Here is a 56,258-nt window from a genome sequence, read left to right on the forward strand (position 1 = left end):
CAGCCTTCAGCGGCACTTTTCTTCGCTGGGTAGTAGCATTTCTGGCTACTGTCGTAGGCGAATTTAGCCGGAGTGAAAGGGGTACCTCTAAACAGCGATTCAAAATAAACGGCTGATTTCAGGAGGTTCACTGCATCGGTATCACGCAGCAGGTACAAAGTGGCGTCTTTTTGCGTACGAATGCCTAGCTGAGTGAAACGCAAGTTTTGTTTTACGGTGTAAGGTGAACTCTCCAGAAGCTCACGTTGCTCGTCACGTCCGTCAATTAACATCGCTTTAAGTGCCATGTTTTTGGCCAAACCGTTACGACGCGTCACCATGTAGTTACGTGTTTTCCAGCTAAATTCATAACCACCATTTAGGTCAACAGACATACTTGGTTTTCTGATTGAAATGTCATCAATCAGGTGTTGAGCGCTGTCGGCTAATCCGTACTCATCTGCCTGTCCGAACGCCACCAAGTTGGTCAGCAATGCATTAAACAATGGTGTCACTGTGGTTGGTGACAACTGGAAATAACCCTTAAGTACATCGTAATACGGAAGCACTTCAATAGAGCTACGTAAATCTGGTAGGTAACGTGTCTTGGTTTGGACACTCTCACCATTCTCGTCAACAAATACCGGGCCGCGGAAGCTGGTCGCGCCGTAACCTATGTAGCCCAGGTACTCTTTCATTTTTACTGGTGTTCCTTTGGTGCCACTGCGAACGTCGGAAACATCCATCAGCGCCATATTGGATTTGTCACGCGAACTACGCCAATCATTCCTTTGCACCAGTGTCTGTGCTGCTAGCAATTTGTCTGGCCAGATCCCCATCAAATCGATTGCCGATGAGTAAATCTGGTTGGGGTTGTTGGCTCTCATATCCGAATATGGACGGCCATCACGGGTCTCTGATAATACCTTGATCGGTTGAGAACCACTTGCCAATTTAGCGACCAAGTCCTTGTCGAAACAAGATTCTGGTAGCGTGGTTTTATAGCTCATGTCTGGACCGTATTGCGCCCACAAATCATTTAATGAGGAAAATAGCTGTAACGGCTGAGCGCTGCCAGTGGTGACCTCAATTTCGCAAACATGATCGGGCTGTGCCATCACTTCAACAAAGAAATCTGCCGCTAATAAGGCTGCATCAAAGGTGTCACAAATCATTTGTGCACCTTGTGGCAGTCGACTGCGAGTTGACGCATTTTGACAGTTGTCGGTGTAGAAATTCGCTACGTTTTGCCCGTAACTCTCTTCTTCTTCGCCTTTTAGCTGGGCAAAGTAGTAGTCGATTTCACCAAGATCCTCAACCACTTCACGGATCTCATTGAACTGGTTAAGGCGAGCCACCGTGTAGCCGAACAATCTACTCTCATAAAAGCTATCTCGGCCATTACGTTTGTTGAGGTAGTCGTAACTGTCCCAGTAACGCTGAATGCGGAACTTGGTCAACTCAAGGATATTGGTGCCTTCATCAAAGCGGTTACAGGTGGTCGTGCTGCTGGTGTTTTCATCAGTACAGTAGTAGTAGTTTTTAACGCTTTGAGTCGGTTGGCTATTGTCTTGTTTTGCCAACTGCTCTTTGAGTACTTCCAAAGTACCGAGTGGGTAATCACGGTAGTTCTGACGCACTTTAGCGTCAATGGCGTCTAAGCTGGCGTATGCGACAGTCGGCTCACCTTGAGCATCAACGGTATTCACTTCGGCTTGGCGATTATATCCGAAACGCAGGGCAGCGATGTCGTACTTACCATAGGTTGGCAGTTCGTCAAAAATCGAAGCGCCGTAATCCATGATCGAACTGTAAGCGGGGACCTTATCATAGCCAAGTGCGGTGATTTCTTGCTCGCTGTAGAAGTTATTCTTGTCCATTGAGCCCATAAAGTTATGGCGCAAACCGAGATTGTGGCCAAGCTCGTGGACTAAGGTCGAGGTATAAATGTGCTGCGAAATCTGTTTGGTCACTTGCGCTTGCTGATCTGCGTTGAGATCTTCCCACGCTTTGAGCTTAGTATTGACCTTGTCGGCGTAATCTGGCTGTGAAGGATCCAAATGCGTGTTATCAAAGTAACCGCCGTTGATATAATCAATGCCCTTAATTAACCCTTTCGATTGAGTGCTCACCCAAAGGAACTGATCAGAATACATGTTCTGCTCAGCGTACGCTTGAAACTGCTTCGCATAGCTTAGGGCCTGCTTGTTAAAGCTGTGTTCCTGCTGCATATCTGGACGAAGCCAAGAGACGACTCCATTATCGAAACGAGGTTCGCTGGCCGCGACCATAGGAAGTGACGCTCTGATATTGGTGATGTTTTTCGCCATGACCAAGTTAGAAACGCGCTCGCCACCAAAGGTCATTATCGCTGGTTCAGAAGCGGCAGTATTGTCGTCGTTCGTCGTGGTTTGGTTATTATCAAGATCGTTTTCAGTCGGGCGTGCAATCTCTTGACGGTTGTAGTGCACCGTCAGGCGACGCCACATGTCTCGTGCGGAAGCACGGATAACGCCAGCGTACTGATTGACGTGCGCATGAACAATTTCACCGGTAAGCGGGTTGGTGGCTGAAGGGCCATAACCGAGCAAACCATTGTCGACCGGATCGGTGATGAGGTTAAACATGTTGATGCGCAAGTCACCAGGGTGCTTACCTGCTGGTGTCTCTTTATTGACAATGTTAATTGTCGGCACACCCGTTCCAGCAAGCACTTCGTTGACATGGTCGATAGTTTTAATAGTGGTTTCTAGGAACTCACGTCCCTCTGGCGTGAAGTAGCTGTCACTTAAGTAGTAATCGATCGACGCTTTTTTCGGGTTAAAACGATTGATCAGGCGGTATTTTTCACCTTCTAAGTCCGCTTCACCATTGGTTGAAAGCGGCGTTTTTTCTTGGTTAAAGAAGCCATAGCGCTGAGAGTCACGACCGGGGTAGTGCACGACTTCATAATCTTTGCTGGCTAACTTGTCGAGCTTGACCAAAGAGTAGAAAAAGCGTGTTTTGAAGGAGAGATCTTCTAGTTCAGAACCAAACTGGTACATATCGTCGGCATCGGCGGTGAAAGTCCGTTCGACTTCGACGTTAATCACGCCAGCATCGGCATCGTACTCCCAATGGACCAAGCGCGGATCGGCCGACTCAGTGACGTTGTCTGCGGTCCACCAAGCATCGACGGTATCGACGGCCAGCGACTTAATGCCAGTGTAATCTGGCGTGAAATGGGTGGTCTCTTCCCATTTTAAGCTCGCATCGGTGTTGAGCTCTTCTTTGTTGGTACATTCATCAAACTGATCTTCGGCACAGCGATACTGTTGAAATTCGCCAGGGATCTTCAACACCGGAGCAAGGTTGATACTGCTGTCGTAGCGGCTCGGTTTACCATCGACTAGGGTATCACGATCCACTTCTTCGGCGATGATGCCGTTCTTCTGGTCAAAACGTAAGGTGACCAGTTTTGGCGTGCCTTGGAAGAAGCCACGTTGTGTGGCCGCATAGCGCGGCGCGGCACCCGTTGATGGCATGTAGAGCCAAAGTGATTCTGTGTCTAAAGAGCTTTTGCTGATCTGCTCAGCCGCTCTCGGTTCGTATTCATATGCGCGTTCCTCTGCGCCACAGCCATACAATGCCACAGACACCATAGTGGCGAGTAATAACTTTCTATACATGTTGTGCACCAGATTAGTAGTTATAAGTGATTGATAGGTAGTAAGTTGGCTTGTCCAAGTCGAATAAGGTGTCGATTGGGTTTGGTCCTCGGTCGGCATCGAAATACCGTGCGCTGTTGGTTAGACCAACAGCCAGTGAGATGTTTTCAGTTACGTTGTAACCAAGCTCTTCTGAGTGACTGAACTCAGGAGAATATTCATTGCCGCGATAGGTCCAAGACGTCGAGCTGTCGATGGTCGTAGAAAGCCACCAATCGCCAAATTCATACGTCAAACCAAAAGAGTTGCTGAGGCGATACTCTTCCAGTTGTGTTGTCCCCAAGGTGGTGTAGCGGTGGAAGTTCTTTCGAATACGCACCGAATCGGTCAGATTTAGGCCTTCGAGCAAAAACGCCATGTCGTAAGAGAGAGTGAGATCGGCGCGGATCGCGGTAGAAAGATCGCTTTTTTGCGCTGTCTCGGAAAGAGGAATCAAGACGCGCATGCCTGCGGAGAAGCTTAGATTCTCTGTAGGTTGGTATAGATCGGCGTATTTGGCCTTGATCCACGCGTTTTGCCAGTATTGGCCTTTTTCACCATCAAATTGGTGAATGCCAGCAATATCGGCACTCAGTGACCAGTTATCGTCGAATTGATAGCCAAGGGTTACACTGGCATCTATCGACCGTGAGGCAAGGTAGCTGGTATCACGATAGGCGTTTCGGCTGTAAGAGCTCGACGCAGAGAAACTCCAGGGCTGGTCGTTTTCCACGCTGGCTTGTTCGTCGGTGGGACTTTCTGCATGTGCTGTTAACGGCAAACAAGTCGCAAAGAGCGCACACAGTGCGTAATGACACTGTTTCACGAAACTTTCCTTGTAATTTGTGATTAATGTTGTGTTTTTTGCAATTGACGAATACTAAAGGAACTAAGTCAACAAGAGAACCTATTCATGTAAAGTATCAGTATTTAGTGCGACTGGTACAATCAGGTGGGTCTGATGACTTTTTGCTCAATAATTGGATTGTGTTGTGCGGAATTTATAATTTAACAGAATGGTCTTTTATATTTATAGAGTCAATATAATCGTTTTTAAATCTACAACTATGAAGCGTTAATCTCTTTTTAAACAAAAATACGCTGATTTTTGGGCTGTAAACAAGCGTCTCGCTCAGTGGTTCGATCTGTATGGATTTCCATCAGAACGTTTGGGTATAACAGAACGAAGTTCTATATTGATGAGTTCTAAAACTGGCTACTCATCACACTCTACTTATCTCATATTGATTAAGAAAATGAATCTTTGATGAAAGGCTTGCTTTGAGTGATTAATGCGCTATTATGACGAAGTGTCATTTATGACGGTTCGTCATCATTGTGCGTCATTTCTTTAGTAGAGAATCATGCTACAATTGCGGCGGGAGTAAATCGATACGGGTGAGTGAAAGATGTTTAACTTTGGCTGTAAAAAAAGCGATGAACGCAAAGAGTGTGCCTTTTCGGCAATGAAGACGAAAAAGCAACAAGCGATCGCCGATAGAGAAGTTGAATTGATCCTGCTAGCGAAAAGCATTGTGCAGAAGGAGGGTTTTGCCAACCTGACGATGGACAAGCTGACGGCGGCAAGCTCGTATTCGAAAGGGACAATCTACAACCATTTTTGCAGTAAAGAGGACGTAGTCCTGGCTTTATGCATCCATTCTTTAAAGAATGAAGCGATGTTTTTTAACCGCACGGCCGCTTTTGAAGGGACTACGCGGGAAAAAATGATTGCGATGCATGTGGGTTACCGAATTTACGCACGGTTGGAGCCCGTCTTATCTACCTGCGCGATCATGGCGAAAACGCCATGGGTACTGGAGAAAGCGTCTCCAAGCCGAGTCAGTGAGCTCAATGAGTTGGAAGAGCGGGTGATCGATGGCGCGGACGCGCTCGTCAGTCATGCGGTGGCCATCGGGGACTTAAAGTTCTCTCCCGCGATTGGTTCGGATGCGATTGTTTTTGCTAACTGGTCGATTGCGTTTGGTTCTAATGCGTTAACGCAGAATGCATCAAACAGCCGTTGTATCAATCGGTTGCAAGATCCGTTTACCGTGCTGCACAATGCGAACATGTTGCTAGACGGGCTGGGTTGGAAACCACTTTCTAGCGAATGGGACTACCGCAAAACCTGGAGAAGGGTGGAGCAGGAGCTATTCGCTGAAGAGTTGGCTTACTTAGAATCTGTCGGACGTTAGTGGCTGAAAACCAATCTGAGGATTGGTTTTTTCATCACGCTAGTTGACGAATCGTCAAAGAATGACACGAGATTGCACGGAGGTGAGTGAGTTTCCGTGTAATAACTAACACATAAGTCATTAACGCCAGCATTTGCTGGTTTTTAAAGACTTGTATTTGACGAAACGTCACAAACGGAGAGTGTGATGAAATACCCGACTTCTTCCCACAATGCGCCTTTTTCTTGGTCATCCATCCCAACCAAGTGGAGTTTTTGGACGCTACTGATCTCAATCGCTTTGATTGTGATTGCCACCCTTGGAGCCCGTAATCTCTACTTTCGTGGCGATTACGATATTTTCTTTGATGGTTCGAATGCGCAGTTGCAGGCGTATGATGAAATCCAAACCACCTTTGCCAAGAGTGATAGCATCGCGCTGGTGATTGCACCGCAAAATGGCAATATTTTTGATGCAGAAAACCTAACCCTGCTGCAAAAGCTTACCGAAGCGGCGTGGCAAGTTCCTTTTTCTAGCCGCGTCGATTCGCTGGCGAATTATCAGCATACCGAGGCGCTAGATGACGATCTCATCGTGGAGGATCTGCTGTATCGCGACTACGCATTCACGGCGGAGCGGATTGCCAAAGTCAAAGCCATCGCATTAAGTGAACCGGCGGTGGTGAACTCACTGGTATCGCAGCGTGGTGATGTGGCGGTTATTAACGTCACGGTGCAGTTGCCAGAAATTGACAAAACCGCCGAAGTACAGCAAGTGATTAACGCGGTCAATGACTTAGTTGCCAGCTATCAGGTGCAATATCCGCAAGTCAGTTTTTACAAAGCAGGCATTATTGCTTTAAACGATGCCTTCATGGTTGCAGCGCAAGAAGACAGTGCCACGCTCGTTCCGGCAATGTTGTTGGTGATTTTGCTGTTTCTTACCTTGATGTTACGCACCTTCTTGAGCGTTCTGGCCACGCTCGCGGTGATTATTGGGGCGATTCTCGCCACTATGGGGTTGTCGGGTTGGGCGGGAATGTTCTTACATACTGCCACGGTGAACGTGCCTACTTTGGTGATGACATTGGCGGTTGCCGACTGTGTCCATGTGATTGCCACCATGCGCCAATTCATGCTGTCTGGGATGTCACGAGCGCAAGCGGTTGAACGCAGTATCGCCATCAATTTTGTGCCGATTGTCATTACTTCTGTCACCACCGCGATTGGCTTTCTGATGATGAACATGTCGGATTCTCCCGTGCTGCGTGATTTCGGCAATCTCTCTGCACTCGGGGTGATGCTGGCTTGTCTGTTGTCAGTCACCTTGTTGCCAGCACTGCTGACACGGCTGCCTATCCACATCACGGCAAAAGCGCAAAGTGACAGCTCTGATTTTATGGACAAGCTGGGTGATTTTGTCGTCGCCAAACGCCGCATACTTTTACCTCTGTCGGTTGCGGTGATTGCCCTTGGCGGCGCTCTGATCCCATTCAATAAAGTCAATGATGAATCGGTGAAGTATTTTGGTGAGCGCAGTGAATTTCGCCAAGCGGCTGATTTTATGGAGGCGCGCATCAGTGGCATGACCAACATCAGCATCGCGATCAAAACCAATCAAGCGCAGGGGATTGCTGATCCGCAATTTCTGACTGCGCTGGGCGATTTCACCGCGTGGCTGCGAGCTCAGCCAGAAACCGACCATGTGGCCTCGTTGGCTGATGTCTATAAACGCCTCAACAAAAACATGCACAACGACGATGATGCCTACTACCGCTTGCCGCAAGACAGAGAGTTGGCCGCGCAATATCTGCTGCTGTATGAGATGTCTCTCCCATACGGCTTGGATCTCAACAACCAAATCAACGTGGATAAGTCCTCGCTGAAGCTGGTGCTGACCACCGCCAATCTCGGTAGTGTCGAGCTGGTTGATCTGGAGCAGCGTATTTACGCTTGGTTTGCTGAACATGCGCCGCAATACCAAGTGGTTGCATCGAGCCCGTCTTTGATGTTTGCCCACATTGGTGAAACCAACATGGCAAGTATGCTCTCAACGCTGCCGATCACACTGGTGCTGATTTCTGCCTTGATGATATTTGCTCTGCGCTCTTGGAAACTGGGCGTGATCAGCCTCGTCCCCAACATCGCGCCAGCCATTATCGGCTTTGGTCTCTGGGCGCTGCTTTCTGGTGAAATCAATCTGGGTTTGTCGGTGGTCGTGACGCTGACGCTCGGGATCGTGGTGGATGATGCGGTCCATTTCTTAGCCAAATATCAACGGGCGCGTAAGCAAGGTCAAAACGCTGAGCAAGCGGTGCGCTACGCCTTCCATACCGTTGGGCGCGCTCTGTGGATAACCACCGTTGTGCTGGTGGCCGGATTCTCGGTACTGGCGATGTCCAGCTTCCGCTTAAACGCGGATATGGGCCAGCTCAGTGCCTTGGTGATTTTCCTCGCTCTAGTCATCGATTTCGTCCTGCTGCCAACTTTGCTAATGCTGTTTGACAAAGCCGAGTATCCGGTTGAGGCGCCTGAGCAAAACGGCGTCACGGCAGAATTATCACAAACCCAAGCCTAATAAGGAGATTGCTATGAAACCCACAACTAAGATCACCACCGCTTTTATTCTCGCATCCAGCCTGATTTTCTCTTCATTGGCGCTGGCGAACAAAGGATTGGAGATTGCCACAGAGCGCAAAAGCCGCGACCTCGGCTGGCAAGACTCGGTCGCTACCATGGAAATGTTGCTGAAAAATGCGCAAGGTGAAAGCAGTTCAAGACTGATGCGTTTGCAATCTTTGGAAGTAGATGGCGACGGCGACAAAGGGCTGACGATTTTCGACGAGCCGCGCGATGTCAAAGGCACGGCATTTCTCAACCATTCGCACACCAGCGAAGCTGACGACCAGTGGCTCTATCTGCCGGCACTAAAACGCGTGAAGCGCATCTCATCGCGTAATAAATCGGGGCCATTTATGGGCAGCGAGTTTGCCTATGAAGATTTGAGTTCATTTGAGCTGGAAAAGTACCGCTTTAACTACCTACGAGACGAAGTGATTAATGGTCAGCCGAGTTTTGTGCTGGAACAAGTTCCGACCGATGAGAACTCAGGTTATACCAAACAGGTTATTTGGCTGGATCAACAGTTCTACCGTCCGCTCAAAGTGGAGTTTTATGACCGCAAAGATGCACTGCTCAAAACACTCACCTTTGATGATTACAAGCAATACCTCAACCAGTATTGGCGTGCGCACCAGATGACCATGATCAACCATCAAACAGGCAAAAGCACCGAACTCTTGACCACCGATTTGGCCTTTCGTACTGGCCTGAGTGCGGACGACTTTGAGCAGAATGTACTCAAACGGATTAAATAAAGAGGGAGTGACATGACGCGTTGGACAATCAATGGAGGCCAGATTTTGGCCTCCGGACTTGCGACGGTGATCGCCTTACCTTGTTTTGGCGTTGAGCTGGCTGGACAGGTTAGCGTGGAGCATCGGCAGTTTTTTCAATCGGGCTTGCAAGGGCAAAATTTAGGGCAGAGCGCGTTGGTGTTGCAGCCCGAATTTGACTGGCAACAAGCAGAAGGGAATGGTCGTTTTACCTTCACGCCTTTTTACCGCTTAGACAGCGAGGATGAAGAGCGCAGCCACGGCGATATTCGCGAAGCGCTGTACCTCAACTACTGGGGTGACTACGAACTCAGACTAGGGATTGGCAAAGTGTTTTGGGGCGTGACGGAATCGGCGCATCTGGTGGATGTGGTCAATCAAACCGATGCGGTGGAATCGGTCGATGGTGAAGACAAGCTAGGCCAGCCGATGCTGCATTTAACCAGTGTTAAAGAGTGGGGCACGCTTGATGCGATGCTGCTGCCCTATTTTCGCGAGCGCACCTTTTCAGGCGAAGATGGGAGGCTGAGAAGCGATCCTGTCGTCGATGGAGACGCTCGCTATGAATCGTCCCGAAAAGAGCACCATCTTGACTATGCGCTACGTTACACTCGCATGCTTGGCGATTGGGATCTTGGGCTGAGTTACTTTCATGGCACCAACCGCGACCCCTATTTCCAGTTTCAGCAAGGGAAACTTCATCCTTACTACGCGCAGATGAGCCAAGTTGGGCTGGATGTTCAAGGCATTGTCGGAGATTGGCTGTGGAAGCTAGAAAGCATTTATCGCGACAGCCTAGACAACCACACCGCCGTAGTGACGGGTTTTGAATACACTTGGGTTGGCGCGTTTGACAGCCAGATGGATGTCGGGTGGATTGCCGAATATCTTTACGACAGCCGTGGTAGCAAGGCGCAGAGTCTTGGTCAAAACGATCTGTTTGCTGGCATGCGCCTAGCGTTTAACGATGAGCAGGGAACGGAAGTGCTCGCGGGCGTCACGCAAGATCTCGACAATCACGATGTGTACAACGCCAAACTGGAAGCGAGCCGGCGCATCAACAATCAATGGAAATGGCGCTTGGACGCTTGGTTGTTTGCCAACGACACGCCAAGCGATCAACTCTACTTCGCGCGTCGGGATGATTTTGTTGAACTGGCGATGGACTATTATTTTTAGTTATCTGTTTTCGCTAGTGGTGCAAGTTTTGCGCTGAATAATTGAGGTGGATTATAAGTAACTGAGCACAGATAGTGGCTCAAATCCGATCTACCTCTTTTTTTCAACATTTGCCTAAAGCCCTTATTGGCTAAAGAGGATAAAATTCTCTTATAGTTTGAGCACCGATAGGCGACGTTCTGTGATCGCGGAGCTGCAGTAAGGATGGCATGTTGAATTCATTCAAGTGGGATAAAAACTTCGAAACGGGCCTTGATGAGGTGGACGAGCAGCATCAATTTCTGGTGGGATTTATCAATAAATATGGTGAGCTTCTATCGGAAAATAACATCTCGCTGCAAGGAATCCAGATGGCGCTGTTTGAGCTATCGCGTTATGCGGAGTTTCACTTCAAAGAAGAAGAAAACTTGATGCGTAAGGCGGGTATTTACCATCAGCATCTAGAACACCACATTCAGATCCATCGCGCTTTTATGAGCGATGTCATGACGATGCAAAGCTTCATTAGCGATCAAAATCGTGAATCGGCCGAACAACTCCTCAACTTCCTCATTCACTGGCTGGCGTACCATATTCTTGGCATCGATCAAAATATGGCAAGGCAAGTGCGCGCAATAGAATCGGGTCTTTCTCCCCAAGCGGCTTTTGAGCAGGAAGAGCGCAAAGCCGATGCGTCGACCAAACCGTTGATAGACGCACTCAGTGCGCTCTTTATGCAAGTGTCTGAGCGCAACCGTGAGCTGCTGATGCTCAATCAATCGCTTGAACAAAAAGTCGAAGAGCGTACCCGTCAGTTGGTGGAAGCCAACAAGCAACTTGAAGTGCTTTCGTTTACCGACTCACTGACCAAATTACCGAATCGGCGTTTTGCCATTCGCACCTTAAAAGAGCTGTGGGAAGAGAATCACACCGAAAGCGACATGATGGTGTGCATCATGGTGGATGCCGACTACTTTAAACAGGTAAACGACAGTTGCGGACATGACGCGGGCGATGCGGTGTTAAAAGAGCTAGCGCACAGCTTAAAACACAGCTTCCGCAGTGACGATATTGTGTGTCGTTTGGGGGGCGATGAGTTTCTGGTTATCTGCCCCAATACCGATTTGCAAGGCGGCCTGCATATTGCAGAACTGGTGCGCAAACAGGTGACTAATTTACTGATCCCAACGGGTATGGAGCCATGGCGCGGCAGTATCAGTGTCGGCGTGGCGCAGCGTACCAAAGAGATGCAAACCTACACCGATCTGATCAAAGCGGCCGATGACGCGGTGTACCTCGCCAAATCCCAAGGCAAAAACCGAGTCATGACCACTCAGGGCGAGCACTTTTCCGAGAAAAACGCGAGGGGGATGCCTCCCTCCCAATATCAAGTCCAATAACCGCATCTGTTTCATCTTCCTGTCGCAATTCAGGCGTCAAATTTGTTTGATAAAGCCTGAATTGTGCTGCTTTGACGCCTTTTTATTCAATAACCTCTTCTTTTAATAATTCAATTTGGCATTAGTGGCGGCTTTAGCTACTATGTACGACTATCAAAAAAGTACCAATTACTCCCTTATGGACACTACCAAAAGGTAGATGAGGAAACGATGCAACATCTAGAAGAGATCATTGCTAACGCGAATGCTGCGATCGATGCCGCGCAGTCGCTTGTCGCACTTGATGAAGTGCGAGTTCAGTATCTGGGCAAAAAAGGCGAGCTAACTGCTCAACTGCAAAGCCTAGGTAAATTGCCACCGGAAGAGCGTCGTGAAGCGGGTCAAGAGATCAACAAAGCGAAAGAGGCTGTTCAACACGCTTTAGCGGTGCGTAAAGATGCACTTCAACGAGCAGAGCTTGAGGCGAAACTGGCGTCGGAAACGATCGACGTGACGCTACCGGGTCGTCGTATCGAAAACGGCGGTTTGCACCCAGTGACGCGTACCGTTGAGCGTATTGAACAGTTTTTTGGTGAGCTTGGCTTTAACGTTGAGTCTGGTCCTGAAATTGAAGATGCATTCCACAACTTTGATGCACTGAACATTGCCGCAGACCACCCAGCGCGTACTGATCATGATACCTTCTTCTTTAACCCAGATCTGATGTTGCGTACACACACCTCTGGTGTGCAGATCCGTACCATGGAAAATGGCAAACCGCCGTTCCGTTTCATTGCGCCGGGCCGTGTTTACCGTAACGATTACGACCAAACGCACACGCCAATGTTCCACCAAGTGGAAGGTATGCTGGTTGACGAAAACGTCAACTTCGCGCAGTTGAAAGGCATTTTGCACGATTTCCTATGTAACTTCTTTGAAGAAGAAGTGGAAGTGCGTTTCCGTCCCTCTTACTTCCCATTCACTGAACCATCAGCAGAAGTTGATGTGATGGGCAAAAACGGTAAATGGTTAGAAGTGCTGGGTTGCGGCATGGTTCATCCGAACGTACTTCGCAGCGTAGGCATCGATCCTGAAAAATACTCTGGTTTCGCATTCGGCATGGGTGTTGAGCGCCTGACCATGTTGCGCTACGGCGTGAACGATCTGCGCGCCTTCTTCGAAAACGATCTTCGTTTCCTGAAACAGTTCAAGTAATCCAGAGGTTTAAGCACAATGAAATTCAGCGAATCATGGCTTCGTGAGTGGGTAAATCCTGCGATTACCACTGACGAACTTACTCATCAAATTACCATGGCTGGCCTAGAGGTCGACGATGTTCTGCCTGTGGCTGGCGAGTTTAACGGGGTTAAAGTTGGCCACGTTGTAGAATGTGGTCAGCATCCAGATGCCGACAAATTACGCGTGACCAAAGTTGATGTAGGCGAAGCAGAGCTTCTCGATATCGTCTGTGGCGCGGCCAACTGTCGCCAAGGGTTGAAAGTGGCCGTGGCAACCGTCGGTGCCACTTTGCCTGGCGATTTCAAAATCAAAAAAGCCAAACTGCGTGGTCAACCTTCACACGGCATGCTTTGCTCGTTTACCGAGCTAGGTATCGATGTGGAATCAAACGGCATCATGGAACTGGCACAAGATGCGCCAGTGGGGATGGATTTTCGTGATTTCCTCGCTCTGAACGATGTGACGGTGGACGTGGATCTAACGTCTAACCGTGCCGACTGTTTCAGCATCCGTGGTATGGCGCGTGAAGTGGGCGTACTTAACCGTGCTGATGTCACCGAGCCTTCTGTAGAAGCGGTGGCGGTTTCGATTGACGACAAAGTATCTATCGAAGTAAAAGCACCGGCGGCGTGTCCACGCTACCTTGGTCGTGTGGTGAAGAACGTTAACGTTCAAGCGCAAACGCCACTGTGGATGCAAGAAAAACTGCGTCGTTGTGGCATTCGCTCTATTGACCCTGTGGTGGATATCACTAACTACATCTTGCTTGAGCAAGGCCAACCGATGCATGCGTTTGATCTGGCGAAGATCGAAGGCGGCATTGTGGTGCGCATGGCAGCGCAGGGCGAGAAGCTGACTCTACTAGACGGCAGCGAAGCAGAACTCAATGCAGATACTCTTGTTGTGGCAGACCACAACAAAGCGCTGGCGATTGCGGGAATCTTTGGTGGTGAGCACTCTGGTGTTAACGCAGAAACCAAAGATGTATTGCTTGAGTGTGCCTTCTTTGCACCAGACCACATTCGTGGCCGCGCGCGCAGCTATGGCTTGCACACCGATTCTTCAATGCGCTTTGAACGCGGTGTCGATTACGCACTGCAAGTGAGCGCAATGGAGCGTGCGACCGCGCTGCTGGTGGAAATCTGTGGTGGTGAAGTAGCCCCTGTTGTGGAGGTAGAATCACAAGCTGATTTGCCTAAGCCAAACAAAGTGGCACTGCGCCGTACAAAACTGGATAACCTTCTGGGCCATCACATTGCCGACAGCGATGTGGTTGAAATCTTAGAGCGTCTTGGTATGGCAGTCGAAACCACGGCTGAAGGCTGGGTTGCGGTAGCGCCAACATGGCGTTTCGATATTGCAATCGAGCAAGATTTGGTGGAAGAAGTGGGCCGTATCTACGGTTACGACAACATTCCAAACCAAAACCCAACAGCTGCGCTGAAGATGCACGATCATCAAGAAGCCAAACTGCCACTAAAACGCGTGCGTGATTTGCTGGTTGATCGTGGTTACCACGAAGCGATCACTTACAGCTTCGTTGAACCAGAGCAACAAAAACTGGTTGTTCCGGGTGTCGAGGCTCTCATTCTGCCAAACCCAATTTCTGCAGAAATGTCAGCGATGCGCCTTGGCCTGATTCAAGGCTTGCTAAATACGGTGGTTCACAACCAAAAACGCCAACAGCCACGCGTTCGTCTGTTCGAATATGGCTTGCGTTTCATTCCATGTGAATCAGCGGAAAACGGTATGCGCCAAGAGCCGATGCTGGCGGGCGTGATTGCCGGTACTCGCAGCGAAGAGCATTGGAACATCGACACCAATACGGTGGATTTCTTTGACCTGAAAGGCGATGTGGAAGCGATTCTTGAACTCTCTGCCAACGACAAAGCGTACAGCTTCGTGGCAACCAAGCACCCAGCGCTTCACCCTGGTCAGTCGGCGGCTATCGTGCTCGATGGAAAAGAAATCGGTGTGATTGGTACGGTTCACCCAGAGCTTGAGCGCAAGTTTGGTCTAAACGGCCGTACGATTGTGTTTGAAATCGAATGGTCTGCGATCAATCGCAAAGTGATCCCAGAAGCGGTGGCGCTGTCTAAGTTCCCTGCCAACCGTCGTGATATCGCAGTAGTGGTTGATCAAACAGTCGCTTCTGGCGACATCGTTAATGCGTGTTTGGAAGCGGGCGGTGAGTTCCTGAAAGCGGCAAAACTGTTTGACGTTTATGTCGGTAAAGGCGTGGAAGAAGGCAAGAAGAGCCTCGCTATCGCCCTGACACTGCAGTCAAACGAACGCACGTTGGAAGATGCGGATATCGCAGGCGCGGTTGATGCTATCGTCGCGCACGTTGCTGAAAAATTCGGTGCGTCACTGCGCGATTAAGCGCAAAACCAATAAGTTGCTAGCAAGCAGAACTTAGCTTTGACAAACGGCCCACATGGGCCGTTTTTTTATCGACAGAACACCTTACCAATCCAGTTTGCCGCTTATAATGTCGTCTACATTTTTGAGTAGATTTATCGTTATTTTTTTAAATTATAACTTATACTTAACACTTCAAGATTCTGAATACGGTAGAGTCTGCCGCAATAAATTAGAGGCATGAATTATTTAAGATGGTTAAAATAATAATGAAGAAAATAATGATTAATAAAGGCCAAATAAAGCCGATTCAGTTTCTCTTTCTTACCGTTCTACCTTGTTTTCTTATTTTACAGGTTTCCCATTTTTATTTTGTTAGTTTGCACAAAGAGAAATCACAAGAGTATGCACAGAAAATAGCGTTAGAAATCGAATCTATTCTTAACTACGGAAAAGAAGCGAATCAAAAAACATTATCTATTGTTAGCAATGGAGAAAGTTGTGATGACGTTATTGTTGAACTGCGGAAAATAGTTGCCACGACACCTTTTGTTAGAACCACAAACTTAGCGCATCATAATAAAATATATTGCACTTCGCTGTGGGGAGAGCGTTCATTTATCGACACGCCGCAAGCGTATGTCTCTGGAGAGCTGCTATTAATGAAAGGGAGTAAAGTGGAATCACAGCATCCACTGGTTGTCGTGCGCACAACCCAGGATAATAAAGTGTCGTTGAGTGGTATTGATGGCTTGCATATTCGCCACGCGTTAAATCAATCTTCTGCTGAAGCACTCTCTATGTTCTTAAAAATCGGTGATGCTTGGCTGGATGAGCAGGGCCGAATGACACGGCAAGACCCCACAGAAGGACTGATTATTTTTCAACATACTCAGTCCAGTCAGTTTCCATTTGCCATTCAATCCGGTTTCTCTTATCCATCCACTTGGAATGCTTTTTGGCACGAGCGAAAATTTTATATCCTCTTGATTCTGTTTATGCAGGGCTCGTTTTCTCTGTGCTATTGGTGGCTTGCAAACCGTCCCAAAACATTAGATGCAGAGCTGCAACGTGCTATTCGACAGAATGAATTTATTCCTTATGCTCAGCCTATCGTAAATGCTGAAACCAAAGAAATAACGGGTATTGAGATCTTGATGCGCTGGCAGCATCCGATTCAGGGGCTCGTCAGGCCGGATCTTTTTATTCCTCAAGCGGAGGAATCTGGACTTATCATTCCGATGACACAGTTATTGTTTAAAGAAACGGCGCGACAGTTACGAGCATATAGAGATGTTTTGCCGAACGAATTTCATGTTGGGATCAATATTTCTCCCCAGCATTGTAAGAATGACGATCTTTTTACTGAATGTCAGGCGTTCTATAATCTCGTTGATTGCGATAGAGCCATATTGGTACTTGAATTAACCGAGCGAGAGGTGCTTGAGTTTTCTGATGCCACAGATGTTTTGTTCCGCAAAGTCAAGCAACTGGGCTGTAAAATTGCCATCGACGATTTTGGTACAGGGCACTCGAGTTTGATCAACCTGCAAAAAATCGACTTAGATTACTTAAAAATTGATCAGATATTTATCAAAAACATAGGCGCAGACCCGGTCGCTGAACACCTAGTTGAAAGCACGATTGAACTTGCCAAGCGTCTGTCTCTCAATCTTATTGCCGAAGGCGTTGAATGTGAGGAGCAAGTTGAGTATTTGCGACATCACGATGTGCACTATCTGCAAGGATTTCTATTCGCTAAGCCAGTGCCTTTGTCTGAGTTCTTACAGCAGCTTTAGTCGTGTCGGCGTCTCTGTGGAGCGATATGAGTACTACTACGCGACATGCTGAAATGAAATGCTCTGCGTCTTTTGTAAACTGGTCAGGGTGGCGATCACGTCATCCATCTCAAGTGGGAGGCCAAAGCGCTGCTTGAGGTTGAGCAGGAAGAAGATGTCTTCACACATCGCCTTTTCTGGTTCGTCGCTGATTTTGGCGACGGGCGAGCGGTTACACTCAGCCATTTTGACCACCATGGAAAGCGGTTGATAGCGTTCGCCTTGCGCATTTTGCCAATCGCCCATGTCATTGGCGAGGAATGTGCCAATGCCGAAGCTGATTTGCGCACGGCCAGCAAAGTACTCGCAGATATCCAGCGCGCGGGAAAAATCCAGGCCGTCAGTAAAAATCAACGTTTTGCTCAACGGGTCAATACCAAGCGATTGATAGTGGCTGATGATTTTGTCGCCCCAAGTGAATGGGCAGCCAGAGTCGTGCCTAACGCCGACATAAGCATTGGCTCTTTGTGCGTTGAAATCCTGCAAAAACGCATCGATGCCGATGGTGTCAGTAAGCGCAATCCCCAAATGGCCTGAAAATGCTGCGAGCCATCTATCTAATGCCACGCGTTGTGAGTCTTGTACATTGACGAGCGCTTGATGTGCCATAAACCACTCATGCGCCACTGTGCCAATAGGGGTGAGTGCAAATTCTTGGGCTAAATGGTAATTGCTTGTGCCAGTAAGCAGCTCCGGAACATGAGTGCGTAAGTAGTCCAATGTATCCCGTTGCACCTTGGCACTGAAACGTCGACGCGTGCCCATTTCAGAAAAACGGAAATTGTCGATGTGGCGCTGTTGCAGTTCATTTTTTAACTGGCTGATTTTATCAGAGAGCACTTGCTCAAACTGCGAGTAGGGGATGTTATGCCAGCGGCGACGGTTTCTCACTTCGGAGATAATGCTCATCACCAAGGTTTCGTACAAGATGGTTTCGTGCCATATCCCTTGGATAGCAACGCGCAGTTGGGATTGACCACTCTGGTTGGGCACTGTCTCAAGCAGAACCTGCTGTTGCGGCACAAAGCGGAAATGGCGCAGGTATTCGAGAAGCTCGCCTGTTAAGTAAGACGCTTGATTTTTCAAGTATGCGATTTGTTCGGCTGTAAAGGTGAGCAGTGCCAGCTTTTCAATTTCTTGGCGAACTTCTTCAATCAAATCAGAGAGATCATCATCGGAGCGCACGATCAGTTCATAACGTACCTGCGTGTCTGGGTAGAAGCGATACGCCGCTTGCATCATGTTGATTTTATACACATCGAGATCGAGAGCGCTCTGAATGATAGGCGATAGAAAAAGTGTTGTGCTCATGAAATCCTCTCCACCCAAACTAGGTTAAGAACATCTTGTTTGTAAGTATGGCTGAACTCTAATCAACTCATCTTGGTTTGTCAAACTTTGTTATTAACTACGATTTGCCTTATTGACAAGGCTTGTGCGACACTAAGCAAGCAATACTCAATAAGCATGACCGCTCTCTTAGGTTAGGCGTGAATTGAGTGTGCTCGCAGTTAATAACAAATCGTTACTTTCATATTGACCTCAAACAACACCATCAGTAAGGTATTGGCAGAACAATGCTTTGAGAGACGTCGAATGATAGTCACCATTGATATGATTTGTCTGAAATTGGGCGAAAACGGATTAGACGTGTTGCTGATTAAGCGCAACAATCCTGAACGGCCTCAATTTGGCATGTGGTCGATTCCGGGTGGATTTGTTTTTGAACACGATCTGAGCGCTCAGGGAGGACAGGCTGCGGATGCGGATTTTGATTCAGCGAGAAGGCGCATCTGCCGACAGAAAATTCACACTTATCCCCATTACATCAGTGAGCCGATGGTGGACGGAAACCCGAAACGAGATCCAGAAGGGTGGAGTGTGACGATCGCTCATTACGCGCTACTCAATAAAACCAATGTGGAACAGATAGATAATTGCGGGTTGTGCGACAAACAGCTGGGTTGGTTTGCGCTTGAGCGTATTTTAAACGGTGAAGTGGCGCTGGCCTTTGACCATGCCGATTTAATCAAACTGGCATGGACAAAACTCAGAGCGGCGATTGAATACACCTCGGTGTTGCTGTTTACTTTGGAAAAAGAGTTTCTCGTCTCTGACATCATTTCCGCATATGCCCAGTTTGGTGTGGAAGTCAATCGCATGACCATTAAACGGCGTCTTATCGATACTGGGGTCATTGAAAGTGCCAACAAGATAGCCGCCAGTAATAAAGGCAAAGGTGGCAAACCTGCTCAAGTTTATAGTTTGGCTGATAAACACGTCACTTATTTTCAGACGTGTTTACGTTAGACCAACGAGGATAATTACCATGATTCGTATTAACAGAGAAACGACAGCCGCACTAGATGTGGACCCGCAGAAGGGGTTTAGCGAGTTGTGTCCGTTGGAGCTGCCCGTCACTGGTGCGCTAGAAATCGTTGATGAACTGACACGCAACCATCAAAAAACCAAGCTGAAGCTAGTCTCGCGTGATATGCACCCTCCGGGCGCAGCGTGGGAAGCAAAAACCCCCGCCAATATGCTCGATCCAGTGGGGTTGCCGGAAGTAGACATCAAATGGAATCCGCATTGTGTGGTTGGCACGCCGGGTGTCGAGTTGCTTCCAGGGCTCCCATCGGTACGTGAATACGACTTTCAAATCAATAAAGGCATCGATCCTGATGCGCATCCTTATGGCGCGTTTTATCACGATCAGGCAGAAAAATTATCCACGGGTGGCATTGAGTTTTTGCGTGCCAATCAAATTGACACGGTGATCGTTGGCGGTTTAGCGCTCGATTTCTGCGTGAAAAAATCGATTGAGCAACTTATCGCGGCGGGTTTTCGCGTCGTGTTGAACTTGGCAGCCACTAAAGCCGTCTTTGCTGAATCGGCACCAGAGGTGATTGAGCAGTTGTGTGCCTTGGGTGTGATTTGTGTTCAAGATGCAGAGCAAATTGACTTGCTGTGAAGCCAGTGATTTTGACATAAATCACTGGGAGTTCGTGTGATGATGTGCATTAGGTTGCTAACACAAGCCACTGATTAAGTAAGAAGTTTTCTCTTGATGAACAAAAAATAATCCATTGATATCGAAAATATCAAATAGATTTATTTGCTGATAAATTTCATTTTTTTGGTGAAAATATCTTTATGAGTGAATGCTTTATTAGTTTTTTTGTTGCAATCCTTCAAAAACCAACCGAAAACTGTGGGATTTATCGTAGCACGGCGAGATTTAGATCAAATAAAAAGTTGGCGTAAATCAGAAGCTTGGCATACACTTTCCGATGTAAGCCCGATATGTTGTTGATTGGTAGGGCAAATTGGTTTGGCGCTACCTACGGTGTAGCAAGGTTTAACATAGCTTTGAGGAAAGTTTTTATGGCGCTCACAAAAGCCGATTTGGCAGAGAACCTGTTTGAGAAACTTGGATTCAGTAAACGGGACGCCAAGGAAACGGTTGAGGTGTTTTTTGAAGAGATTCGTAAAGCACTGGAAAACGGCGAGCAGGTGAAACTATCAGGTTTTGGTAATTTTGACTTACGTGATAAGAATGAAAGACCTGGCCGCAACCCGAAAACAGGCGAAGACATTCCAATCACAGCCAGACGTGTTGTCACGTTCCGTCCGGGGCAAAAATTGAAAGCCAGGGTTGAGAATATAAAACCTTGATCGATTTCCCAAGACAAAGACCACGCAATGCGTGGTCTTTGTCTTTGTGCGCCGAGCATGGCGTTGATCTAGGAGGTGAAAGTCCTCTACGGGCTCAGTCGAGCGAGAACCGTTAGCCTATGCAAGGGTGTTCACCGTGAGGTGAAACCTGAAGGAAGCAAACGGCAAAACTTGGTTGTGACGAACAGAAACCTGATAGTAGGCCTGTACAACTTGGGTAACCTAGCAATAGATAGAATAGCCCAATGCCTCGACGGGAAGTGTGTATAGGTAAATCAGGCATGACCAAGGGAAAGAGCAACGTCTTACCTCGGGAGAGCTCATTGCCTGTCTCAGATGAGACCAACACAGCAGTGATGTTGTGTGATGGGCAATGAGAAGTCAGCAGAAGGCATAGTACTTTGAGGAAGTACAACTCAAAGGAAGGCCAGAACTGAATATATCAAGAAGCAGTCACTATTTACTCAATGATGTGGAGTCATAGCAAGATGGAAAACATCTCTACGTCCCAATAGGCAATACCGCAAGTAAAGCTCATGGTCACGAAGAATGACAAGCATGATCGGCGTAGAAAGGAGGACGAGTCTTGGTGACCCCCACTCCGCTGATGGAACAAATCAGCTCCTCAGCGAATTTGAACCATGCCCTTCGACGCGTGAAGAAGAACAAGGGGTGCGCAGGTGTCGACAGACTCGACATCACAGCGACCATCTCTAAACTTCGACAAGCTTCAAATGGGCAAGCGCTCCGCCAGAGTCTTCTGGACGGAAGCTACCAACCTCAACCAGTTCTGGGTGTAGAAATCCCCAAGCCGAATGGTGGCGTCAGGCAATTAGGTATCCCTACGGTACTGGATAGGATAGTCCAACAGGCGATCACATCAGTACTGTCAGAGCTCTATGAGCCGACGTTCTCCAACAGCAGCTACGGGTTCAGGCCGAACCGCAGTGCGCATCATGCGCTTGCGGCAGCAAGCCGCTATATCAGAGAAGGGCGGGGTTATGTAGTGGATATCGATCTAGCCAAATACTTCGACACGGTGAACCATGATAGGCTGATGCACAGATTATCTAAGGACATTAGTGATAAACGAGTATTAAAGCTCATCAGGTCCTATCTACAGGCAGGCTTAATGCGAGATGGGTTAGTAGAGCGAAGACAACGAGGAACACCACAGGGTGGGCCATTATCTCCGTTACTTTCCAATATTGTATTAGATGAACTGGACAAAGAGTTAGAGCGAAGAGGGCATAAGTTCTGTCGATATGCAGATGACTGCCAAATCTACGTTCTTAGTGAGGAAGCCGCCCATCGAGTCAAAGAGTCGATAACGGAGTTCTTGGAGCAGAAGCTAAAGCTCACGGTAAATCGTGAGAAAAGTGCAGCAACAAGAGTGACGGAGCGAGCTTACCTAAGCCATAGCTTCAAGATAGACGGAACCCTCCAGATATCAAAATCGGCACAAGCTCAAATGAAGAAGCGAGTGCGGAAAATAACGAAGCGAAATCGAGGTCGAGAGTTGTCGGTAATCCTCACCGAGTTAACCCAATACCTACGAGGTTGGCAGCACTACTTCAAGCTCGCCATAGGTCAAAGTGCGATGCAGCGCTTAGACGAATGGATACGGCGTCGGTTGAGATGCTACCGCCTGAAACAGCGCAAACGCAGATACAGCATAGCGACATGGTTACAACGACAAGGTGTAACAGAGCGAAATGCGTGGAAGCTGGCGATGTCAGATAAAGGGTGGTGGCGCTTAGCACTCTCGCCCCAGTTGAATCACGCAATGCCAATCAAATGGTTCGAGGAGAGGGGGCTTTACTCATTGAGAGATGGGTATGAGTCACTAAAAGTGTATTCGGAACCGCCGTATGCGACCCACGCTTGTACGGTGGTGTGAGAGGACGGAGGCCGTGAGGCCTCCTCCTACTCGATTCAAGCTGGCCATTTGATCTAGTGTTTTACGCAGCTTCTAGATGTGTAGTCAAATACGGTTGCCAAGCCTCTTGGTAAAGGTTCTTCGATTGATTCCTCAGTTGTTTGATTGCGGCCATCTCCATTTCATTTAAGTCGCGCTGAGCTGCGCAAGCTTGACGTTCCATGGTTTGGATCTGCTCATACAGATCGTGCTCTGGACCACTTTTTACATCCGCAATCGCTTTTAAGTGCAATTGCACTTCAGCCACTAGGTTGGTTTTGGGCAAACGCACCAACAGGTTCAAATCACGGTAGCCTGACTCGGCTGGCGTTTTGAAGCGGTTTTTCACTTTAACAATGCGAGTTTCTCGCGATAAAGCCTCGTATACACTCACTAGGCTAGCTACGTCATTGGCCACAATCGTTGCGCGAGCCAAGTCAGTGATTCGACTCGCATCACCGTGCAACTCTAACGCGACTTTCTCTTTAGCTCGTTGCGCCGATTTTACCCCTGCAAAATAGGGATGAGTATCGGTTAGCAGGGCCGTGCTTTTGACAATGGTTTCCAACTCAAGCTGGGCTTGGTGCGCTTTACTGTAAAGAATGTCGAAGTCGCTGTAGGGCTGAGTGGGCTGCGTATCAGTCGATTGAATGCCGTATAAACCACTCAGGCTGTGGCGGAAAAGCTTGGAAGAGACCTGACCTTGGCTATTTGCCCGCGGCTCTTCTTGATTCGAGGGGTCGTTTGGAATAGCCGCAAATGCGGGAGCACGGCTCAGTAACAAAAGCATCAGTGCGGTAGTACGAAGAAGTAAGCTCATTCATTCTCCTTAACTTGTTTGTCCTAGTAAACGGTGCAGGTAAAGGCTAAAACACAAATCAAGCTATCTAATTAATTGGGGTGTGATGACAAAAAACAAGACCTGCGAGTTAATACCTTGTTTAACTGTGTTCCGCATCACGTTGTTATGGTTACCGTCTTCGACGTCGTCTTTTCCGTTTAGTTGCTAATTTAACGTCGTTCGATTAACACAAGGTGAATGGGCTTAACATTTTTCTGTTTTCAGCGCTTCTTTTTGGTTAGGCTAGGGCGAAAGTCACTTTGAAAGAAAGATAGCCATGAGAGATCCAGAATTTTGGCACAGCAAATGGGCCGCCAATCATATCGGTTTCCACCTCGAAGACGTTAATCCTCTGCTGGTGCGCTTCTGGCAGGAAACAAAGCCTAAGCGCAGTGAACAGGTACTTGTGCCACTGTGTGGTAAATCGGAAGACTTAGCTTGGCTGGCGACAAAACATGACCACGTCGAAGGGGCAGAGCTCAGCCAAATTGCGGTTCGGGCGTTTTTTGCAGAGCACTTTTACACCCCGACGGTGACCACACTGTCAGGCCAACATGAGCTGTATCAGTTTGATGAACTCGCCATTTATGCTGGTGATTTCTTCACGGCGCCGCTTTCCAAAGCAGACATTGTCTATGATCGCGCAGCCTTGATTGCGCTGCCCCAAGAGATGCGGCTTGAATACGTGCAGCGAGTGCGTTCGCTATTAAACCCGGGTGGGCGGATTTTGTTGATCACCTTGGATTATCCGCAAGAAGAGATGTCAGGACCGCCTTTTAGCGTCGCGCAAAGCGAAGTAGAGCGCCTTTTCGCGGGTATGAAGGTGACACATCTGTTTGAAGACATTGCCGATGAACGTCATCCTAAAATTGCGCAAAAAGGGTTAAGTCGGTTTGCTGAGCATGTTTACTTGATTGAATCTATTGCCTAATTGAATTGAAAGTAAAAGGGTTGGCGAAATGCCAACCCTTTTCAGTCATGAGAATGGTATCGCTTGAAACGGTCCCAGTTTAGTAAATCACTTTTACTTTTTTCGCGCTGTCTATCGCGCCTTGAATCGCTTTTTCTAAACCTTGGCGACGAGTGAGGACAACCCCAAGGCGACGACGCCCGTCGATATCCGGCTTGGCAAACAAACGCAGTTGTGTTTGCGGCGCTTCGAGTGCATCGGCAATCCCATCGAAACGGATGTTGGCTGATTTGCCGTTGCCAAGTACCACCGCTGAAGCGGAAGGACCGTACTGGACGATTTTGCCAATCGGCATTCCAGTAAAGGCGCGTACGTGCAATGCAAATTCCGACATTTCCTGAGAAATCATAGTTACCATGCCAGTATCGTGAGGGCGAGGTGACACTTCGTTGAAGATCACTTTATCGCCTTTAACAAACAGCTCAACGCCAAAAATGCCGTAGCCACCCAAGGCGTTGACGACTTCTTCAGCAGTGTACTCTGCGGCTTTAAGCGCGTTTTCTGACATGGCTTGTGGCTGCCAAGATTCGCGGTAGTCGCCATCTTCTTGGCGATGCCCAATTGGCGCGCAGAAGTGCACGCCATCAGCCGCTCTTACGGTCAATAAAGTGATTTCATAATCAAAATCGATAAACCCTTCGACAATCACACGACCTGCGCCAGTGCGGCCGCCCTCTTGTGCGTATTGCCAAGCTTTCTCGATATCTTGGGCAGATGTGATCACGCTCTGTCCTTTGCCAGAAGAGCTCATCACGGGCTTAACCACGCACGGGATATTGACCGCTTCAACCGCAGCGACAAACTCTTCGTAGTTATCAGCAAAACGATAAGGCGAGGTGACTAGCCCTAATTCTTCAGCCGCTAAACGGCGAATGCCTTCGCGGTTCATGGTGAGTTTGGCGGCTTTGGCAGAAGGAACCACGTTTAAGCCTTGTTCTTCTAGCTCTACCAGTTTATCGGTGGCAATAGCTTCAATTTCTGGTACGACGAAGGCGGGCTTTTCCGCTTTAATGATTTTTTCCAGTTCGTCGCCATCGAGCATATTAAGCACATAGCTGCGATGGGCCACTTGCATGGCGGGAGCGTCTGCATAGCGGTCGCAGGCGATCACTTCCAGACCCAAGCGTTGACACTCAATCGCCACTTCTTTACCGAGCTCGCCTGAACCCAGCAGTAGTACACGAGTTGCTCCTTCGCGGGTAGCTGTACCGAACATAGTTTGTTTTTCCTTAGAGAGTGAGAGCAATAAGATAATCAGCGAGGGATGATACCCAAATTCACAAGCAAAGCAAACGTTTGCCAGTGGGGAAAAAAGAAAGCCCTGCGTAAAACAGGGCAAACGGAAATGCGTTAGATATTGAGGTAAGTGACCGGAATATCAGGGTTGATCACTTCAAGGGTAGATTGGGTGCACGCAAGGTGGCTGATTTTGCCTTTATGGCTCTCGACCAAAGCAGCAGATTGGATGTTTTCAAAGCGTTCACCGTCGAGCAGCAGTTGCATCAAGGCCACTTGCAGCGGTGGGAGGCTAGGATTGAAAGCGGCGTTTTCCGCATAAGCACCCAGATAGGTTTTGCCGCTACGCACTTGCAGAGCGACACCGCTCAAGTTGTGTGTGTAGGGCGCGTGGCTTCGATTCATCGCCGAGATGGCAGCTTTGAGCAGCTCGTCACTCTCGTCAGTGGAAAAACCGTGATCGACTTTCGTCATCAGGCCGGACTCAATGCCAAGGTCAGCTGGGCCAAAAGAATCGGGCAGATAATCGTGCAGTACTTTCTCGTCGCGCTGAGGTAGCTGAATTTTCAGCACTTTCGCTGTAGAGAGCTCATTCATAAACTGGCGGCAGTGTCCGCAAGGGCTGAAGTTAATGGTGATGTCAGCAATGCCTTCTTCGCCTTTCATCCACGCATGGCTGATCGCCGCTTGTTCGGCGTGGACGGTTTGGCCCAGTTGTACGCCATTAAATTCCATGTTCGCGCCAAAATAGAGCTTTCCGGATAGACCGCGAACAATCGCGCCAACATAGAACTCTGAGATGGGGGCGTAAGAATAAGCCGCCGCGAAAGGCAACAGCGCGACACGCAGTTCGTTGTCTGCCAGTCCTGTTTTTTCCAATAGTTCATCGAACTGCTGTTTGGAAAGGGTCGCGTCAAAATGGTCGTCTGAAACGATAGGTGCAAGGTATTGAGAAATTGATGCCGGTGCGCTTGCTAGCGCTTGTTCAATACGACTCTTCATGATGAATCCTTGTTATTGCATGGAAGGATATTCTATGCGAACGACAAAAACCTACAGTGATTTATCTCACATTTAAAAATGCAACGAATTTGCACGTTGCATAATTAGAGTGAGCTCACACATGTATTCGATTGCATCGAAAATAACTGTTAACGAGGTCGCAGTTTTTTCCAAGGCGATTTTTATCTTTCAAAGTCTACAGTTAACACCAATATTGCCATTTTAGCGAGTGATTGACGGTTTAAGATCAACGCGTACAGGCCCGAGATTGGGCCTGACCATTAGTGATATGCCCAAAGGGCGAAAGCGAAGAAGCTGGGTGCGAGAATAGAGGTGATCACGCCGCACAGGACCAGAGCAAGTGAAGAAAATGCGGCATCGCCAGGCTGCTTCTCCGCACAAGTGGCGGTGCCGAGTGCATGCGATACCGTGCCCATGGTTAAACCACGTGCGATCGGGTGTTTTATGCCAATAAAGTTGTAAATAGGATAGGCGAGAATCGCGCCAAATAAGCCAACCAGCAGCACGAGGATGGCAGCAACCGCCGCTTCGCCGCCCAACTGACTGGAAATTTCCATCGCTATCGGTGTGGTGACTGATTTCCCCAGTAAACTGGCGATAAGCGTGATGTCGGCGTGAAACAGCACAGCAATAGCGGTCGCGGTCATCATCGACATCACACTGCCGATCAGGCAAGCGAAAGTGATGATGCGCCAATTGGCTTTGATTTGCGGCAACTGCTCGTAAAGCGGATAAGCCAGCGCCACCACAGCGGGTTGCAGCATGTCACTGATCCACTGGTTGTCGGCGTAATAGCGTTCAAACGGGATTTTCAGATAAGTGAGCAGCGGGATCAAAATGCCGATGCTGATCAGCAAAGGGTTCGCCAACGGCTTGTTGATTTTTATCGCCAGCCAGCGGGCAAAGAAAAACACCAGGAGAGTAACCAGTAACCACATATTAGCTCTCCTTACGCAAAATGCGATCAAGTAGCCAAGAGAGGCTGACCAAGACGATCAAGGTGCCACCAATCGCACTGGCTAAAATGGGCAGCGCGTTGGCGAGTAACAGATCTAAATGCTCAATTAAACCCACGCTGATTGGCACGAAAAGTAAAATCATGTAGCGGATCAACAGACTTGCGCCCGGCTTGACCCACTCGACTTTGACCAGCCCACTCGCCATGGCGAGAAACAGCACCAGCATGCCAATCACGCTGGCAGGAATGGAGGTTTCTAGCCAGTGGGAAATCGCCATGCCGATGCTGAGCGAAAGAAAAATAAGGCCAAATGACAACATCAGGCCAAGTAGGGTTTTCAAAGAGAATTTCATCTTGAGTAGAAACACACTGCTAAGTCAACGCCGTATGGCGCTCGATAATTATGAGATCAAGCTCTCAGTATAGCGGTAAACCGATTTCAATATCGCTATTTTCTTTTCATCGCTTTCGTGCTCATGCACCAAGTTTTCCAAATTGAGCATGTACTCTTCAATACGACTTTCGAAGTACTCTCGGCAATGGTTGGCCCAGCGACGTTGTTCGCTCTCATCCAATGTCCACGGATAGTTACGCGCACGATAACGAAACAGCAGCGGATCAATACGCTTGTCGTTAAAGGTGATGTCGAGCGCAGCGAGGTTGTTTGGCTCGGTTTGACGAATTATCTCCATCGCGGCGCGATCGGCTGGTGAGAAGAAACCGTCGTACAATTTACTGTCGACATCGTCACTATCGGCAAACTCGCGTTCAATGGAAAAAAGTTGCACCAACTTTTCACGCACTTCTGGGTGTTGACGGATCTGTGCTAAGTTGGCCAAACACTGCTCGCGGTCGATGCCAATGCTCGCCGCATTTTCTGCCGTCAGCGTTTTTGCAGGGGCCAAAATGGGGCATTTATTGAGATGTACCAATTTCACTGGCACTGGCAGCAGCTCGTCAAGATCTTCTCGCTTGGTATAGAGCCGCTCGTGTAACTGCTCGGCGCTTAGCTCAAACAGTGGCTGTGGATCTTTCGCCAAATCGATCACGATCACTGCGTTGTTATTGGTCGGATGCCAAGCCAAAGGTACCACCCAACTGGTGTACTGGCATTCACGGCCAAGCATGCCGGATACGTGCATCAAGGGGGTCATATTGACGATATCAATCAGCGCATTCAGCTTGCGTTTGTGGCGCATGTTGAAAAAGTAATCAAACAGTTTCGGCTGGGCCGCTTTGAGCTTTTTGGCCATTTCGATGGTGGCAATGACATCGGCCATCGCGTCGTGCGCGTTGCTGTGTTCGATGCCATTGGCGACGGACAGATGCTCCAGTTTGAAGCTGGTAAAGCCCTCATCATTTTCCGGCCAAGTAATGCCCTCTGGGCGAAGGGCGTGGCAAGCGCGCATCACATCCAGCAAATCCCAGCGCGAGTTGCCGTTTTGCCAGCTCCACGCGTAAGGATCGATGAAATTGCGATAACAGGTATAGCGAGTGACTTCGTCGTCAAAACGAATGCTGTTGTAGCCAAGGCTGGTGGTGTTGGGTTTTGACAGCTCTGCATGGATTTTGCTAATAAATTCGGGCTCAGACAGCCCCTCTTGCATCGCTTTTTGCGGAGTAATGCCGGTAATCAAGGCCGCTTCTGGCGCAGGAAGATAGTCGCTTGGCAATCGGCAGTAGATAACCAGCGGCTCGCCAATCACATTGAAATTTTCGTCGGTGCGTACCCCCGCAAACTGGGAAGGGCGGTCTTTAGCGGGGCTTATTCCCCAAGTTTCATAATCAAAAAAGAAGAATGTAGGCTGTTCGTTGTTTTTCATTAAATTTCTATGTTGTTCGTAAATAGTCAAATTAAGCCTTTAATACCAATCGATTAGCGTTCATTCTTGTGCTATCTTTTCTTAAAAATTAATGTGATTTTTTGGTTTTTACATTTGCACTTGTGTCTAAATGTGTGTCCATTTTTGACAAGTGCTGCGTCCAAAATTTTTAAGGTAAAGAAATGAGCATCACAGACAAGCAACTCAAGGCGATTGAGAAGCTAAGTACTTACGATGGCCCGCCAGAGTTAAACGATGGTGAAGGGCTGATCGCTAAAATCTCGCCTAAAGCAAAAATTACATTTCAATATCGTTGCCGATACAACGGCCAGAACAAGCGTCTGCGTATCGGGAAATATCCTCAGGTGAGTTTAAAGCAAGCGCGGCAGATTCACAAACGCATGTTGGAGCTGAAAGAAGAGGGCAGAAACCCTGAAATCGCACTAACTGGCGAAACGGATTTTGTCACGCTTAAGCAGTGTCTCGACTATTGGTTTGAGAATAAAGTCTCAACACTTAAAGAGGGCACCTACGTTCTTTACGATTCGGTTGCCAAGAACTATTTTTACCCCGCCTTTCATGATGTCGATGTTGAGCGAATCACAGCCAGAGAATGGATGCTGTGGTTTGACGAGATCGCACGCAAAAATCCCAAAACCGCAAACTCCGCATTTTCTAAGATGCGCGCCTGTCTAAATTTCTGTAAATCAAAATTCCTTATCGACAGTACCCACTTTGAAAAAATACGTCAGCAAGACGTTGGCGAGTCAGCCACCGATGGCGACCGCGTTCTTACACTACCAGAGTTAGCGAAAATCTGGATCACGCTAGAGCGCAGCAAAGCGGGAACATCTACCAAGAACCTGCATTTGATGACAATGTTATGGGGTAACAGGATCTCAGAGCTGCGTTTAGCACGCAGACAGCACTTTGATATGCTCAATGATATTTGGACTGTCCCACCTGAGCTAAGCAAAATGGGCAATACGATCCGCAGGCCTATTCCGAAACACATTAAACCGATGCTCGAGCGTTTAATGAATATCTACGATGACTATCTATTCCCCGGAGCATCGTTGAATAAGCCGATCACCATTTCCGCGGCTAACCGATTTATCCGACGTCAGCGCCAACTGCTTACCTTGCCGCATTGGCGAACGCATGATTTTAGACGCAGTATTTCGACTATTTGTTCAGCGCTTGGCACCGCTCCGCATGTCACAGAGAAAATGCTAGGGCATGATTTGGGTGGAGTGCTTGCCATTTATAACAAGCACGATTGGATTAATGAGCAGAAAGAGGCGTATGAGGCGTTTGCAGAGGCGCTGTTCGCGCAAGTGAAGAAGGAACTGGAAAATGAGCAGGCGAGCCGTTAGCTCGCCTTTTTAAATCCGCCTTGATGTTCTACCCATTCCATCACGGCGCTACGCAGCCAACGGAGCGGAGCCTTGCTGATGGGCTCAGGGAAGCCACGTTCTTTTCGCCATTGGATGATGGTTGTACGGCCTTTCTGAAAGAAATCGAGCACTTCTTGATGGCACATGATGCTATTGGAGGATTCAGGGTATTTACACACATCGTAAACGGCCTGTTCTTTTTTGCTGGCGAAATCATTAAGGAAGCTTGGCGCTTGGTAAGTAAATGTATAGTTATTTGCTAAGTTCATTGCACTGTTCTCGTTTGTTGGGTTAAGCCGCTGGTCAGGCGGCTTGGTTTTATCAAAGTTTATTGTATTGAATAGGAGCCTCAATCATTTGGAGAGCATCGCGCCAGCAATCATCAACACTTATGTGTGGAGTGATCCAATTTGGTGTTTCCCAATCAGGAATATAACCATCGTCACCCATGGTAAAAGCATCTATATAAGTTCTTACATCTCGGAACTTGTTATATTTGATCGGCATTTCCACACCGAAATCCTTGCATAAACTTGCAAGTTTAGGAGGATCGAAATCTGTACCACGACAATATAGTTGCGTGCCTTTTATGAAATCGAAGAATTCCTCTAGGGCTTGTTTTACTGGTGTGGCACTAGCAAAAAACGCTTCATCAATCACGTTCTGAGGTTGCTTTAACCAAAATTGCTCAATGCAACTAGCTTCAATAATCCGACCTTTGAGTATCTGCTCCGGAATATTAAGAGTGCGGTGAAAGCTGTAATTTTTTAGTTCCGCAGAATCATGGAAAGCATTGAATCGATCGAACTTAACAGCAGACAGTGTAAGGATTATGCACTTGTTGTCGGTTCCTGTTGTCTCAGTGTCAAAAACTGATGTGTTAACTTTTGTCATGTAATTTGTCTCGCTTTTCGTAATCAGCCGCTGGTTAGGCGGCCTAGTTGGTTAATATGGTTCTACATCTTGCGGCTGCATCGTGCCTTTGTTGCATTCCCTGCACGTTTCGCCAATCTTTGATGCTTCGAACCAGTTCCCGCATTCAGAGTTGTCGCACTGGCAGTAGTACTCAGACTTATTTTTTAAACGCTCGGCTGTAACCGAAACCTTTCCGAAGTAAACCGCCCTGAAAAACCAACCGGATTCAATCCATACCCAATAGCCAAACTGATTTTCATAAAAGCTAAAACAGACCGTTTTGGGTAAGCATCCATTTATTCTGAACATTTCAATGTCGGAAATCATCTGCTTGGCTTTCTTATTGCTGATTCGCTTGGTCATCACAACCCCCTTACCAATTGATCGCGCAAATTCGGTGGCGTTCCTTTAATCGTTAGCGTGTCGGTTTCGACATCATAGAAAACGCGTTCGGAGAGTAGGGCGCGGTCAAATTGAATATTGATGCCACCGCCAGCGCCTTTGTAGGCAACAAGCTTGCTGATCATCTTCTTGTCTACGGGGAACTGTGGTGCAAGTTCGTAGCCGTTCTCAATCACGTAGTTTTCGAATGATTGGCCGTTGTTGGTTGGTATTTCTCCGGAAAGCTCGGCAATGTCTACCTCTTCACCGAGCTTGGCGACATCAAAGCAGTGAGTTTTCACTTGCTTGCGAATCAATAACGCTTCATCTTGCTCGGTGGTTTGGTCGTTGATGAAATCATTGACGGCTTGCATCAAGATGGTGTTTTGCATTTTGATGTCGATGCCGTTTTGGATGCCGAGGAAGTCAAAGAAGAAGTCCCCCACGCGGCGACCAGCGCGGCCTTTGATGTAGCTGACATAGCGCTTTGAATCTGGGTTGGTTTGATACTCAGTGATATTGACCACTGCAGCGATCGTGATGCCAGAAATATCAAGGAAGGTCAAACGGCTTAAATTGCGCCCGAAGCTGATTTTCATTCCTTCAGTAAATGGAATGATAGCCACCAACAGGAGGTCATTGGCAAAGTGCCAATAACGGGCGAACACCACTAGGCCTGTATCAGCAAATGGGTACTTGCTCAGTTCAGAGATTAAATGGGTGTTTTCTAGGAAGGCGAACTCATTGAAGTCAGCACCATCAAGCATGAGATCAATCATTTTCTTGAAATTGCTATCGGCATCGAAGAAGCCAAACCCCTTTGCGGGTTTGCTTGAGAATGCGCGGTGTGCTTGCTCTACTAGGCGTTCGAATTCAGCAAAGCCTATTTGTGGGCCAAGGTTGTCGATGCTGTGCATAGGGATTAATTCGCCCATGTCATTCTCGATGATTTCGTTGATGTATGCGTTTGTTACTTGGAAGCTCATTGCACGTTTCCTTTTGGTTGTGGTTAATAGCCGCTGGTCAGGCGGCTTGACTATCTTGAACTAATTCAGTTTTTAGCTGCTCAACAAATGGCAACCAAACATAATTCCAAAAATCCTGACATCTTGGATCTATCTTTTTTGCATCTGGTAGATACTCGTAATCACTAAAAACTTTCCCAAAAAGATGATGGTCAATCAGCTCTCTAAAGTACAAATCACCAGAGTCATGGTCGGCGTTCAGCATATCAACCCACGCTTCACGAGCTTCCTCTTTGGTTAAACCTTCATACTCTCGGCGAGCTTCAATGATTCTCTGTTTTACTTGGATCGGATACAGCTCTGGTGCTTTGATGTAGAGCTTATAATCCGTCAGTTTTTTCATGCAGTAGTTAAAGTCGATTTTTGCTAGAAACTCTTTTGGGTTACATCCGCAGTGCGTCCAATTGTGAGCAAAAACGCCATAGTCGGAATTTATGGTGATACTGACTGACTCTTCACCACAAATTAAGAATAAATCTCCCCATCCCTCAAAGGTATTATGGCGAACTTGGTAAAGCTCTGCTGATGCTTTGATTACTCTGTCCATGGCATACCCCTCTCAATTTTCTCACCTACTACCAACTGCTTTGATAAATACTGATCGACAACTTGAACCGCATTGCTGTAAGCCTTTAGCTTACTGGCGTTATCCGCTTGAGCCTGATATGGGTTCTCATCAACAAAACGGACGACAGGCATCCCTATTTGATAGCGCTCCATGCTTAAACTCCTTCCGGCAGATACAGGCGCACTCGGTTTAATGTGTGCCAACACTTTGCCTCACCATTAAACAATCCGCCCTGAGAAAGCTTTGCGCAGCCCTGCGGAAGCTGTTCACCGCATTTGCTGCAGGTTCCTAGCTGCGCTTGAATCTTGGGCATATCTTTGTGAGCCCGAAGAATGCATGCCTCAATTGCTTCGGTTTCGTCGTAAGGTTCGCCGGGGTAGGCGTAGAAAATTCGTACCTCATCCAGTTTTTGCTTAACGGTTTGGCTTAAAAGCAGGCCGCGAACTTCGTGGTGCTGTGTCTGCTTCTTTTTGGCGCGATAGCGCTTTGCGCGTTCTGCCGCCAATTTCTTCTCACGTTCGTTGCTCATGCCGCTTTACCCCGCGCACGCTTGGTTTTTTCGGCTTTCTTTTTGAGAGGGGCAACAAACTGCTTTGCTCTGTCTAGGCAGAACTCGAAACACTTGCCCCCCCCGTCGTCCGCCAAAAGTCGCGGTGCTGCGGTAGGTTTCAACGGCGAAGTTGGCCGCTTTTGTTGCGTCGGCTGTTTCGTGGCCGTCTTTTTCGAGGATTTCTCGGATGTTGCGGTGTATGAACGCTTCTTGAGAGTTTCTAAATTCGATGGTACTCATTGCACTTTCCTTTTAGGGTGAGTGCCCGTACTCAGGTATATGGCTTGTCAGGGTGGTCAGCCCTGTATATACTTGATTCCGAGGCGTTAAGTCTCATTGCACAAAGATTGCCCCTGTTGGTTTGGTCACCGATAGGGGCTTTCTCTTTTCTAGCCCTGCAACTGGTGTTGTGATTCGGCCAGTTCGGTTCTTCTTGCGTTAATTGCAGAATGCAAGCGTGATGTTTGATTGCGGATGCTCTCAAATAGCGCGGCTTGCTGTTCATTGAGCCAAAGCTCTATCTTTTTCGCCTTAGCGATGTCTTCTTCCATTTGCTCCGCTTGAATACGTAGCGGATCGTCTTCACGAAGCCCAGATACCTCTGCTTTAAACTGGTGAGCAAAACAGTTCGCTACTTCAACGGTTTGAATTAGCTGTTTTGCAAAATGCAAATTGATGCTTTGCAGATTGGTGTCATTCATCTAAAAACTCCTGTATTTCCTATCCCAAAAGGGAGTGAGGGCGGCTGGTCAGGCCGCGAAGCTCATTGCACAAGTAAGTTCTATACGTGTTTCGGTTATCGATTGATACAATTTCTACAACCTGAGGTTATTGTAACCTGAGGTTGCAATCTGTCAACAACCCAAAGTGTCATTTTTAGTGAATTTTGAGTTTTGTTGCATAAAGTTCAATTTAGATATGCATACTGTATAGCTCTTTCTCATATGGAAATTGTTGTGTAGTCATGGATATAGAAGAGGTTTGCGATCTAATTGAGCGCAAGGAAAAAGTTTTAGTTCGATATTTCGGTGGTAAGTCACCAGGAGCGAAACGCCTGATCGCACCTATTGCAATCGTGGATGATGTGAAAGTCAGGGCGCGTTGTTATTCGTCAAATCGTGTAAAAGAGTTCTTTGTTGGCAAACTTGTTATGGCTGATGAGTCCGACAATGGACTCGACGGTTTGTATCTTGCCCCGCAGCCAGCAAAGGAATTTTCGTCCCTTGACGAAGTGGCCGCTTTTTATAAAGACACGCTGGAATCGTTAGGTTGGGGCGTAGAGGTTGGAGCTGAATTTAGCGTATTTGGATTCTTTAAGAATGGTCGAATGCGCCGAACTCCTTCAGCAAGTATTAGCTTCCTGATGGAAATAGGGGAGGAATTTATTACCGATCCTAATTTAGTTTCAGTATCTGAATTTGCCACAAATAAAAGGCCTTGGTGCGTCAGAGCGAAAGGTAAGAAAACCACTAATTTCCGCGAACTGAGCAAAGCAGCTCAGAAATTTATGGAATACGTGATTGATTTAGACTCAACAGGAAAGTAGTCAATGGAAATGCGTCAGTTAGATATCATTAAAAAGATAATAAAAAAGCGAATTGAAAGTGGAAAGTCGAGTTTTGATAGGCAAGATAAGACATTGATTATCCCAAAGGTTTCTTATGATAAAGTGTCTATGAAGGGCAGTCTGAACAATGAAGAATGGGCTTTTCATGTCGGTTACTGTTTTCGTGATGCGCTAGACCTTCAGTATTTAAAAAGAAAGCGTGATAAAAAAGATGTATACCTTTGGACTCAAGGACCAATAATTTCGTTTAAAGAAGGGGATATGCTCGATAAGAAGACGGGCGATATCGCTTTGCAGGTTAAAAATGCTTTGCCTATGGGGTGGAGCGAAGAGAAAAACGAAATGTATTATGGGTTTGTGATTTATCGTGAATTTGATATTGCAAGTAACACTTACAAAGGTGAGAAACGAGTTAACCAGCTTGAATTCTTGGATATTTTAATTAACGGCCATGACTATCAGATTCAAGCGGGTTCAGGGCTGTAGCTTCCAATAACCACACCACATATTTCAATTCCCTCACCAAAAATCGGTTGGTGATGGGGATTGAGCGCTTTTAGGTATCTCTCTCCAAACTCATTCATCGCCAATTCTTTGAACGTAAAGCCAAGCTCAGTTCTGGCCACTACGCGATTGCGTGGCAGCGCTTCTTTCTCTGGATCAACATAAATAATTGTCCCTTCTGGATAGCTTTTCCCGTAAGGCGCAGTCATAGAGTCGCCAACAACTCTAAGGGCGAAGGTGCTTCGAGATGCCGATCTATTCGGGCACAGTATAGTTTCACAATCTTGGGGTAATACCTGCGACTCTGAATTACAAAATGCTCCAGCTTGTACCCAAGACAAGATGGGGACTTCAAAGCGCCTTGGGGATGTCCCGTAATTTGTGGTGACTTCTTGGACGGTGGCACCCAGAGATCCATTTACTTCATCTGCAAACAATGCTTCAACCGAGGTGTTGGCAATAACCGCAAGTTCTCCGATGCGTTTAGTTTCAGGCATTGCTTCACCAACCAGCCATTTTCTAATAGCTGTGATTGATAGTTTGTCACTCAAGCGATCTTGTATGTACTTCGCTCTACCTCGAACAGGTATGCCTGCTTTGTTGCACGCATCGTTGAGTCTGTCTGCAAAAGTTTTATCAACCATGTTTTTGTAACCCATGTTGATCTCCTTTAGTTAACCATAGGTTATTTTAAAGTTCTTTTGCTTACTTATCAGTTGTGTTTTAATATAGAAACCAATAGTTGCAAATGGGGGCATTATGCATAACATAGTCAGCAATGTGAGGTTTGAGTTTTTCAATGGCAGTTATTCCAAGATGGCAGAAGTTTTTGGCGTCTCCTCAATGGCCGTTCGCAAATGGGAGGCATCACAGGAGTTTCCTGCCAAACATGGCCGTATGCAGCAGGCGCATGAACTGACAGGCATTGACCATAAAATTCTTACCCCATCGGCATTTATGGTGCCAGATGATTTTCAGTATAGGTTACAGAAGTTTCGTGAAGCAGCGTGATTCTCGGCTTTCTGTATGAATAAACAGTAAGGAGTAAATATGACCATGAGCTTTAAGGCGGTGCTACGCAACGCGATTGAGGGCTGGCGAGCTGAACTGAGCAAAGAGTGCATTGCTCATAAGATCGCCAGTGCTTACTACAAGCTGGGACTCGCCAACGAGGTGGATGCTCAGCGCAAGGAATTGCTGAAAGTACCCGGCAAGGACGACAAAAACAACATGCAAAACTTTTTCCGCTACAACGAGCGTTCGTCGGTAGAGGCAAAAGCGACAATGATGGATTTGTTACCTGCGGTAATTACGGCAATGCCAGCTGAAAGAGCCTGCACGGCTTTGAATCAGTTTTTGAATCCGCTTGGGTTCTCGGTGGCGAAGATTGGCGCAAACCAAACCACCTCGAACCGCGATCAGCTGCTGGCAAATTTCAGTAAGGAATCGAGCGAGGCCTTTCGCGCGTTTTTGCTGCTTCCTGAGTCTGCGTCGATTGACCAACTGCGCTCGGCTTACAAGGAAGTGCAAGAATCGGCAGGTTCTCACGAGCCGTTATTGAACTACTTGGAAAAGTTAATCGCGTTAAAGAGCTGACCACTCTGCTAGTGACGCGTAACGATTGTTTAAGTGAATTTTGGAGAGCTTTGTGCAATGAGCCTTTATTTAATTTTTGTCGGTGGGCTGCGGTTTTATGTAACCGTGACGCCGCAAGGGAAACGTATTGTGCCGCGTGATGAGGCGGCAGTGATTTGGAACACGATGCAGGCGCACAGGGTGGCGGTATGAGTATTAAATACATGTCCACCATTCTGGACGTTGATGCGTTCACCTGCACGCAAAAGATTATTTTGCTTTGTTTGGCAGACTATGCCAATGACGATGGTATGGCGTGGCCGGGTAAATCGGCCATCGCTAAGAAGAGTCGTGTTTCACCCTCTACGGTGAAAACTCAAATCAAAAATTTGGTTGAAATGGGTGTGCTTTCTGTTCGTCGTCGTAAGGCGGAAGAGAGCAAAATTCATGACACAAACGTGTACTGGATCAACCTAAAAGCCATCATTGATTTGGGTGCTACCTCGGGTAGTGATGACCCTAGGGTAAATTCTGACCTAGGGCAAATGACGCAAGGGGGTAGGGCGACAGCTGGCCCCAAACCATCATTAGATCCATCAGATAATAATAGATCCCCCCTTAATCCCCCCGTTGAGGATTCTGGGAACAATTCGGCACCTCAAAAACCCAAGCGCAATGCGAGTGTGAAAACCAAGTTTCCTGACCAGTTCGAAGTGACATCGGAAATGCGTGATTGGTATCTCCAGCAGACAGATTTTGTGTTGGAGGTTCGTGTTGCTACGGACCAGTGGCGTGATGCGATGATTGCTCGTGGTTCGACTTACAGCGATTGGGTGGCCGCTTGGCGCAATGGGATGCGTTTGCAGAACCAGTGGGCGAGAGAACGCGCAGTGCCGGCACGCGGAAATTCAAAGATTTCTCAGGTTGAGCCATTTTCAGACCAAACCAACCCAGCCGATTACGGACCACCGCAGTGGTTTATCGATCGTCAAACCGGAGGTGAGCAATGAACAACTTCTACCAAAAACTTCGCCAAGCGATGCCTGCTCATGTGGTGCCGTACACGCAGGAGCAAATGACCCAGATCAGCCAGCTAGCCACTCAGGCTAAGGACCGAGAGGTGTACGAGAACTACCAGCAAAGCAAGATTCAAGATTTGCTTGGCCGTAGCGGTGTTGGCAAAAAACACCTTAAGTGTCGGTTTGATAATTACATCACGGACAACCAAGGGCAGCGTCAAGCGTTCAGTGTTGCGCGTCGCTGGGTGTCTGAGTTCTTAGATGGCAACCAGAAGAATTTTATTTTCTCTGGCTCGACAGGAACGGGTAAAAACCATTTGGCTTGTGCGATGGCGAATGCGTTGATGAAGCGTAAATACACGGTGTTGGTGATTACTGTCGCTGAGCTGATGATGAAAATTCGCGACAAGTACAACAAGGAATCCAAGGTTACAGAATCGCAGTTCTTGAAGTACTTGGCGAGTGTGGATCTGTTGGTGCTTGACGAGGTAGGCGTGCAGCGCATGAACGACCATGAAGCAATTATGATCAATACGATTATTGATTCACGCTACACCAACGAGAAACCAACGGGCGTTCTAACCAATCTCAAATCGGATGAGCTGACTCGAGTTCTTGGTGAACGTGTGATGGAAAGGTTGCTTGAGAACTGCGAGTGGGTGGGTTTTACATGGGATAGCTACCGTCGCCAAAAACAGAATCTTAAGGGGGTGGCGTGATGCCAATTCTTGTTCACTCAACAACGCCAACTCAAGACAAAAACCGTTGGGGTACAACGTGGGAATGTTTTGAAGATGGCCAAGCCCTTTACGGTCGCCAGTTTAAATTGGATGTTTGCGCAGAGCCTGCAACGGCCAAAGTGAATCGTTTCTACACTTCGCTTGAATGGTTGGAGCAGCGAGCAGGGAATTATGACCAGCGCGGCATTGGTTTTTGCAAAGAGGATTTTAACCCGCACGCGAAGATCGTCGGCTTTGATGCGCTTAGCCTGCCTTGGGAGAATGATTTCTGGTGTAATCCGCCGTTTGACTTGAAGCAGTTTTTTATCAAGAAAGCTTTTGACGAGGCTAGAGGCGGCAATAGCGGAATGATGTTACTGCCTTACGAGCCTGCTACCGGATGGTGGCGCGAGCTGGTTGATGGCAAGGCAACTGCGATTTACGAACCGGATGGCCGTTACAACTTTTACGACATTGATGGTGTAACCAAAAAGACAGGGGTGAATTTTCCCTCTGCGTTCGTGCTCTGGACTCCTCACTTCACGCACTACACTCCAAGAATCCCGTTTTCTCGCGGTGTGGCTGATGAGTTGGGCATTAATTTCCGCATGCGATTAGGGGAGGCGGCATAGCATGAGACCTGAAACGTTATTGGCTAAGTTCGATTTAAAAGGCATAAATTATCAACCGGAAAAAGGCGGCAAGGGTATTTTTACGTTAGAGGATCAGCTCGCGATGGTGGGCATTACTTGGAAGGAGTCACCAGTTGGCTTTCTGGTGCTGTTTGTCGAGCTACTGGACAACGCTCAATCTCGTCGCATGCTGGAGAAAGCAGTATTGGCCGAGGTGTACTCACTAACGGGTGATTGGAGAGGGCAAAAGAGCGATCTCGCCTTTGCCGCAATGGTGAACGCAGCCGTGACAGAGGCAATCACACCAATGGGGCAGATCTGTTCTTGTTGTGGTGGTAGTGGTAAGTACCTGAGTGCGAACCGTCACTACCGTGATTGTTTGCACTGCCAAGATGGCCGCGTAGCTTGGAATGTGGAGAGCCGTTTCGCGGCAATGTGTGCTTCTAAGTTTGTTTGTACGTTCTCAGTGTTTAAGCGCAAGTATCACCCTGTACTGGAGCAGCTGTCTGTGTTCTTGTCTGGTAAGCGTAACGCAGCCATGCTGGCGCTGATGGATAGAATCGAGAGGGAGGAAGCGGCTTAGGAAAGTATTAAGTTTAGTAGCGTGAGTCTCGCTATTGCTAGAATGTGCTTCTACTACAGCAGGCAATGAAGTACTTTTTATAAAACAAATATTGATACCTTTCTTGCTGCTACTAAGACGAAAACGCCCCTCGCTGGGCGTTTTTTTGTTGGTGGGTGGTGATATCTATCTCCATATGCAATAAGAATTATGCTCTGGTTATTCAAGTTGTTATGATGATTATCAGTTATATATCTTAATGGACTTATGGAATGAGAACGAGGTTTAGAGATTTCAAATATAAGGGCTTTACAGGAACAGTTGAACGACTAGAAGATGGTAGTTTTTCTGGAAAAGTTAACGACTTAAATGAAGGATTTTCCTATCTAGCGCCTTCACATTCGGAGTTGGAAGTTCAATTTAAAAATCGCGTTGATTACTTTTACGAGTTGTGCACGATGCTAGGTGTCGAGCCTGAGATTATTGGAAGGGTGAAGTCTCGCTCATGGCCCTACTTTCTTTTGTTTCTAATTGCAGTTTTCGTTATGGCAGGTCTTCTGTGGTTTTATGCTCACGAATTCCCATTGAGTGAAGTTGCGAGTCAATCTAACTCTAAGCTTGACTGGTTTGATAAGTCGGGATCCTTCTTTAACAATTATTCCGCTCCTCTCTTGTCATTTCTCTCTTTTATGGGGCTGCTGTTTACTATTTACCAACAGAACCGAAGTCATCAATTGTCCTTGAAAGAATTGGCTTTGACACGGGAAGAGTTAGAGCTGACAAGAAAGGAAATAGAGAAAACAACAATTGCTAATGAAGAGCAAGCCGAAGCACTACGTCAACAAGTTGTAGAAGCGCAAAGTGCTGCAGCAGAACAAAAGGCGTTAGCTCAAGAACAGAGGAAAGCGACACAAATTCAGCAGTTTGAAACTAGCTTTTATGCGTTGCTGGCTGAGCATAATCAAGCATTAACAGAGCTGATAAATGCAGCTAAAGGTAATAATGACGATATAGTGAATATAAGTAGCATTGCTTTTTACTCGATGCATGACTGCTTAAAAGAAATTCAGGATAATGCTCAGCTTTGTAGATATTTTCGTATGCTTTATCAGATACTTAAGTTTGTTGTGACCAACCATGTAAGTAACTTAAATCGTGATTTTTCAAACGAATATTTGCAATCCGATGTGTCAGAAGAGGAAAAGCGCTACGCTAGTCTCATTCGAGCAATGTTGCCTCAGAACGTTTTGGGCATTTTGGCGGTAAATTGTTGTGCTGGATATGAGCCTGAGCACTCATATCATAAATATTTTCTGGTGTTACAAAGATATTCCTTTTTAGAGCATTTGAATGTTGATACAGCATTGACTTACAGAGAAATGGATTATCGACACCCAAATGCCATGGCTATCGTTATTCAAAGCTATAGTCCCACAGCTTTTGGTACCAGCGAGAGTTTGGTAAAGCTGGAAAAGAAGTTTCGGAAATATTTAGAGTATGAAAATCCGGAAAGTGATCATATTATCTTTGTCCTTGGAAAGGGTAAGAAAGGTAGCGTTTACGAAAAGATGACGAAAATAGAACATGCATGGAATTGTCCATTTTGGGCGGTGCTTAATTAATTTAATCACTACATCTAGTGGGTGAGTGTTGACATTCACCCCAATATGGCGCACTATTTCCACGATGCAAAACCTCGCCCACTCGGCGGGGTTTTTGTGTTTCTAAACCTTGACTGACGTTTTCGGCACCTTCGGGTGCCTTTTTTATTCCTATAAAACAGGAGCCGGACTCCTATGGTTTCAACGCTTTTGAATTGGTGGCAACAGCTTCAGGAGTGGAAAGGGCGATTAATAGTTTATCTTGGCGGTGGTGGTATCAGTTTTTTTAGTGAAAGCGTTACGGCTCGTGCGAGAGAGGTTGCGGAAGCAGCTGCTGCTATTCCTGACCCGGTTGTTTTTAATCCATACACCACGGCTGGGCTAGTTTTTGTTGGTGGTCGCTTGGTCTTCGATATTTTTGTGTATCTCGACCAGCGTCGCATGAAGAAACGGAGAGAACGAGATGGACGCAAAGCAACTGACTGAGTTTGTCGTAAGGCCTGAACTTAAGCGTCTTGGCCTTTGGAGTGAAGCAGCAGAGCAACTGGTTATCGGCACTATTTTTACTGAGAGCCGAGGCAAGTATCTCAAGCAGCATGGGAATGGGCCAGCGCTTGGCATTATCCAAATGGAACCTGCCACGCACGATGATATCTGGTTAAATTTTCTGAAGTACAAACTACGTCTTGCAGCGAAAGTTCTAGATTCAATAGGTAATGACTTTTTCTTGGACAGGGCGAATCCGCCAGTTGATGCAACTGAACTTATCGCAAACCTGCGTTACGCCGTGGCGATGTGTCGAGTGCATTATCTTCGTGTTCCTGAGGCTTTGCCGCCTGCAGGTGATATTCCTGCGTTGGCTCGGTATTGGAAGAAGCATTACAACACGCATTTGGGTGCTGGTGCTGTTTCTGATTTTGTCGATAAATTCCCGAAAGGGATTATTCACTAACAGGCGACTTCGGTCGCCTTTTTTAATGGAGAAGAGCTATGAAGTTATTTATAGCATTTTGCACGTTGTTGCTTCCGTGTGTAGTACAGGCATCAACGCTTGAGTCACCGCCACTTTATGACTTTATTGTCTCTGTCCTTGGCCCGCAAGGGGTTAGCGCCGTGGCAGTATTCTGTGTGGTTGGATATTTGTGGGCCATGGTTCGTCAGATGATAAACCCTGAGCAACTTTCAAAGTTGCCTAAGTGGCTAATTGATCTTCTAGAGTTTTTTGCTGCCAACAAAGGTTATGCAAAAAATCTTGAGCATCACGATCCACAGTTCATCAAAAGGATTCGCCCAAAATGACATGGCTCAAAGCTATCCCCATTCTCGGGGATTTGGCACTGAAAGGTGTTGAGCTGTGGGAGCGGCGTCAAGCAGCTAAGGCTTCACAGGAGCGTGAGACAAAGTATGAACGGATTAAAGCGAATTCTAGTGATCGGCATAGTGAGCTGTTTGGTGATGCCTCTGGCCGGATGCGAGTCGATAAAGACTCCGACTCATCCGGTCAGCTGTAAGCCAGTCGCGCCGATGCTTGAATGGTATTACGCCGATGATGAAGGCGGTGTTTATTATCCCAAGCGTTCGGTTGATAACTTGATGATTTATATCGAACAGCTCAATGACTGCATTGATTACTACAACATCAATCCCGGTTAGCTTGGCTTGATGTGGTCGAGTGCTACTGACTGCACTTGTTATCCGTTAAGTCAGGTTGTGAACGCAGCTTATCTCGCAACTGCCCAGATTAAAGGGAGAGAGTAGCTTTGGACTAGCGATCCATTAGTGCATCAGTAGCTGTAAAGATGAAAAAGGCTGCTTGCTGCCTCAAAGCAAGCAAAACTCTCACCGCCAAGAGCAAAAAGTGCATTCATGATTAGGCGTAAGCCATTGTCTCAAGTGCTTACGGCGGTGACCCTATTAAATGCGCGTCAGCACCTCGCTGTTTTAGAACGTTAGCTGTGACCACGAAGCATTAACCATGCTTACTCCTTACGTGTAAGCGCGATCTGAAAATCAAAAAGGTGTTAGCCAAGGTTGAAAATCCTACATTAACGGCAACGTCAGCCAGAGGCGAAAAAGCGGCGTGACACTGGAGAGACAGGCTAAGCGGTTTATATCTATGAAGACAGTAAGATTACGTATTTCAGATGCGAAAATTAAAGAGTACTTGAAGAGTGATACTGTCACGAGGCTTAGGGATGAGAGGTATGCTCTTGAGCTGCGTTTTCATAAGTCTCGTGAGAGTGCTACTTGGTGGCTGATAGACAAACGGAAAAACAACGGCAAGCTTGGAAAGCCTAAATGGGAACGTTTGGGCCTTTGGCCTCGTTTGAGTGCCAAATCGTTGTTTGAGCTGTTGCCCCAAAAAATAGCGAGAATGGCGACAGAAACCGACCAGATTGTGACTGACTGGACGTGTTTCGGGGATTGTTTGCGCTGGTATGTTGAGCATATTGATTCAAACAAAGACATTTCTGCAGAACGGAAAAGCGCGGTGCGCTCGGTTGTGTTTAACCACTTGATTCCCGCCCTGAATGATTTGCCGTTAACCCATGTTCGTAAGCATCACATTAAAGATGCATTGATCTGGCCATTACGAGAGCGCTATGAACTTAGAACGGTTAAGGGCTATTTTGCCATTCTGAAAGCGGCGTTTAATCAGGCGTATCGAGAAGAGCATATTGCTGCTAACCCTATGGCTGGAATGGTGTTTAGCGATTTCATCAAAAAGAAAATCACGCCCAATGAGGGCAAGATTCAGTCTGATGATGTGCGTGAATTGCTTGAGCGTTTAAAAGACGACATGCAGCAAAAGCAGGTGTTTATTTTGATGCAGTTGGCCCACGGCACGCGCATTCGTGAAACACGGTTGGCACGTTGGAGCCATATTGATTGGGATGAGGGCATTTGGCGAATTCCGGCTTGTAACGCTAAGAACGGTGAGGCTTTGGTATTGCCATTGACTTGGCAGGTGAGAAATCTGCTAATTCGTTATCGTGCCACTCAATCCGAAAAGCAAAAGTTTATTTTCCCGAACTCGAAAGGGGATGCGCCTATTTGTAAAGATACCGCCAATGATATCTATGCAGAGTTCAGTGCAGGCGCATTTACTAGCCACCATTGCCGTAAGCTGGTCGGGACACGATTAACCGATCTTGGTGTTGATAAGTTTGTGCGTGAACGAATACTCAATCACAAGATGTCAGATTTAGACCAAGCGTACATACATACGACGACAGAAGCCTTAAAACTCAAGGCCTTGCAGACCTATCACAACTGGTTAGATCTGCAGGGCTTTATTTTTTTTCATGGGAAGACAGAGGGAAGATCTGAAAACATGATCATTTAGGGTGAGTTTAGATCTTTCAACGGCTCGCGAAACTCTTGCCGATTTAACTCTTAAGAAAATCGGTAAATTCTAGTGATTGTGGATTGTTTGGAATTCTAGATGGCTAAATAGGCCAAAAATCAAGAAAGGACCAGAAGGGAGTTTTCCCCTGTTTACCCTCAAAACCGCCTGATTTCTGTGTTTTTCATGATGCTGAAAGTCTTGGCGAAAACGAGCCAAAAGATCGAGAGCTAAACGCGGCTGGTCGAACTCGTCGCAACCCCTTGCGCCACAAGGGGTGGGGGTGGTCGCGGGTCCTTCCCCAAGGGTGGAATCTCCACGGGGTCGAGACTCGCCGATTCCGCCTCGTTTTAATGTCCGGTTTTTACTCCCTTCTATCGGGCAGCTTGAGAAAGGAGTGAACCATAACGCGTAACGCTAAAAGAGTGTCGCTATGGCAGAAGTAAACCGAAATGAATTTGCCCAAATCATGGGCTACTCACCCAAATGGGTGGGTGACCTCATCAAAGAGGGTTTGCCACATCAAGGCGGTGGAGGTCGGGGCAAGCCACTCATCATTGAAACTGACAAAGCTATCCAGTGGATCATTGACCGCGAAATCAAAAAGCAAATTGGTCAGTACGAAAAAGAGAACAATGCGCCCAAGGTCGGTACCAAAGACGGCGAAGATTTATTGCTGACCGCAGCAAAGCGGCGCAAAGCGGAAATCGAAGCGAAGAAAGCAGAAGAAGCCGTGATGGATTTGGGCGAGTTGGCGCAGTTCCTATACATGGTTGGCAACTTGTTTGGCAGTGAGCTGGACGGCATAGGTGCCCGAACAGCGTTAGAGGTATCGTCAGAACATGAGCCTGCAAAATGCAAAAACATCATCGACAAAGAGAGCCGACGTATTCGCTCTGCCACCGCTGACCGCCTCAGTGCGTTCGTTGCTGACTATCTTGCAAAACGTAGCGGAGATGGTGAGAGCGAAACCGCTGAGGAATGCTGCGCAGTGGGCGACTGAAAACCGCATCATGCCTCCTGGCTCTCCAATACCTGGGCCGTTTGATACCACTTCAACGCCCTACATGATTCCGGTCTGTGTGGCGTTTTCAGATCCCGCGTATTCCAAAATCACTTTTGTGATGGGTACGCAAATGGGCAAGTCGGCCACCATGCAGAACATCATTGGCTGGCGACTGGATGATTTACCAGCACCAATTATTTATGTCGGGCCCACCGAGTCCAACATCAACAACGTGGTCGAACCCAAGATCATGGAGATGTTTCGCGAGTGTCAGAGTCTTTGGATTAAGTACGACGACAAAAGTCCGAAACACAAAAAGCGTATTGGCGGTGTTTCACTGCGTTTCGCTTGGGCAGGTTCGGCCACCGAACTTGCTTCTGACTCTGCAGTTATCACGCTAGTTGACGAACTTGATCGCCCAGATGCCAACGCAACAGGCGAGGGTTCACTGTCGGAAATTGCTGAGGCGCGGGGTGATGCCTATATCGACTCCAAGCTTGGGCTGACCAGTACACCGACTCACGGAAAAGCAAACACCTTTGTTCATCCCGAAACGGGAATGACGCATTGGGCCGTTTCGCCCAAGGGAAAAGTCTCAAGCCCCATTTGGCTAGAATGGGAGCAAGGTACCCGCCACGAATGGGCGGTACCCTGTCCAGACCCAGATTGCGGTGAGTATTTTATCCCGCGGAGTGAGTTACTGTATTGGCCGGGTAAGGGCACAGAGAAAGAGTGCTCACCAGCTGCAGCTTCACGTGAAGCTAGGCTGACCTGCCCTCATTGCGGCGGTCAAATTGAAGACAAACATCGTAAGTTAATGAATGCACAGGGCGTTGCAATCGCCCCCGGTCAATATGCCAAACGGCATGATGATCATTCAGTGCTGATCACTCAGGGAGACGAATCGGCTGTTGTGCCGTTTCATTCCATGCTGCACCCACTGGAAGATAACAACCATTTCAGTATTTGGGTGAGCGGCCTGTGTTCATTCTCAGGCAAAAAGAGTTACGGCTATCTGGCGCGTAAACTTCTGCAGGCCCAACGCAGTGGCGATCCAAACCAACTGCTTTCGGTCTACAACACGGGCTTTGGTGAAATCTTCGCGGTTGTCGGTGAGGCACCGGATTGGGAAGAAGTGTATGCACTGCGTTCAAGCTATCAGTCAGGTCAAATTCCTGATGGTGTCGAAGTGTTGATCTGTACCGTGGACGTGCAGAAAAACCGCTTGGTCTATGTCATACGCGGTTGGATGCCGGGCATGAGCTCGCGCCTTATCGAATTTGGCGAGCTGTGGGGCGATACCGACAAGCCAGAAGTTTGGCAAGAGTTAGATGAACTGGTTGCCCAAGAGTGGGACGGGCATACCATTAGGTTAACCGGAGTCGATGCTGGATACCGCACAGACGAAGTATACGCTTGGGTACGTCGCCATCGCTCTCGTGCTCGCGCTTTAATGGGTTTTCAAAAACTGCCTAAACCATTTCGCATGATGAAAGTCGAGGTTGATAAGCAGGGCAAAGTCAGAAAGCGTGGCGATAAGCGTTGGGATATAGATTCAGGCCTTGCCAAATCTTGGGTTCATAACCGGGTACGTTGGGAGCGCGGTGCAGTCGGTGATTGGCTGTTGCCTGCTGATGTAACGGAAGACTACTGCAAGCAGATTGTTGCCGAAGAGTTTGATGAAGAGTCCGGGACTTGGAACCGAGTCAGTAAAGACAACCACTTTCTCGACTGTGAGGGCATGAATTATATGTGTGCACGAATGCTTCGGTTAGACCGCAAGAAAATCAAATCTGACGATGAGGAAGAGGCAGAGACTGCCGTTACCGAACCGTCAGAAGAGGATGAGTTTGAAGAGGAAGAGCAACAAGAAGCTCCTGTTCGGCTCAAACGAAAAACCAAAAAGCGCCTGCTGACGCGGCGTAAAAAAGGAAACTTCGCAACATCATGGTAATCCCGACAACCTTTATTTCAGGTCTGTCGGTCAGCTTTCCCGTTTCATTCTCCCAATATCCCGCCTCAGAGTGGGATGCCACCTTGTATCTACGCTCAGCCAATCATGCGGCAGAAATCATTGCTCAGAAGCAAGAGAATTCATTTCTCTTTGCTGCTGATGGGATGACTACTGCCGAGTGGTTGCCCGGCGAATACACTGCGGTGATCCGAGTGACGAAAGGGCAGGACGTATATCAGCCGTACTCAGAGCGAGTGACGGTGCTCCCCGATCTCGTTCAGCTCGACACGCACGATCCGCGCAGTGATGCCGAAAAAGCCTTACAAGCCATACGCAATACCTTAGCGAATCGAGCAACGGCCGATCAGCTCAAGTTGTCGTTTGGTGGGCGAAGCTTAGAGAAAACGCCAATCAGTGACTTACTGAAACTTGAGCGGCGGTTTGCGGTGATGGTGGCAAAAGAAAAACGGGTTAAGTCTGGCCGAGGCCTCCTTAAAATCACCAAAGTGAGGATGCGCTAATGTGGAATCCTTTCCGTTCAGCACCAGTACAACCCGCCGCGAAACGCAAAGCTCGAACGGCTCCGGTGTTTAAACTCAACGCATCACGTAGCCTGTTTTCAGCTGCAGACCCAGACCGTAGCAACAGTAACTGGACCACTCAGCCTGTACCGATAGGCAAAATGATTGACCAAAAACTGGTGACTTTGGTTGCACGCTCTCGCGAGCAGATCAGCAATAACGACTATGCCCGTGGTTTTGTGCGTGAAGTGCGCAAAAACGTGTTGGGTCACAAAGGGATTGTGCTGCAGGTTCGCGCCAAAGAACCCAATGGCTCATTCGATACCTATGGCAATGCAGCGGTAGAGCGCGCTTTCAAAAAGTGGGGTCGCCGTGAGAACTGCACGGTTGACGGTCGTCTGGATTGGCGGCGTGCTAAACGAGTCATTCTCAATACAGTTGTGGGTTCAGGAGAAATCTTTATCCGGATTGTAGAAGGGAGCACGGCAGGACCTTGGGGTTTCGCACTGCAGTTGCTTGATCCAATGCGTGTCCCTGTTCAGGTCAACGATATGCGCTTGGCCAGTGGCAACATCATTCGTCAAGGAATAGAAATGACTCCTTATGGTCGGCCAGTCGCTTACTTGGTGGAAACCAAAGCGGGCGTATTGGCTGAACCATTTCGCCACAGCGGAAAGGAGTTTGAACGTGTACTGGCAGAAAACATGCTGCACGTATTCGATCAAGAGCACCCAGAGCAATATCGCGGCGTTCCTTGGAACCATACCTCACTGAGACGAATGAAAAACCTTGACGGATTTGAAGAAGCCTCGGTGGTTAACGCGAGAGCTGGTGCAAGCAACGTCGTAATGCTCAAACCAGACCCTGAGGTATTTGAAACAGACGATGACGAAGTGGATGAGCCGGAGATCGAATTAGAGCCTAATTCGGTGATCACATTACCACTTGGCTATGACCCTGTTGATTACAAGCCGGAGTTTCCATCCGTTGAAACCGCTACGTTTTCCAAGCATATGCTGAGAGGCATGGCGACAGGTCAGGGGCTTGCTTACAACACTTACAGCAATGATTTAGAAAACGTCAATCTCAGTTCAATCCGCCAAGGAAAACTAGACGAACGTGATGGCTGGAAGGATTTGCAAGAGTGGTTCATTGAAGCGGTCTGCCATCCCATCTATGAGCGTTGGCTCGAATACTCGCTGCTAGCTGGAAAAATCCTGAACACCAATGGCAAGCCTATCCCAGCCTCACGTCTGAGCAAGTTTCTTGAAGTGGAATGGCAGGCTCGCCGCTGGGAGTGGATAGACCCACTCAAGGAAGAAAAAGCCATTACCGAAGCACAGATCAACGGTCGCAAATCACCGAGTGAATCCATTCGAGAGTCGGGGCGTGACCCTATCGACGTATGGGAAGCCTACGCCAACGACATTAAGTCGATGAGAGAGCTAGGGATACCCGACGAAATGATCATGCAAATTCTTGGAATTAAGCAGGCGCAACCCACGCCAGCGGGAGAAAGCAATAATGCGCAAGAAGAAGACAGCGAGCAAGACGCTGACGGCGAGTGATGCCATTCGCCAGCAGAAAGGCCAGCCACTTTACCGTGATTACAGCGTTGACTCTATCAACGAAGAGGAACGTACAGCCGAACTGACGTTCTCCAGTGAATACGCGGTTGAGCGCTGGTTTGGTTATGAAATTCTCGATCACTCACCCGGTGCGGTGCGAATGCAACGCTTTGAGGCAGGCGCATCCTCATTGGTTAACCACGATTGGGATGATCTGGTCGGTGTGATTGAGTCTGCTCGAATTGAAAACAAAACGGGTAAAGCGGTGGTGCGTTTTGGTACCAGCCCCCGAGCAGAAGAGATCTGGCAGGACGTTAAAAACCGAATCCGAAAACACGTTTCCATCGGCTATATCGTGCACGAAATGGTGCTCGAAAAAGACGAAGACGGCACGCGAACTTACCGCGTTACCGACTGGGAGCCCTTTGAACAATCCTTTGTCACTGTTCCTGCTGACCCAACGGTTGGTGTAGGCCGCAGCTTAGACAATCTTAAAACCCTCAACCAACTGCGTGATATGGGGATCATCATCCCAACTGGCGCAGAAGACAACGAAACTGAAATTGAAACCCGGAGTGAATCCAATATGAAGACCAAAACCCTTCGTGATGCCAGTGGCCGCTTAGTACGTGCGAAAGTTGATGAGAACGATGTTATTGTTGAAATCATTGAAGTTCTTGAAGAAGCTAACACAGAGCGCCAAGCAGGTGTCGACGCAGAGCAAAACCGTGTCCGCGATATTCTCGACCTGTTTGAGCAGTACGGTAGCCGAGGCGTAGATCCTAACGCGTATCTTCGCGACAAAAGCAAAACTGCTGCCGATTACCAGCGCGCACTGCTGGATGCTGCTGCGAATCCGGGAAGCGACAAAGGTAACAAGCGTAGCGCAACACCATCGGCGGCAGACAGCCCTGATATCGGCCTGTCAGATTCAGAGATCCGCAATTACTCATTCTTAAACGTATTGCGTTACCTCTCAAATCCAACTAACGAAAAATATCGCCAAGCGGCTGCTTTTGAGCTTGAAGCGTCTGCAGCGGCGGAAGGTAAACTGCAGCGTGAAGCGCAGGGCATCATTGTGCCAAACGACGTGCTTCGTGCAGCAGCACCGATTGCCGCGTCTGGCTCAGGTGCAAACCTAATCGCCACTGAGCATTTGGCGGGAAGCTTTATCGATATGCTCTACAACAAATCCTCGGTCATGCAGTATGCGACAACGCTAACCGGGCTGGTGGGTGATCTCTCTATTCCTACCCAAGAAGGCGGCGCTACGGGTTACTGGCTGGGTGAAGATGCGGATGCCACGCTATCAGAAATCACCTTCGGTGAGCGCACATTGCAAAACCGCACCTGTGCAGCACTAGTCGAAATGACGCGTAAGATGATCATGCAGTCGTCTACGGACGTGGAAATGCTAGCGCGGAGTGATATTGCCAAAGCGTTGGCATTAACCATTGATAAAGCCGCGTTGTATGGCACAGGTGGCGATCAGCCGCTCGGCCTTGCTGGTATCACGGGGGTAAACCCAGTGAATCTGGCTGGCGCGAACCCAACCTATGAAGAGTTCATTGCAATGGAAACCATCATTGCAGCGGATAACGCCGATGTGGGTTCGATGCTTTATATGATGAACGCGGTGGGGCGCGGTCACTGTAAGTCTACCCAGAAATTTGCTAACACCAACGGCTCACCGATCTGGGAAGCGGGTAACACCGTGAACGGTTATGGCACGCACATTTCGAACCAAATCAATAGCGGGGACTACTGGTTTGGTGTTTGGTCTGAATTGTTGATTGGCTTGTGGGGTGGTTTGGATCTGACCGTGGACCCATACACGCACAGCAGCAAAGGCCGCTTACGCATTGTTGCCTTCCAAGATGCTGATGTCGCAGTACGTCACCCGCAATCGTTCTGCTTAGGTCGCAAATCAGCCTAATCAGAGCCTATCAAATCGCCGCCTACGGGCGGCTTTTTAGTGGAATAAAGCCATGAAAGATGAATTACAAAAAATCCGTACTATTGCCCCCGTTCGCTGCGGTGGTAAATCGTTACCGCTCAAAACGGAGTTAGAGGTTGGTAAAGACCTTAAACTTTCTGAAGCGCGTTCGCTGGTGTCACTCCGTAAAGCTGAGTGGGTCGTGTCGGAAACGGAAGAGCCCGAGGACGGCGATGAATAATTGGTCCGATTCGGTGGCGGAGATGGACGCTGCCCTGTTTGATACGTTTGGTGACGTGGTAACAATTGCAGGACAGACAACGACTGCGATTCAAGATACATCGCAAGAGCAATTTGGTGTCATGGTTGCGAATGTTACTCGTCTGTCTATTCCTAGCTCATCGGGAATTAAGGTGCGTAAAGGCGACAAAGTAGTTTACAAAAACCGTAACTATGTCGTTGTCGATGTGCCTGAGTATCGCGATAGCCTTATTAGTTTCGATTTGCAATGAATAACCTCGACCGCCAATTGGCAACTGCAGTGAAAAATCTCAGCGCTCTGGATGAAAAGGCAGTACCTCGCGCCAGTGCGATGGCGATTAACCGGATAGCTAATCGGGCAATCAGCCGCTCGGTGAAAGACACCTCAAAGGCGGTACGAGTTCAGCAAAAAATCATCCGCCGTTATGCCAGAGTCTCTAAAAAAGCCTCACCCAAACAGCCTGTAGCCTATGTCCGAGTTCGTCGCAATGACATCCCCGCTATTCACATAGGGGAAGCGAGAACACAGATCCGCCGCAAGAAAGGGCGTTATCAGGTGCAAAGCGCAACCCGCAGTAAAGATGGCCGCTATACCAAACGTGAAATATCGGGTTTTACGTCTATTAAGGTAGGCAAGCATCAGTTTGATAACGCTTTTTTACAGAAGCTCAAGAATGGCAAGTGGCACATCATGCAACGTACTGGCGAGGCGCGTTACCCAATCAAAATGTGCGCTATACCAATTCGAAACGAAATTACTGCCGCTTTTGAAACCAACAGTAACCAGCTAATGAAAACGGATATGCCCAAAGAGCTTTCTTATGCGATAGGCCAGCAAATCCGACTGGTGATCAGGAGAGATGTGTCGCGTGGAAATTAACAAACAAATTCGCCAGCAGGTGATAACTGACCTGCAGAACCACTTAGTCGATAGTGACGGTCAGCCGCTTATTGTTGCCTATTTCTCGGGTCGCGGTGAACCCGTTCTTGCCAGTGATGATGGAGAAACTGCGTCATTAGAAGTGCCCGCCATTTCTGTCTATATGCTCGAAGGTGAGACCACAGGGCAGGACTTTGACGCAGAAGAGTGGAATGCCGCACTCGCTGTCGAAATCATGGACTTGGCCACCAATCAGTTGGATGACGATTTAGATAACTTGGGCGAAAAAGTATTGAACGTCATTCACCGAGATTACACCGCAAACGGCTTGCTCACTTTGTGTAACCGAGCTGGCTTTTCTTATGTCCGAGAGGACGGGGCCCCTTGGGGCTCATTAGTTTTGACTTTTTCTGTTGAAATGGAGACAGATTGATGACCACAACCACCCCAACCAAAGGCGCAGGAACCACCTTCTGGCGCTTGAAAGACTCCGCCACCATTGAAGGCGTCGCTGAATATCTTGGCGATGAAAAATGGGATCGACTTGCAGGCGTGAAAGAGCTGCAGCCTGGCGAAATCACAGTAGAAGATGAAGAAGACAATTATCTAGACGATCCCGATGCGGATTGGTCAAAGACGTCTCCGGGTCAAAAATCAGCGGGAGAAACCACCCTCACATTGGTATGGAAGCCGGGCGAATCGGGTCAGCAGCAGTTAGTGGATGATGTCGATAAAGACGTAATCACGCTCTACCGCGTCAAATATCCGAATGGTACGGTCGATGTGAATCGCGGTTATATCAACTCGCTGGGCAAAGCGGTCACGAGCAAAGAGAAAGTGACGCGAACCGTGAAAATCAAAAACGTGGGCAAACCTAAAACAGCGGAAGAGTTGATCGCTGAATCAGGCGCAGGAGCATAAGAAAATGGCGGCATTCTTAAAAAAGAAAACAGTTCCAGTTGATGGCGAAGAGGTAGAGATCACGCAGTTATCGGGTCTGGACCGTTTTAACTTCTTGGACTATTGCTCCGACTTACCGAAGCCGGAAACGCCAGAACGGCCTGCTGAAAATGCATCAAGTAAAGAGATGGATCAGTTTTATGAAGCCATGTCTGTTGCCTCTAAAAAGTGGGAGCGTTTGAGTTTTATGGGGCAATCTCGACTTGTGGCCTACGGTACCCAATTTGATATTGATGACTTGGAAGAGCGCCATCAGTACATCATGTCATCGATGATGCCGCAGCAAGTAAAACAGTTGCATGACGAGATCGCTAAGTTCTCGGGCATTCCACTGCCTAAATCAGAAGAAAACACGGAAGAGCCTAACAGCGAGCCTGAAGAAGCACAGGAGCCTGCTGACCCAAAAGGCTAATTCGGGCAGAAAGGGAGTTTGCCCAAGATCTGGCGCGAGAGTTCAAAGTCTTGTGCTGGCGAACGGCGCTGGCGTCCATCAGTGGGGAGATGGTTGTCGAGTGGCAAACCTACTTTGCTAAGAACGGTTTCACTCACGAGATGGATAACTGGCGCCATGCTGTTGCGTGCGCAGCAAACTGGAATGTGACGGCCATGAGCGCCGGGATCAAACTTGAATCACCAATCTCTTACCGTGATTTTCTGCCAAACCAAGAGCCTGAAGAACCCCGAGAATACACTGATGAAGAGTTGATGGCCATGGGCGCATCAGCCGGAGGTATGCGTTTTGAGTGCCCAAATAGCTGATTTTAACCTGAGATTTAACGCCGACACGGTGAGATTTCAGAAAGACGTTGATTACGCGAAAAAGATGCTGCGCGGTTACACCAAAGAAGCCCGTGCGGCCAACGATGGCACTGGAGAGCTAGAGCGAAAACTTAACGTTGCTGGAGCAGGTTTCAAAAAGTTTGGAACCACATCACTTCAAATTGCAGGGATGATAACAGCTAGCTTTGGCGCGGCGGCCACCGCAGCAGCCTATCTCGTTCGTCAAAACGCCCAGCAAGCCCGTGAAATTGAGCGCATGGCGACTGTCGCTCAAGTGTCAGTTGAACGCATTCAAGCACTGGCTTACGCCTCAGAGCAATACAGCATTTCGGGCGAGAAGATGTCCGATATTCTCAAGGACGTGAATGACAAGCTT

General features: G+C 47.9%; 61 protein-coding genes (2 of these 61 running past the window's edge). 42 read left to right on the forward strand and 19 right to left on the reverse strand.

Annotated elements, in window-relative coordinates; translation table 11 throughout:
- Positions 1-3,647, reverse strand: the 5' portion of a protein-coding gene (locus I3X05_RS06480) for a zinc-dependent metalloprotease (protein WP_337971024.1). It extends 247 nt beyond the left edge of the window; 3,647 of the gene's 3,894 nt are visible here — the first part of the coding sequence; the start codon lies at positions 3,645-3,647; its stop codon lies off the left edge, out of view.
- 13 nt (positions 3,648-3,660) lie between these two features.
- Positions 3,661-4,491: a hypothetical protein gene (locus tag I3X05_RS06485; RefSeq protein ID WP_337971025.1), complete on the reverse strand. Its 831-nt coding sequence runs from the start codon at positions 4,489-4,491 to the stop codon at positions 3,661-3,663.
- A 583-nt stretch (positions 4,492-5,074) separates the two neighbouring features.
- On the opposite strand from I3X05_RS06485, the gene I3X05_RS06490 reads away from it, so the two are divergent.
- The 8 genes from I3X05_RS06490 to I3X05_RS06525 all read left to right on the forward strand — a co-directional run bounded on the left by I3X05_RS06490 (position 5,075) and on the right by I3X05_RS06525 (position 17,172).
- Entirely contained in the window at positions 5,075-5,863 is a 789-nt protein-coding gene (locus I3X05_RS06490; RefSeq protein WP_337971026.1) for a TetR/AcrR family transcriptional regulator, read from the forward strand.
- Positions 5,864-6,049: 186 nt separating this feature from the next.
- Positions 6,050-8,419 (forward strand): efflux RND transporter permease subunit, encoded by a 2,370-nt coding sequence (locus I3X05_RS06495; RefSeq protein ID WP_193166627.1) that lies wholly within the window; start codon positions 6,050-6,052, stop codon positions 8,417-8,419.
- A 13-nt stretch (positions 8,420-8,432) separates the two neighbouring features.
- Positions 8,433-9,218, forward strand: coding sequence for an outer membrane lipoprotein-sorting protein (locus tag I3X05_RS06500; protein ID WP_045571542.1), 786 nt, complete (start codon positions 8,433-8,435; stop codon positions 9,216-9,218).
- 12 nt (positions 9,219-9,230) lie between these two features.
- On the forward strand, positions 9,231-10,415 hold the full coding sequence (locus I3X05_RS06505) for a hypothetical protein (protein ID WP_045571543.1): 1,185 nt from the start codon (positions 9,231-9,233) through the stop codon (positions 10,413-10,415).
- Between the two features lie 212 nt (positions 10,416-10,627).
- Positions 10,628-11,794, forward strand: a complete 1,167-nt coding sequence (locus tag I3X05_RS06510; RefSeq protein ID WP_193185126.1) for a GGDEF domain-containing protein — start codon at positions 10,628-10,630, stop codon at positions 11,792-11,794.
- Positions 11,795-12,004: 210 nt separating this feature from the next.
- Complete coding sequence (gene pheS / locus I3X05_RS06515; RefSeq protein ID WP_039426129.1) at positions 12,005-12,988, forward strand: phenylalanine--tRNA ligase subunit alpha; 984 nt, start codon at positions 12,005-12,007, stop codon at positions 12,986-12,988.
- A gap of 18 nt (positions 12,989-13,006) precedes the next feature.
- Entirely contained in the window at positions 13,007-15,394 is a 2,388-nt protein-coding gene (gene pheT / locus I3X05_RS06520) for a phenylalanine--tRNA ligase subunit beta (RefSeq protein WP_337971027.1), read from the forward strand.
- A gap of 260 nt (positions 15,395-15,654) precedes the next feature.
- Positions 15,655-17,172, forward strand: coding sequence for an EAL domain-containing protein (locus I3X05_RS06525; protein WP_193185025.1), 1,518 nt, complete (start codon positions 15,655-15,657; stop codon positions 17,170-17,172).
- A 36-nt stretch (positions 17,173-17,208) separates the two neighbouring features.
- Here I3X05_RS06525 and pncB read toward each other — a convergent pair whose 3' ends face one another.
- Positions 17,209-18,522 carry a nicotinate phosphoribosyltransferase gene (pncB, locus tag I3X05_RS06530; protein ID WP_337971028.1) on the reverse strand — a complete coding sequence of 438 codons (1,314 nt, stop codon included), beginning with the start codon at positions 18,520-18,522 and terminating at the stop codon, positions 17,209-17,211.
- Between the two features lie 285 nt (positions 18,523-18,807).
- Between pncB and I3X05_RS06535 the strand changes: the two genes are divergently transcribed.
- From I3X05_RS06535 to ltrA, 4 genes are all read left to right on the forward strand, one after another.
- Positions 18,808-19,521 carry an NUDIX hydrolase gene (locus I3X05_RS06535; RefSeq protein WP_337971029.1) on the forward strand — a complete coding sequence of 238 codons (714 nt, stop codon included), beginning with the start codon at positions 18,808-18,810 and terminating at the stop codon, positions 19,519-19,521.
- Between the two features lie 19 nt (positions 19,522-19,540).
- Positions 19,541-20,182 (forward strand): isochorismatase family protein, encoded by a 642-nt coding sequence (locus I3X05_RS06540; protein WP_193166631.1) that lies wholly within the window; start codon positions 19,541-19,543, stop codon positions 20,180-20,182.
- A gap of 413 nt (positions 20,183-20,595) precedes the next feature.
- Complete coding sequence (gene ihfA / locus I3X05_RS06545; RefSeq protein ID WP_039444059.1) at positions 20,596-20,886, forward strand: integration host factor subunit alpha; 291 nt, start codon at positions 20,596-20,598, stop codon at positions 20,884-20,886.
- Between the two features lie 607 nt (positions 20,887-21,493).
- Positions 21,494-22,786, forward strand: a complete 1,293-nt coding sequence (gene ltrA, locus I3X05_RS06550; RefSeq protein WP_193158283.1) for a group II intron reverse transcriptase/maturase — start codon at positions 21,494-21,496, stop codon at positions 22,784-22,786.
- Positions 22,787-22,847: 61 nt separating this feature from the next.
- On the opposite strand, the gene I3X05_RS06555 is transcribed toward ltrA, so the two are convergent.
- Complete coding sequence (locus I3X05_RS06555; RefSeq protein ID WP_045571549.1) at positions 22,848-23,624, reverse strand: RelA/SpoT domain-containing protein; 777 nt, start codon at positions 23,622-23,624, stop codon at positions 22,848-22,850.
- A 298-nt stretch (positions 23,625-23,922) separates the two neighbouring features.
- Here I3X05_RS06555 and I3X05_RS06560 point away from each other — a divergent pair, with 298 nt between their 5' ends.
- On the forward strand, positions 23,923-24,576 hold the full coding sequence (locus I3X05_RS06560) for a thiopurine S-methyltransferase (RefSeq protein WP_193166632.1): 654 nt from the start codon (positions 23,923-23,925) through the stop codon (positions 24,574-24,576).
- Between the two features lie 79 nt (positions 24,577-24,655).
- Here the strand turns inward: I3X05_RS06560 and purT are convergent, their stop codons facing one another.
- The 5 genes from purT to sbcB form a co-directional block, all read right to left on the reverse strand.
- On the reverse strand, positions 24,656-25,831 hold the full coding sequence (gene purT / locus I3X05_RS06565; RefSeq protein WP_045571551.1) for a formate-dependent phosphoribosylglycinamide formyltransferase: 1,176 nt from the start codon (positions 25,829-25,831) through the stop codon (positions 24,656-24,658).
- Between the two features lie 134 nt (positions 25,832-25,965).
- Positions 25,966-26,853, reverse strand: a complete 888-nt coding sequence (gene cdd, locus I3X05_RS06570) for a cytidine deaminase (RefSeq protein ID WP_045571552.1) — start codon at positions 26,851-26,853, stop codon at positions 25,966-25,968.
- Positions 26,854-27,134: 281 nt separating this feature from the next.
- Positions 27,135-27,812 (reverse strand): LrgB family protein, encoded by a 678-nt coding sequence (locus tag I3X05_RS06575; protein ID WP_045571553.1) that lies wholly within the window; start codon positions 27,810-27,812, stop codon positions 27,135-27,137.
- A gap of 1 nt (position 27,813) precedes the next feature.
- Positions 27,814-28,185 carry a CidA/LrgA family protein gene (locus tag I3X05_RS06580; protein WP_337971030.1) on the reverse strand — a complete coding sequence of 124 codons (372 nt, stop codon included), beginning with the start codon at positions 28,183-28,185 and terminating at the stop codon, positions 27,814-27,816.
- Between the two features lie 48 nt (positions 28,186-28,233).
- Positions 28,234-29,655, reverse strand: coding sequence for an exodeoxyribonuclease I (gene sbcB, locus I3X05_RS06585; RefSeq protein WP_337971031.1), 1,422 nt, complete (start codon positions 29,653-29,655; stop codon positions 28,234-28,236).
- 182 nt (positions 29,656-29,837) lie between these two features.
- Between sbcB and I3X05_RS06590 the strand changes: the two genes are divergently transcribed.
- On the forward strand, positions 29,838-31,031 hold the full coding sequence (locus tag I3X05_RS06590; protein ID WP_039437010.1) for a tyrosine-type recombinase/integrase: 1,194 nt from the start codon (positions 29,838-29,840) through the stop codon (positions 31,029-31,031).
- On the opposite strand, the gene I3X05_RS06595 is transcribed toward I3X05_RS06590, so the two are convergent.
- The 9 genes from I3X05_RS06595 to I3X05_RS06635 form a co-directional block, all read right to left on the reverse strand.
- Positions 31,028-31,321 carry a helix-turn-helix transcriptional regulator gene (locus I3X05_RS06595; RefSeq protein ID WP_337971032.1) on the reverse strand — a complete coding sequence of 98 codons (294 nt, stop codon included), beginning with the start codon at positions 31,319-31,321 and terminating at the stop codon, positions 31,028-31,030. The genes I3X05_RS06590 and I3X05_RS06595 overlap by 4 nt on opposite strands.
- A gap of 52 nt (positions 31,322-31,373) precedes the next feature.
- On the reverse strand, positions 31,374-31,946 hold the full coding sequence (locus tag I3X05_RS06600; RefSeq protein ID WP_337971033.1) for a 3'-5' exoribonuclease domain-containing protein: 573 nt from the start codon (positions 31,944-31,946) through the stop codon (positions 31,374-31,376).
- A 51-nt stretch (positions 31,947-31,997) separates the two neighbouring features.
- Entirely contained in the window at positions 31,998-32,330 is a 333-nt protein-coding gene (locus I3X05_RS06605) for a hypothetical protein (protein WP_337971034.1), read from the reverse strand.
- Complete coding sequence (locus I3X05_RS06610) at positions 32,330-33,334, reverse strand: nucleoid-associated protein (RefSeq protein WP_337971035.1); 1,005 nt, start codon at positions 33,332-33,334, stop codon at positions 32,330-32,332. Before I3X05_RS06610 ends, I3X05_RS06605 begins: the two co-directional genes overlap by 1 nt.
- A gap of 37 nt (positions 33,335-33,371) precedes the next feature.
- Positions 33,372-33,920, reverse strand: a complete 549-nt coding sequence (locus I3X05_RS06615) for a hypothetical protein (RefSeq protein WP_337971036.1) — start codon at positions 33,918-33,920, stop codon at positions 33,372-33,374.
- Positions 33,908-34,093 carry a hypothetical protein gene (locus tag I3X05_RS06620; RefSeq protein WP_337971037.1) on the reverse strand — a complete coding sequence of 62 codons (186 nt, stop codon included), beginning with the start codon at positions 34,091-34,093 and terminating at the stop codon, positions 33,908-33,910. The genes I3X05_RS06615 and I3X05_RS06620 overlap by 13 nt, the downstream gene beginning before the upstream one ends.
- A gap of 2 nt (positions 34,094-34,095) precedes the next feature.
- Positions 34,096-34,470 carry a hypothetical protein gene (locus I3X05_RS06625; protein WP_039437021.1) on the reverse strand — a complete coding sequence of 125 codons (375 nt, stop codon included), beginning with the start codon at positions 34,468-34,470 and terminating at the stop codon, positions 34,096-34,098.
- 6 nt (positions 34,471-34,476) lie between these two features.
- Positions 34,477-34,731, reverse strand: coding sequence for a hypothetical protein (locus I3X05_RS06630; protein ID WP_337971038.1), 255 nt, complete (start codon positions 34,729-34,731; stop codon positions 34,477-34,479).
- A gap of 149 nt (positions 34,732-34,880) precedes the next feature.
- Positions 34,881-35,192, reverse strand: coding sequence for a hypothetical protein (locus tag I3X05_RS06635; RefSeq protein WP_039437026.1), 312 nt, complete (start codon positions 35,190-35,192; stop codon positions 34,881-34,883).
- Between the two features lie 263 nt (positions 35,193-35,455).
- Between I3X05_RS06635 and I3X05_RS06640 the strand changes: the two genes are divergently transcribed.
- Positions 35,456-36,037 carry a hypothetical protein gene (locus I3X05_RS06640; protein WP_337971039.1) on the forward strand — a complete coding sequence of 194 codons (582 nt, stop codon included), beginning with the start codon at positions 35,456-35,458 and terminating at the stop codon, positions 36,035-36,037.
- Positions 36,038-36,040: 3 nt separating this feature from the next.
- Positions 36,041-36,544: a hypothetical protein gene (locus I3X05_RS06645; RefSeq protein WP_039437031.1), complete on the forward strand. Its 504-nt coding sequence runs from the start codon at positions 36,041-36,043 to the stop codon at positions 36,542-36,544.
- Here I3X05_RS06645 and I3X05_RS06650 read toward each other — a convergent pair.
- The gene (locus tag I3X05_RS06650) at positions 36,523-37,221 is read right to left on the reverse strand and encodes a LexA family protein (RefSeq protein WP_337971040.1); all 699 of its coding nucleotides are present in this window, start codon (positions 37,219-37,221) and stop codon (positions 36,523-36,525) included. The genes I3X05_RS06645 and I3X05_RS06650 overlap by 22 nt on opposite strands.
- Positions 37,222-37,321: 100 nt before the next feature.
- Between I3X05_RS06650 and I3X05_RS06655 the strand changes: the two genes are divergently transcribed.
- The 26 genes from I3X05_RS06655 to I3X05_RS06780 form a co-directional block, all read left to right on the forward strand.
- Entirely contained in the window at positions 37,322-37,573 is a 252-nt protein-coding gene (locus tag I3X05_RS06655; RefSeq protein WP_039437034.1) for a hypothetical protein, read from the forward strand.
- Between the two features lie 39 nt (positions 37,574-37,612).
- Positions 37,613-38,158: a hypothetical protein gene (locus I3X05_RS06660; protein ID WP_332205466.1), complete on the forward strand. Its 546-nt coding sequence runs from the start codon at positions 37,613-37,615 to the stop codon at positions 38,156-38,158.
- Positions 38,159-38,346: 188 nt separating this feature from the next.
- Positions 38,347-39,147, forward strand: a complete 801-nt coding sequence (locus tag I3X05_RS06665; RefSeq protein WP_337971041.1) for a helix-turn-helix domain-containing protein — start codon at positions 38,347-38,349, stop codon at positions 39,145-39,147.
- Positions 39,144-39,875, forward strand: a complete 732-nt coding sequence (locus I3X05_RS06670) for an ATP-binding protein (RefSeq protein WP_337971042.1) — start codon at positions 39,144-39,146, stop codon at positions 39,873-39,875. Before I3X05_RS06665 ends, I3X05_RS06670 begins: the two co-directional genes overlap by 4 nt.
- A complete protein-coding gene (locus I3X05_RS06675; RefSeq protein ID WP_337971043.1) occupies positions 39,875-40,507 on the forward strand; it encodes a DNA N-6-adenine-methyltransferase in 633 nt (210 codons plus the stop codon). The genes I3X05_RS06670 and I3X05_RS06675 overlap by 1 nt, the downstream gene beginning before the upstream one ends.
- 1 nt (position 40,508) lies before the next feature.
- Positions 40,509-41,090: a hypothetical protein gene (locus I3X05_RS06680; RefSeq protein WP_337971044.1), complete on the forward strand. Its 582-nt coding sequence runs from the start codon at positions 40,509-40,511 to the stop codon at positions 41,088-41,090.
- A gap of 251 nt (positions 41,091-41,341) precedes the next feature.
- A complete protein-coding gene (locus I3X05_RS06685; protein ID WP_337971045.1) occupies positions 41,342-42,691 on the forward strand; it encodes a putative phage abortive infection protein in 1,350 nt (449 codons plus the stop codon).
- Positions 42,692-42,865: 174 nt separating this feature from the next.
- Positions 42,866-43,156, forward strand: a complete 291-nt coding sequence (locus tag I3X05_RS06690) for a hypothetical protein (protein WP_263236438.1) — start codon at positions 42,866-42,868, stop codon at positions 43,154-43,156.
- Positions 43,134-43,622 carry a hypothetical protein gene (locus tag I3X05_RS06695; protein WP_337971046.1) on the forward strand — a complete coding sequence of 163 codons (489 nt, stop codon included), beginning with the start codon at positions 43,134-43,136 and terminating at the stop codon, positions 43,620-43,622. The genes I3X05_RS06690 and I3X05_RS06695 overlap by 23 nt, the downstream gene beginning before the upstream one ends.
- 38 nt (positions 43,623-43,660) lie before the next feature.
- Positions 43,661-43,969: a hypothetical protein gene (locus I3X05_RS06700; RefSeq protein WP_337971047.1), complete on the forward strand. Its 309-nt coding sequence runs from the start codon at positions 43,661-43,663 to the stop codon at positions 43,967-43,969.
- Complete coding sequence (locus tag I3X05_RS06705) at positions 43,966-44,181, forward strand: hypothetical protein (RefSeq protein WP_337971048.1); 216 nt, start codon at positions 43,966-43,968, stop codon at positions 44,179-44,181. The genes I3X05_RS06700 and I3X05_RS06705 overlap by 4 nt, the downstream gene beginning before the upstream one ends.
- A 13-nt stretch (positions 44,182-44,194) precedes the next feature.
- Positions 44,195-44,323 carry a hypothetical protein gene (locus I3X05_RS06710; RefSeq protein WP_337971049.1) on the forward strand — a complete coding sequence of 43 codons (129 nt, stop codon included), beginning with the start codon at positions 44,195-44,197 and terminating at the stop codon, positions 44,321-44,323.
- Between the two features lie 463 nt (positions 44,324-44,786).
- Complete coding sequence (locus I3X05_RS06715) at positions 44,787-46,016, forward strand: tyrosine-type recombinase/integrase (RefSeq protein ID WP_337971050.1); 1,230 nt, start codon at positions 44,787-44,789, stop codon at positions 46,014-46,016.
- A gap of 433 nt (positions 46,017-46,449) precedes the next feature.
- Positions 46,450-47,019, forward strand: a complete 570-nt coding sequence (locus I3X05_RS06720; protein ID WP_337971051.1) for a terminase small subunit — start codon at positions 46,450-46,452, stop codon at positions 47,017-47,019.
- On the forward strand, positions 46,973-48,976 hold the full coding sequence (locus I3X05_RS06725) for a terminase gpA endonuclease subunit (RefSeq protein ID WP_337971052.1): 2,004 nt from the start codon (positions 46,973-46,975) through the stop codon (positions 48,974-48,976). Before I3X05_RS06720 ends, I3X05_RS06725 begins: the two co-directional genes overlap by 47 nt.
- A complete protein-coding gene (locus tag I3X05_RS06730) occupies positions 48,970-49,497 on the forward strand; it encodes a hypothetical protein (RefSeq protein WP_337971053.1) in 528 nt (175 codons plus the stop codon). The genes I3X05_RS06725 and I3X05_RS06730 overlap by 7 nt, the downstream gene beginning before the upstream one ends.
- Positions 49,497-51,065: a phage portal protein gene (locus I3X05_RS06735; protein WP_337971054.1), complete on the forward strand. Its 1,569-nt coding sequence runs from the start codon at positions 49,497-49,499 to the stop codon at positions 51,063-51,065. The genes I3X05_RS06730 and I3X05_RS06735 overlap by 1 nt, the downstream gene beginning before the upstream one ends.
- Positions 51,022-53,001: a phage major capsid protein gene (locus I3X05_RS06740; RefSeq protein ID WP_337971055.1), complete on the forward strand. Its 1,980-nt coding sequence runs from the start codon at positions 51,022-51,024 to the stop codon at positions 52,999-53,001. The genes I3X05_RS06735 and I3X05_RS06740 overlap by 44 nt, the downstream gene beginning before the upstream one ends.
- A 52-nt stretch (positions 53,002-53,053) precedes the next feature.
- Positions 53,054-53,242, forward strand: a complete 189-nt coding sequence (locus tag I3X05_RS06745) for a hypothetical protein (protein WP_193246900.1) — start codon at positions 53,054-53,056, stop codon at positions 53,240-53,242.
- Entirely contained in the window at positions 53,235-53,513 is a 279-nt protein-coding gene (locus I3X05_RS06750) for a head-tail joining protein (RefSeq protein ID WP_337971056.1), read from the forward strand. Before I3X05_RS06745 ends, I3X05_RS06750 begins: the two co-directional genes overlap by 8 nt.
- Positions 53,510-54,142: a phage tail protein gene (locus tag I3X05_RS06755; RefSeq protein WP_337971057.1), complete on the forward strand. Its 633-nt coding sequence runs from the start codon at positions 53,510-53,512 to the stop codon at positions 54,140-54,142. The genes I3X05_RS06750 and I3X05_RS06755 overlap by 4 nt, the downstream gene beginning before the upstream one ends.
- Positions 54,123-54,575: a phage tail terminator protein gene (gpU, locus tag I3X05_RS06760; protein WP_337971058.1), complete on the forward strand. Its 453-nt coding sequence runs from the start codon at positions 54,123-54,125 to the stop codon at positions 54,573-54,575. The genes I3X05_RS06755 and gpU overlap by 20 nt, the downstream gene beginning before the upstream one ends.
- Positions 54,575-55,063, forward strand: a complete 489-nt coding sequence (locus tag I3X05_RS06765) for a phage tail tube protein (RefSeq protein ID WP_337971059.1) — start codon at positions 54,575-54,577, stop codon at positions 55,061-55,063. The genes gpU and I3X05_RS06765 overlap by 1 nt, the downstream gene beginning before the upstream one ends.
- A gap of 4 nt (positions 55,064-55,067) precedes the next feature.
- Positions 55,068-55,514 carry a hypothetical protein gene (locus I3X05_RS06770; RefSeq protein ID WP_337971060.1) on the forward strand — a complete coding sequence of 149 codons (447 nt, stop codon included), beginning with the start codon at positions 55,068-55,070 and terminating at the stop codon, positions 55,512-55,514.
- Positions 55,515-55,564: 50 nt separating this feature from the next.
- A complete protein-coding gene (locus I3X05_RS06775) occupies positions 55,565-55,861 on the forward strand; it encodes a phage tail assembly protein T (RefSeq protein ID WP_229599916.1) in 297 nt (98 codons plus the stop codon).
- Positions 55,842-56,258, forward strand: the start of a protein-coding gene (locus tag I3X05_RS06780; protein ID WP_337971061.1) for a hypothetical protein. The gene runs 1,818 nt beyond the window's last position; the window shows 417 of its 2,235 coding nt (coding positions 1-417); its start codon is at positions 55,842-55,844; its stop codon lies beyond the right edge, outside the window. The genes I3X05_RS06775 and I3X05_RS06780 overlap by 20 nt, the downstream gene beginning before the upstream one ends.

The organism is Vibrio navarrensis (genome assembly GCF_015767675.1).
GTDB lineage: Bacteria > Pseudomonadota > Gammaproteobacteria > Enterobacterales > Vibrionaceae > Vibrio.

Bases quoted from the DNA above. Each gene is read 5' to 3' on its own strand.
- I3X05_RS06490 (WP_337971026.1), top strand. From the start codon at position 5,075: ATGTTTAACTTTGGCTGTAAAAAAAGCGATGAACGCAAAGAGTGTGCC.
- I3X05_RS06495 (WP_193166627.1), top strand. From the start codon at position 6,050: ATGAAATACCCGACTTCTTCCCACAATGCGCCTTTTTCTTGGTCATCC.
- I3X05_RS06500 (WP_045571542.1), top strand. From the start codon at position 8,433: ATGAAACCCACAACTAAGATCACCACCGCTTTTATTCTCGCATCCAGC.
- I3X05_RS06505 (WP_045571543.1), top strand. From the start codon at position 9,231: ATGACGCGTTGGACAATCAATGGAGGCCAGATTTTGGCCTCCGGACTT.
- pheS (WP_039426129.1), top strand. From the start codon at position 12,005: ATGCAACATCTAGAAGAGATCATTGCTAACGCGAATGCTGCGATCGAT.
- pheT (WP_337971027.1), top strand. From the start codon at position 13,007: ATGAAATTCAGCGAATCATGGCTTCGTGAGTGGGTAAATCCTGCGATT.
- I3X05_RS06525 (WP_193185025.1), top strand. From the start codon at position 15,655: ATGATTAATAAAGGCCAAATAAAGCCGATTCAGTTTCTCTTTCTTACC.
- pncB (WP_337971028.1), bottom strand. From the start codon at position 18,522: ATGAGCACAACACTTTTTCTATCGCCTATCATTCAGAGCGCTCTCGAT.
- I3X05_RS06535 (WP_337971029.1), top strand. From the start codon at position 18,808: ATGATAGTCACCATTGATATGATTTGTCTGAAATTGGGCGAAAACGGA.
- I3X05_RS06540 (WP_193166631.1), top strand. From the start codon at position 19,541: ATGATTCGTATTAACAGAGAAACGACAGCCGCACTAGATGTGGACCCG.
- ihfA (WP_039444059.1), top strand. From the start codon at position 20,596: ATGGCGCTCACAAAAGCCGATTTGGCAGAGAACCTGTTTGAGAAACTT.
- ltrA (WP_193158283.1), top strand. From the start codon at position 21,494: ATGGAACAAATCAGCTCCTCAGCGAATTTGAACCATGCCCTTCGACGC.
- I3X05_RS06555 (WP_045571549.1), bottom strand. From the start codon at position 23,624: ATGAGCTTACTTCTTCGTACTACCGCACTGATGCTTTTGTTACTGAGC.
- I3X05_RS06560 (WP_193166632.1), top strand. From the start codon at position 23,923: ATGAGAGATCCAGAATTTTGGCACAGCAAATGGGCCGCCAATCATATC.
- purT (WP_045571551.1), bottom strand. From the start codon at position 25,831: ATGTTCGGTACAGCTACCCGCGAAGGAGCAACTCGTGTACTACTGCTG.
- cdd (WP_045571552.1), bottom strand. From the start codon at position 26,853: ATGAAGAGTCGTATTGAACAAGCGCTAGCAAGCGCACCGGCATCAATT.
- I3X05_RS06575 (WP_045571553.1), bottom strand. From the start codon at position 27,812: ATGTGGTTACTGGTTACTCTCCTGGTGTTTTTCTTTGCCCGCTGGCTG.
- I3X05_RS06580 (WP_337971030.1), bottom strand. From the start codon at position 28,185: ATGAAATTCTCTTTGAAAACCCTACTTGGCCTGATGTTGTCATTTGGC.
- sbcB (WP_337971031.1), bottom strand. From the start codon at position 29,655: ATGAAAAACAACGAACAGCCTACATTCTTCTTTTTTGATTATGAAACT.
- I3X05_RS06590 (WP_039437010.1), top strand. From the start codon at position 29,838: ATGAGCATCACAGACAAGCAACTCAAGGCGATTGAGAAGCTAAGTACT.
- I3X05_RS06595 (WP_337971032.1), bottom strand. From the start codon at position 31,321: ATGAACTTAGCAAATAACTATACATTTACTTACCAAGCGCCAAGCTTC.
- I3X05_RS06600 (WP_337971033.1), bottom strand. From the start codon at position 31,946: ATGACAAAAGTTAACACATCAGTTTTTGACACTGAGACAACAGGAACC.
- I3X05_RS06605 (WP_337971034.1), bottom strand. From the start codon at position 32,330: ATGACCAAGCGAATCAGCAATAAGAAAGCCAAGCAGATGATTTCCGAC.
- I3X05_RS06610 (WP_337971035.1), bottom strand. From the start codon at position 33,334: ATGAGCTTCCAAGTAACAAACGCATACATCAACGAAATCATCGAGAAT.
- I3X05_RS06615 (WP_337971036.1), bottom strand. From the start codon at position 33,920: ATGGACAGAGTAATCAAAGCATCAGCAGAGCTTTACCAAGTTCGCCAT.
- I3X05_RS06620 (WP_337971037.1), bottom strand. From the start codon at position 34,093: ATGGAGCGCTATCAAATAGGGATGCCTGTCGTCCGTTTTGTTGATGAG.
- I3X05_RS06625 (WP_039437021.1), bottom strand. From the start codon at position 34,470: ATGAGCAACGAACGTGAGAAGAAATTGGCGGCAGAACGCGCAAAGCGC.
- I3X05_RS06630 (WP_337971038.1), bottom strand. From the start codon at position 34,731: ATGAGTACCATCGAATTTAGAAACTCTCAAGAAGCGTTCATACACCGC.
- I3X05_RS06635 (WP_039437026.1), bottom strand. From the start codon at position 35,192: ATGAATGACACCAATCTGCAAAGCATCAATTTGCATTTTGCAAAACAG.
- I3X05_RS06640 (WP_337971039.1), top strand. From the start codon at position 35,456: ATGGATATAGAAGAGGTTTGCGATCTAATTGAGCGCAAGGAAAAAGTT.
- I3X05_RS06645 (WP_039437031.1), top strand. From the start codon at position 36,041: ATGGAAATGCGTCAGTTAGATATCATTAAAAAGATAATAAAAAAGCGA.
- I3X05_RS06650 (WP_337971040.1), bottom strand. From the start codon at position 37,221: ATGGGTTACAAAAACATGGTTGATAAAACTTTTGCAGACAGACTCAAC.
- I3X05_RS06655 (WP_039437034.1), top strand. From the start codon at position 37,322: ATGCATAACATAGTCAGCAATGTGAGGTTTGAGTTTTTCAATGGCAGT.
- I3X05_RS06660 (WP_332205466.1), top strand. From the start codon at position 37,613: ATGACCATGAGCTTTAAGGCGGTGCTACGCAACGCGATTGAGGGCTGG.
- I3X05_RS06665 (WP_337971041.1), top strand. From the start codon at position 38,347: ATGAGTATTAAATACATGTCCACCATTCTGGACGTTGATGCGTTCACC.
- I3X05_RS06670 (WP_337971042.1), top strand. From the start codon at position 39,144: ATGAACAACTTCTACCAAAAACTTCGCCAAGCGATGCCTGCTCATGTG.
- I3X05_RS06675 (WP_337971043.1), top strand. From the start codon at position 39,875: ATGCCAATTCTTGTTCACTCAACAACGCCAACTCAAGACAAAAACCGT.
- I3X05_RS06680 (WP_337971044.1), top strand. From the start codon at position 40,509: ATGAGACCTGAAACGTTATTGGCTAAGTTCGATTTAAAAGGCATAAAT.
- I3X05_RS06685 (WP_337971045.1), top strand. From the start codon at position 41,342: ATGAGAACGAGGTTTAGAGATTTCAAATATAAGGGCTTTACAGGAACA.
- I3X05_RS06690 (WP_263236438.1), top strand. From the start codon at position 42,866: ATGGTTTCAACGCTTTTGAATTGGTGGCAACAGCTTCAGGAGTGGAAA.
- I3X05_RS06695 (WP_337971046.1), top strand. From the start codon at position 43,134: ATGGACGCAAAGCAACTGACTGAGTTTGTCGTAAGGCCTGAACTTAAG.
- I3X05_RS06700 (WP_337971047.1), top strand. From the start codon at position 43,661: ATGAAGTTATTTATAGCATTTTGCACGTTGTTGCTTCCGTGTGTAGTA.
- I3X05_RS06705 (WP_337971048.1), top strand. From the start codon at position 43,966: ATGACATGGCTCAAAGCTATCCCCATTCTCGGGGATTTGGCACTGAAA.
- I3X05_RS06710 (WP_337971049.1), top strand. From the start codon at position 44,195: ATGCTTGAATGGTATTACGCCGATGATGAAGGCGGTGTTTATTATCCC.
- I3X05_RS06715 (WP_337971050.1), top strand. From the start codon at position 44,787: ATGAAGACAGTAAGATTACGTATTTCAGATGCGAAAATTAAAGAGTAC.
- I3X05_RS06720 (WP_337971051.1), top strand. From the start codon at position 46,450: ATGGCAGAAGTAAACCGAAATGAATTTGCCCAAATCATGGGCTACTCA.
- I3X05_RS06725 (WP_337971052.1), top strand. From the start codon at position 46,973: ATGGTGAGAGCGAAACCGCTGAGGAATGCTGCGCAGTGGGCGACTGAA.
- I3X05_RS06730 (WP_337971053.1), top strand. From the start codon at position 48,970: ATGGTAATCCCGACAACCTTTATTTCAGGTCTGTCGGTCAGCTTTCCC.
- I3X05_RS06735 (WP_337971054.1), top strand. From the start codon at position 49,497: ATGTGGAATCCTTTCCGTTCAGCACCAGTACAACCCGCCGCGAAACGC.
- I3X05_RS06740 (WP_337971055.1), top strand. From the start codon at position 51,022: ATGCGCAAGAAGAAGACAGCGAGCAAGACGCTGACGGCGAGTGATGCC.
- I3X05_RS06745 (WP_193246900.1), top strand. From the start codon at position 53,054: ATGAAAGATGAATTACAAAAAATCCGTACTATTGCCCCCGTTCGCTGC.
- I3X05_RS06750 (WP_337971056.1), top strand. From the start codon at position 53,235: ATGAATAATTGGTCCGATTCGGTGGCGGAGATGGACGCTGCCCTGTTT.
- I3X05_RS06755 (WP_337971057.1), top strand. From the start codon at position 53,510: ATGAATAACCTCGACCGCCAATTGGCAACTGCAGTGAAAAATCTCAGC.
- gpU (WP_337971058.1), top strand. From the start codon at position 54,123: ATGTGTCGCGTGGAAATTAACAAACAAATTCGCCAGCAGGTGATAACT.
- I3X05_RS06765 (WP_337971059.1), top strand. From the start codon at position 54,575: ATGACCACAACCACCCCAACCAAAGGCGCAGGAACCACCTTCTGGCGC.
- I3X05_RS06770 (WP_337971060.1), top strand. From the start codon at position 55,068: ATGGCGGCATTCTTAAAAAAGAAAACAGTTCCAGTTGATGGCGAAGAG.